This window comes from Stenotrophomonas sp. YJH_SMC_106-19 (assembly GCF_059368375.1).
On sequence record NZ_JCAFRQ010000004.1, the window covers coordinates 1 to 57,671 of the forward strand.

At 65.2% G+C, this 57,671-nt stretch carries 50 protein-coding genes (1 of these 50 running past the window's edge); 23 read left to right on the forward strand and 27 right to left on the reverse strand.

Translation table 11 applies throughout. From position 1 onward, the window contains the following. Positions 1 to 241: 241 nt before the first annotated feature. From AC5P5M_RS12595 to AC5P5M_RS12605, 3 genes are all read right to left on the reverse strand, one after another. Positions 242 to 1,486, reverse strand: coding sequence for a DUF819 family protein (locus AC5P5M_RS12595; protein WP_180875426.1), 1,245 nt, complete (start codon positions 1,484 to 1,486; stop codon positions 242 to 244). 127 nt (positions 1,487 to 1,613) lie between these two features. After that, entirely contained in the window at positions 1,614 to 3,692 is a 2,079-nt protein-coding gene (locus AC5P5M_RS12600) for an alpha/beta hydrolase family protein (RefSeq protein ID WP_065182372.1), read from the reverse strand. 232 nt (positions 3,693 to 3,924) lie between these two features. Beyond that, positions 3,925 to 5,889, reverse strand: coding sequence for an OPT family oligopeptide transporter (locus tag AC5P5M_RS12605; RefSeq protein ID WP_053516183.1), 1,965 nt, complete (start codon positions 5,887 to 5,889; stop codon positions 3,925 to 3,927). Positions 5,890 to 6,089: 200 nt separating this feature from the next. On the opposite strand from AC5P5M_RS12605, the gene AC5P5M_RS12610 reads away from it, so the two are divergent. Then, positions 6,090 to 7,238, forward strand: coding sequence for an acetyltransferase domain-containing protein (locus AC5P5M_RS12610; protein ID WP_495205984.1), 1,149 nt, complete (start codon positions 6,090 to 6,092; stop codon positions 7,236 to 7,238). A gap of 88 nt (positions 7,239 to 7,326) precedes the next feature. Then, entirely contained in the window at positions 7,327 to 9,081 is a 1,755-nt protein-coding gene (locus AC5P5M_RS12615; RefSeq protein WP_495205985.1) for a peptide MFS transporter, read from the forward strand. Positions 9,082 to 9,126: 45 nt separating this feature from the next. Here AC5P5M_RS12615 and AC5P5M_RS12620 read toward each other — a convergent pair whose 3' ends face one another. After that, positions 9,127 to 11,115, reverse strand: coding sequence for an alpha/beta hydrolase family protein (locus AC5P5M_RS12620; protein WP_494531204.1), 1,989 nt, complete (start codon positions 11,113 to 11,115; stop codon positions 9,127 to 9,129). Between the two features lie 163 nt (positions 11,116 to 11,278). Then, positions 11,279 to 11,914: a LysE/ArgO family amino acid transporter gene (locus AC5P5M_RS12625; RefSeq protein WP_053516190.1), complete on the reverse strand. Its 636-nt coding sequence runs from the start codon at positions 11,912 to 11,914 to the stop codon at positions 11,279 to 11,281. 138 nt (positions 11,915 to 12,052) lie between these two features. Here AC5P5M_RS12625 and AC5P5M_RS12630 point away from each other — a divergent pair, with 138 nt between their 5' ends. The 3 genes from AC5P5M_RS12630 to AC5P5M_RS12640 all read left to right on the forward strand — a co-directional run bounded on the left by AC5P5M_RS12630 (position 12,053) and on the right by AC5P5M_RS12640 (position 14,101). Continuing rightward, the gene (locus tag AC5P5M_RS12630; protein ID WP_053516191.1) at positions 12,053 to 12,958 is read left to right on the forward strand and encodes a LysR family transcriptional regulator ArgP; all 906 of its coding nucleotides are present in this window, start codon (positions 12,053 to 12,055) and stop codon (positions 12,956 to 12,958) included. 67 nt (positions 12,959 to 13,025) lie between these two features. Then, positions 13,026 to 13,610 (forward strand): hypothetical protein, encoded by a 585-nt coding sequence (locus tag AC5P5M_RS12635; protein ID WP_053516192.1) that lies wholly within the window; start codon positions 13,026 to 13,028, stop codon positions 13,608 to 13,610. 44 nt (positions 13,611 to 13,654) lie between these two features. Further along, a complete protein-coding gene (locus AC5P5M_RS12640; RefSeq protein WP_065182375.1) occupies positions 13,655 to 14,101 on the forward strand; it encodes a GNAT family N-acetyltransferase in 447 nt (148 codons plus the stop codon). A gap of 27 nt (positions 14,102 to 14,128) precedes the next feature. Here the strand turns inward: AC5P5M_RS12640 and AC5P5M_RS12645 are convergent, their stop codons facing one another. After that, positions 14,129 to 14,536 (reverse strand): hypothetical protein, encoded by a 408-nt coding sequence (locus AC5P5M_RS12645; protein ID WP_057496236.1) that lies wholly within the window; start codon positions 14,534 to 14,536, stop codon positions 14,129 to 14,131. 65 nt (positions 14,537 to 14,601) lie between these two features. Then, a complete protein-coding gene (locus tag AC5P5M_RS12650; protein WP_080375221.1) occupies positions 14,602 to 15,717 on the reverse strand; it encodes a PAAR domain-containing protein in 1,116 nt (371 codons plus the stop codon). Positions 15,718 to 15,931: 214 nt separating this feature from the next. Here AC5P5M_RS12650 and mqo point away from each other — a divergent pair, with 214 nt between their 5' ends. From mqo to AC5P5M_RS12710, 12 genes are all read left to right on the forward strand, one after another. Beyond that, positions 15,932 to 17,617 (forward strand): malate dehydrogenase (quinone), encoded by a 1,686-nt coding sequence (mqo, locus tag AC5P5M_RS12655; protein WP_197600827.1) that lies wholly within the window; start codon positions 15,932 to 15,934, stop codon positions 17,615 to 17,617. 266 nt (positions 17,618 to 17,883) lie between these two features. Continuing rightward, positions 17,884 to 20,085 carry a TonB-dependent siderophore receptor gene (locus AC5P5M_RS12660; RefSeq protein WP_197600826.1) on the forward strand — a complete coding sequence of 734 codons (2,202 nt, stop codon included), beginning with the start codon at positions 17,884 to 17,886 and terminating at the stop codon, positions 20,083 to 20,085. 131 nt (positions 20,086 to 20,216) lie between these two features. Next, positions 20,217 to 21,860, forward strand: coding sequence for a malonate decarboxylase subunit alpha (gene mdcA, locus AC5P5M_RS12665; protein WP_495205986.1), 1,644 nt, complete (start codon positions 20,217 to 20,219; stop codon positions 21,858 to 21,860). Positions 21,861 to 21,870: 10 nt separating this feature from the next. Further along, a complete protein-coding gene (gene mdcC, locus AC5P5M_RS12670; RefSeq protein ID WP_495205987.1) occupies positions 21,871 to 22,191 on the forward strand; it encodes a malonate decarboxylase acyl carrier protein in 321 nt (106 codons plus the stop codon). Continuing rightward, the gene (locus AC5P5M_RS12675) at positions 22,188 to 23,096 is read left to right on the forward strand and encodes a biotin-independent malonate decarboxylase subunit beta (RefSeq protein WP_283218923.1); all 909 of its coding nucleotides are present in this window, start codon (positions 22,188 to 22,190) and stop codon (positions 23,094 to 23,096) included. Before mdcC ends, AC5P5M_RS12675 begins: the two co-directional genes overlap by 4 nt. Beyond that, positions 23,093 to 23,803: a biotin-independent malonate decarboxylase subunit gamma gene (gene mdcE / locus AC5P5M_RS12680; RefSeq protein ID WP_053516205.1), complete on the forward strand. Its 711-nt coding sequence runs from the start codon at positions 23,093 to 23,095 to the stop codon at positions 23,801 to 23,803. Before AC5P5M_RS12675 ends, mdcE begins: the two co-directional genes overlap by 4 nt. Continuing rightward, the gene (gene mdcG / locus AC5P5M_RS12685) at positions 23,796 to 24,437 is read left to right on the forward strand and encodes a malonate decarboxylase holo-[acyl-carrier-protein] synthase (protein WP_495205988.1); all 642 of its coding nucleotides are present in this window, start codon (positions 23,796 to 23,798) and stop codon (positions 24,435 to 24,437) included. Before mdcE ends, mdcG begins: the two co-directional genes overlap by 8 nt. After that, positions 24,434 to 25,291, forward strand: coding sequence for a triphosphoribosyl-dephospho-CoA synthase MdcB (mdcB, locus tag AC5P5M_RS12690; protein ID WP_495205989.1), 858 nt, complete (start codon positions 24,434 to 24,436; stop codon positions 25,289 to 25,291). Before mdcG ends, mdcB begins: the two co-directional genes overlap by 4 nt. Further along, on the forward strand, positions 25,288 to 26,208 hold the full coding sequence (mdcH, locus tag AC5P5M_RS12695; protein ID WP_065182382.1) for a malonate decarboxylase subunit epsilon: 921 nt from the start codon (positions 25,288 to 25,290) through the stop codon (positions 26,206 to 26,208). Before mdcB ends, mdcH begins: the two co-directional genes overlap by 4 nt. Positions 26,209 to 26,314: 106 nt before the next feature. Continuing rightward, positions 26,315 to 27,670: an SLC13 family permease gene (locus AC5P5M_RS12700; RefSeq protein WP_053516216.1), complete on the forward strand. Its 1,356-nt coding sequence runs from the start codon at positions 26,315 to 26,317 to the stop codon at positions 27,668 to 27,670. A gap of 59 nt (positions 27,671 to 27,729) precedes the next feature. Further along, positions 27,730 to 28,449 (forward strand): GntR family transcriptional regulator, encoded by a 720-nt coding sequence (locus tag AC5P5M_RS12705; RefSeq protein WP_065174583.1) that lies wholly within the window; start codon positions 27,730 to 27,732, stop codon positions 28,447 to 28,449. A gap of 142 nt (positions 28,450 to 28,591) precedes the next feature. Beyond that, on the forward strand, positions 28,592 to 29,539 hold the full coding sequence (locus AC5P5M_RS12710; RefSeq protein WP_065174581.1) for a nucleoside hydrolase: 948 nt from the start codon (positions 28,592 to 28,594) through the stop codon (positions 29,537 to 29,539). Between the two features lie 4 nt (positions 29,540 to 29,543). On the opposite strand, the gene AC5P5M_RS12715 is transcribed toward AC5P5M_RS12710, so the two are convergent. The 10 genes from AC5P5M_RS12715 to AC5P5M_RS12760 all read right to left on the reverse strand — a co-directional run bounded on the left by AC5P5M_RS12715 (position 29,544) and on the right by AC5P5M_RS12760 (position 39,452). Next, on the reverse strand, positions 29,544 to 30,824 hold the full coding sequence (locus AC5P5M_RS12715; protein WP_065182383.1) for an MFS transporter: 1,281 nt from the start codon (positions 30,822 to 30,824) through the stop codon (positions 29,544 to 29,546). A gap of 115 nt (positions 30,825 to 30,939) precedes the next feature. After that, the gene (locus tag AC5P5M_RS12720) at positions 30,940 to 32,067 is read right to left on the reverse strand and encodes a metallophosphoesterase (protein ID WP_065182384.1); all 1,128 of its coding nucleotides are present in this window, start codon (positions 32,065 to 32,067) and stop codon (positions 30,940 to 30,942) included. A gap of 111 nt (positions 32,068 to 32,178) precedes the next feature. Beyond that, complete coding sequence (locus AC5P5M_RS12725; protein ID WP_495205990.1) at positions 32,179 to 33,717, reverse strand: TerC family protein; 1,539 nt, start codon at positions 33,715 to 33,717, stop codon at positions 32,179 to 32,181. Positions 33,718 to 33,761: 44 nt separating this feature from the next. After that, the gene (locus tag AC5P5M_RS12730) at positions 33,762 to 33,986 is read right to left on the reverse strand and encodes a helix-turn-helix domain-containing protein (RefSeq protein WP_053516228.1); all 225 of its coding nucleotides are present in this window, start codon (positions 33,984 to 33,986) and stop codon (positions 33,762 to 33,764) included. Between the two features lie 13 nt (positions 33,987 to 33,999). Further along, positions 34,000 to 34,467: a DUF2975 domain-containing protein gene (locus tag AC5P5M_RS12735; RefSeq protein WP_065174736.1), complete on the reverse strand. Its 468-nt coding sequence runs from the start codon at positions 34,465 to 34,467 to the stop codon at positions 34,000 to 34,002. 212 nt (positions 34,468 to 34,679) lie between these two features. Then, positions 34,680 to 35,186: a GNAT family N-acetyltransferase gene (locus tag AC5P5M_RS12740; protein WP_065174575.1), complete on the reverse strand. Its 507-nt coding sequence runs from the start codon at positions 35,184 to 35,186 to the stop codon at positions 34,680 to 34,682. A gap of 8 nt (positions 35,187 to 35,194) precedes the next feature. Beyond that, on the reverse strand, positions 35,195 to 35,317 hold the full coding sequence (locus AC5P5M_RS12745) for a hypothetical protein (RefSeq protein WP_495205991.1): 123 nt from the start codon (positions 35,315 to 35,317) through the stop codon (positions 35,195 to 35,197). Positions 35,318 to 35,444: 127 nt separating this feature from the next. Continuing rightward, entirely contained in the window at positions 35,445 to 37,175 is a 1,731-nt protein-coding gene (locus AC5P5M_RS12750) for a GGDEF domain-containing protein (RefSeq protein WP_495205992.1), read from the reverse strand. A 101-nt stretch (positions 37,176 to 37,276) separates the two neighbouring features. Beyond that, the gene (locus AC5P5M_RS12755) at positions 37,277 to 38,302 is read right to left on the reverse strand and encodes an AI-2E family transporter (protein WP_053516238.1); all 1,026 of its coding nucleotides are present in this window, start codon (positions 38,300 to 38,302) and stop codon (positions 37,277 to 37,279) included. 142 nt (positions 38,303 to 38,444) lie between these two features. Then, positions 38,445 to 39,452: a LacI family DNA-binding transcriptional regulator gene (locus AC5P5M_RS12760; RefSeq protein ID WP_495205993.1), complete on the reverse strand. Its 1,008-nt coding sequence runs from the start codon at positions 39,450 to 39,452 to the stop codon at positions 38,445 to 38,447. 95 nt (positions 39,453 to 39,547) lie between these two features. Between AC5P5M_RS12760 and AC5P5M_RS12765 the strand changes: the two genes are divergently transcribed. The 5 genes from AC5P5M_RS12765 to AC5P5M_RS12785 are packed head-to-tail and all read left to right on the forward strand — an operon-like array spanning position 39,548 to position 44,183. Next, complete coding sequence (locus AC5P5M_RS12765; RefSeq protein ID WP_065174573.1) at positions 39,548 to 40,600, forward strand: sugar phosphate isomerase/epimerase family protein; 1,053 nt, start codon at positions 39,548 to 39,550, stop codon at positions 40,598 to 40,600. Between the two features lie 27 nt (positions 40,601 to 40,627). Then, positions 40,628 to 41,845: a nucleoside permease gene (locus tag AC5P5M_RS12770; protein WP_111186025.1), complete on the forward strand. Its 1,218-nt coding sequence runs from the start codon at positions 40,628 to 40,630 to the stop codon at positions 41,843 to 41,845. 12 nt (positions 41,846 to 41,857) lie between these two features. After that, positions 41,858 to 42,982 (forward strand): Gfo/Idh/MocA family protein, encoded by a 1,125-nt coding sequence (locus AC5P5M_RS12775; protein WP_111186024.1) that lies wholly within the window; start codon positions 41,858 to 41,860, stop codon positions 42,980 to 42,982. 19 nt (positions 42,983 to 43,001) lie between these two features. Further along, entirely contained in the window at positions 43,002 to 43,868 is an 867-nt protein-coding gene (locus AC5P5M_RS12780) for a sugar phosphate isomerase/epimerase family protein (RefSeq protein ID WP_065182392.1), read from the forward strand. A gap of 18 nt (positions 43,869 to 43,886) precedes the next feature. After that, the gene (locus AC5P5M_RS12785) at positions 43,887 to 44,183 is read left to right on the forward strand and encodes a c-type cytochrome (protein ID WP_053516691.1); all 297 of its coding nucleotides are present in this window, start codon (positions 43,887 to 43,889) and stop codon (positions 44,181 to 44,183) included. Between the two features lie 13 nt (positions 44,184 to 44,196). On the opposite strand, the gene AC5P5M_RS12790 is transcribed toward AC5P5M_RS12785, so the two are convergent. Genes AC5P5M_RS12790 through AC5P5M_RS12805 form a run of 4 tightly spaced genes read right to left on the reverse strand, consistent with a single transcriptional unit; the run spans position 44,197 to position 48,164 of the window. Next, entirely contained in the window at positions 44,197 to 44,940 is a 744-nt protein-coding gene (locus tag AC5P5M_RS12790) for a 3-keto-disaccharide hydrolase (protein WP_346475722.1), read from the reverse strand. 43 nt (positions 44,941 to 44,983) lie between these two features. Then, positions 44,984 to 45,559 carry a gluconate 2-dehydrogenase subunit 3 family protein gene (locus tag AC5P5M_RS12795; protein ID WP_053516689.1) on the reverse strand — a complete coding sequence of 192 codons (576 nt, stop codon included), beginning with the start codon at positions 45,557 to 45,559 and terminating at the stop codon, positions 44,984 to 44,986. Then, entirely contained in the window at positions 45,559 to 47,244 is a 1,686-nt protein-coding gene (locus tag AC5P5M_RS12800) for a GMC oxidoreductase (protein WP_164151768.1), read from the reverse strand. Before AC5P5M_RS12800 ends, AC5P5M_RS12795 begins: the two co-directional genes overlap by 1 nt. A gap of 29 nt (positions 47,245 to 47,273) precedes the next feature. Then, a complete protein-coding gene (locus tag AC5P5M_RS12805) occupies positions 47,274 to 48,164 on the reverse strand; it encodes a hydroxypyruvate isomerase family protein (RefSeq protein ID WP_180875414.1) in 891 nt (296 codons plus the stop codon). Here AC5P5M_RS12805 and AC5P5M_RS12810 point away from each other — a divergent pair. After that, complete coding sequence (locus AC5P5M_RS12810; RefSeq protein ID WP_495206050.1) at positions 48,106 to 48,387, forward strand: hypothetical protein; 282 nt, start codon at positions 48,106 to 48,108, stop codon at positions 48,385 to 48,387. The genes AC5P5M_RS12805 and AC5P5M_RS12810 overlap by 59 nt on opposite strands. 423 nt (positions 48,388 to 48,810) lie before the next feature. Here the strand turns inward: AC5P5M_RS12810 and AC5P5M_RS12815 are convergent, their stop codons facing one another. From AC5P5M_RS12815 to AC5P5M_RS12840, 6 genes are all read right to left on the reverse strand, one after another. Further along, positions 48,811 to 51,915, reverse strand: a complete 3,105-nt coding sequence (locus tag AC5P5M_RS12815) for an RNA-directed DNA polymerase (RefSeq protein ID WP_495205994.1) — start codon at positions 51,913 to 51,915, stop codon at positions 48,811 to 48,813. Positions 51,916 to 51,960: 45 nt separating this feature from the next. Continuing rightward, positions 51,961 to 53,934 carry a UvrD-helicase domain-containing protein gene (locus AC5P5M_RS12820; RefSeq protein WP_495205995.1) on the reverse strand — a complete coding sequence of 658 codons (1,974 nt, stop codon included), beginning with the start codon at positions 53,932 to 53,934 and terminating at the stop codon, positions 51,961 to 51,963. Next, positions 53,931 to 56,240 carry an AAA family ATPase gene (locus AC5P5M_RS12825; RefSeq protein WP_005408471.1) on the reverse strand — a complete coding sequence of 770 codons (2,310 nt, stop codon included), beginning with the start codon at positions 56,238 to 56,240 and terminating at the stop codon, positions 53,931 to 53,933. Before AC5P5M_RS12825 ends, AC5P5M_RS12820 begins: the two co-directional genes overlap by 4 nt. 355 nt (positions 56,241 to 56,595) lie before the next feature. Continuing rightward, entirely contained in the window at positions 56,596 to 56,871 is a 276-nt protein-coding gene (locus AC5P5M_RS12830) for a hypothetical protein (RefSeq protein ID WP_080052358.1), read from the reverse strand. 452 nt (positions 56,872 to 57,323) lie between these two features. Continuing rightward, entirely contained in the window at positions 57,324 to 57,599 is a 276-nt protein-coding gene (locus AC5P5M_RS12835) for a hypothetical protein (RefSeq protein ID WP_136638403.1), read from the reverse strand. Further along, on the reverse strand, positions 57,533 to 57,671 hold the final stretch of the coding sequence (locus AC5P5M_RS12840; protein WP_495205996.1) for a DUF6988 family protein. The gene runs 215 nt beyond the window's last position; the window shows 139 of its 354 coding nt (coding positions 216-354); its start codon lies beyond the right edge, outside the window; the stop codon is at positions 57,533 to 57,535. Before AC5P5M_RS12840 ends, AC5P5M_RS12835 begins: the two co-directional genes overlap by 67 nt.

Below are 57,671 nucleotides of genomic sequence, written 5' to 3' on the forward strand. Positions count from 1 at the left end.
AAGACGCGAAGGCGTGGTTGATCGAACGCGGGTTGCCAGTGGCGTAAGGCCGCGGGCGCGGTTGGCCACGGGCGCGTGGCGACGCGCCGAACTCTGCGGCGCCCCTCTTTTCACTCGGCGCGGTTCGAGCAGGACGCCGAAGACGCGAAGGCGTGGCTGATCGAACGTGGATTGCCGGTAGCGTGACGCGCCGCGAAACGGGGTCAGATCCCTTTTGCGCAGCAAAAGGGATCTGACCCCATCACCCCTGCCCTGCCAGCGCACGCAGGGTAATGCCGACGATGTACGCCAGGTAGGTTCCGGTGGCGTAGCCCATCGTTCCCAGCAGCACGCCTACCGGTGCCAATGCAGGATGGAAGGCGGCGGCCACCACGGGCGCCGAGGCCGGACCGCCGATGTTCGACTGCGAGCCGATGGCGAAATAGAAGAACGGCACCTTCAGCAGCCGGCCCAGGCACCACAGCAGCACGATGTGCACGGCGATCCAGATCAGGCCAAGCAGGAACAGCCACGGACGGTCCAGCAATGCCAGCAGATCCATCTGCATGCCGATGCAGGCGATCAGGAAGTACAGCAGCAGCGACCCCAGACGTGACGCTCCCGCTCCCTCCAGCGTGCGCGCGCGGGTGAAACTCAGGCCCAGGCCCAGCGTGGTCGACAGCACCACCACCCAGACGAAGGGAGCATCCAGGCTGAACTGCGATGCCCAGCCGACATGGGCCTTGAACCAGGCCGCCAGCGGCGCGCCGATTGCATGCGCCAGACCGACGCCACCGAACGCAACGGCGACGATCAGCATCAGATCAGTCAGGCTGGGAATGCGCTCGTGTTCGGCCTGGAAGCGCGCGATGCGTTCCTTCAGTTCGTCGATGGCCGAGGTATCGGCACCGCTGCGTGCGTCGATCTTCGCGGCGCGCCCGGCGAGGAAGATCAGTACCGCCATCCAGACGTAGCCGACACCCACGTCGACCACGGCGAACTGGCCGAAGGTGGTGGCGTTGACGTCGAATACTTCGCGCATCGCCAGCATGTTGGCGCCACCGCCGATCCAGCTGCCGGCCAGTGCGGCCATGCCGGCCCAGGTGTCGCCGGCAACGGTTTCCGGGTGCAGCGCGCGCATCAGCAGGAAGGCGACCACGGCACCGAGCATGATGCTGGCGGAGGCACCCAGGTACATCAGTACCAGCTTCGGTCCCAGCCGCAGGATGCCCTTGATGTCCACGGCCAGGGTCAGCAGCACCAGCGCCGCCGGCAGCAGGATGTCACGCGCGACCGGGTTGTACAGCGCGGTGTTCTGCCCGTCGATCAGGTCGACGGTGTTGTAGATGCCAGGAATGAGATAACACAGCAGCAACGCCGGCACGAAGGTGTAGAAGCGCTTCCACGGCCCCTGCTCGCGCGAGGCGGTCCAGAACACGGCCCCCAAAGTGGCGGCGATCAGGCCGAAGACCACGATGTCGTTCTGGATCAGGGCGTTCGAAGTCATGCGGGCGCTCGGGTAGAGCCGAGCCATGCTCGGCTGCTGTTGGCGGGAAAGGAGGCACAGAGCAGCCGAGCATGGCTCGGCTCTACAAAAAGCAGAGCGCCGCCCTGGGGGGCGGCGCCGGACCGGCTTATTCGCCGATATGCTGCTTCAGCCAGCCGTTGACCGTGTCATGCCACAGGATGCTGTTGTGCGGCTTGAGCACCCAGTGGTTCTCGTCCGGGAAGTACAGGAACTTCGACTCGATCCCCTGCCGCTGCGCCGCCGTGAATGCCGCCAGGCCCTGCTCGACCGGAATACGGAAGTCCTGCTGGCCATGGATGATCAGGATCGGCTTCTTCCAGTCCGCCACGTGGTTGACCGGGTTGAACTTCTCGTAGTTCGCCGCCTTCTGGTACGGCGTGCCGCCCTGCTCCCACTCGGTGAACCACAGCTCCTCGGTGGCGTAGCCCATCATGCGCTGGTCGAACACGCCATCGTGGTTGACCAGGCACTTGAACGGGCCGTTCCAGTTGCCGGCGATCCAGTTGACCATGAAGCCGCCATAGCTGGCGCCCAGAGCACAGGCCTTGTCACCGTTGAGGAACGAATACTTCTTCAGTGCCGCGTCCCAGCCCTTCTGCAGGTCCTCCAGCGGACGATCGCCCCAGTGCTGGCTGATCGCATCGGTGAATGCCTGACCGTAACCGGTGGAGCCGTGGAAATCGATCATCACCACCGCGTAGCCCTGGCCCGCATAGGTCTGCGGATTCCAGCGGTAGCTCCAGCCGTTGCCGAAGCTGCCCTGCGGACCGCCATGGATCAGGAACGCGACCGGGTAGGACTTGCCTTCCTGGTAGTTGTGCGGCTTGACCACATAGCCGTGCACGGTGTCGTTGTTCCAGCCCTTGAACGAGAACTGCTCGAAATCGCCGAAACTGACGTCCTTCAGCACGTCGCCGGCAGACGGTGTCAGCGCACGCAGCTCGCCCATCGGCTGGCCGGCGGCTGGCAGCAGGCCGACCAGTACCTGGTCGTTGCTCTTCAGGCTGTTGCGGGTGATCGCCACGCTGGTGCCGGCCACATCGACGGCGGTCACGCTGCCATCGCCGATCAGGCGGGTGGCCTTGCCGGTGGCGACATCGATCTGGAACAGCGGGTGCTCGCCCAGATCATCGGCGGTGGTATAGATGCTGGCGCCATCGGCGGACAGCACGATGCCACCCGCCGAGCGATCCCACTGCGGGGCGATCTCACGGCTCTTGCCGCTGGCCAGATCCATCGCCATCAGGCCGAAGCGATCAGCTTCAAAGCCGGGGCGCTTCATCGCACGGTAGAACAGCGTCTTGCCATCGGCACTGAACACCGGGCCCGCATCCCATGCCGGGTTGGAGGCGGTCAGGTTCACCGGTGCCTGACGGCCGGCAGCATCGAAGCGATAGAGGTCGAAGTTGGTCGACCACGGTTCCTCGCGGCCCGCCACGCGGATGCTGGCGACCACGCTGCTGCCGTCCGGCGACCACACGAAGTCATCATTGCCACCGAATGGCTTGGACGGCGCATCGCCATCGAGGGTGGCGCTCAGCGCGGAAGCCCCCTTGACCGGGCCGGCCTGGGCGCCCGGCAGCGGCGCGACGAACAGGGTGTTGCGACGGCCGTCGTTCCAGGTATCCCAATGGCGCACGAACATCGAATCCCAGACCTGGCCACTGGCCTTGGCGTCCTTCTTCTCTTTCAGCTTCTTCTCGGTGCAGGCCAGGTCCGACGCGCAGGCCTGGAACACGCCGGCGCTGAACAGCACGCGGTCGTCCTGTGGCGAGACGTGGTAGCTGTCCACATCCACCGGGAAATCGGTCAGCTGGCGCGGGGCGCCGCCGCTGATCGCCTGCGCGTACAGCTGCTGGCTGCCGTTCTTGGCACTGAGGAAGTACACCGTCTGGCCGTCCGCCGACAGCGAGGCGGAATTGACGTTCCAGCCGGCCGGGGTGATCTGCTTCGGCGGTGCCGCGTCACGCGTGCGCAGGTTGCGTGCGTACAGGGCGGTGCTGGCCTTGAGGTTGGCGTCGGTGCTGCGCTTGGCGAACACCACGGTGCCGCCATCGGCGCTCAGCACCGGCGCGGAAACGCGATCCATGGCCACCATGTCGCGGATCTCCAGGCCACGGGCAGCGGCGACGCTGGGCAGAGCGGCCAGCAGGCTCAGTGGCAGCAGGGCATGACGCAGTTTCATCGGGATCTCCGCAGGACGGCAAAAAAGCGATGGTAGGCCCCGCAGCCCGGGGCTGCCAAGGCCATCGGTCATGGCCGTGATCGGGCAGCCGCCAGAAACAGCAAACCGCGCCGTAGCGCGGTTTGTGGGTGGACCCGGGGTCGGATCCGATTCCGCAGGAATCGGCTCTGCCCCGGGCGCCGCCGGCGTGGGGTCAGAGCCCTTCCCTTCCGGGAGGGATCCGACCCATCCCTTACGCCTTGGCGTACTTGCCGGTGCGGTAGATCAGCCAGCCCACCAGGAACAGCACGGCCAGGCCGATCCACTGCGCGGCCGGCAGATGGAACGGCACGGCCAGCACGTCGGCGCGGCTGCTGACCACGATCGGAATGGCGATGGCGATGCCCATCAGCGCCTCGCCGGTGATCAGGCCGGCGGCGAACAGCACGCCCGGCTTGTGCACGCGGTCGCGGCCTTCTTCATCATCGGCACGCACCTTGTGGAAGCGCTCGACCAGGTAAGCGATCAGGCCGCCGAGGAAGATCGGCACCATCAGCTCCAGCGGCAGGTAGATGCCGATGGCGGCCGCCAGCACCGGCACCCGGAAGCGCGCGTTGCGCGCCTTCAGCCAGCTGTCGAAGGCGATGATGACGGCGCCAACCACCGCGCCGATGCCGATGAAGGTCCACGGCAGCTCGCCACCGAACAGGCCCTTGGCCACCGACGCCATCAGGTTGGCCTGCGGCGCAGCCAGCGCGTTCGGGTGCAGCTCGGTCTTCACGCCGATGCCATAGGCGGTGGCCAGCAGGTTCAGCACCGGGGCCATGATCAGCGCGCAGGAGAACGCACCGATGCCCAGCATCAGCTGCTGCTTCCACGGCGTAGCGCCGACGATGTAACCGGCCTTGAGGTCCTGCAGATTGTCACCACCGACGGCGGCAGCGCAGCACACCACCGCGCCGATCATGATCGCAGCCACCGCACCCAGCGGTGCACCGCCGGTACCGACCGGCTTGAGGCCATCGGCACCCAGCAGCACGACCAGTACCGCCGAGGCGAACAGGATGGTGGAAATGGTGATGCCCGAGACCGGGTTGTTGGACGAACCGATCAGGCCGGCCAGGTAGGCCGAGACCGACACGAACAGGAAGCCGGCGACGATCATGATGATGGTCATCGGGATCGACACGTGCCACTGGCCGACGATGGCCTGGTACAGGGCCAGCAGCGGCAGCACGAAGACCACCAGGGCGACCAGCATCCACTTCATCGGCAGGTCGCGCTCGGTGTGCGCCAGCACCGGTCCGCCGCTCTTGCGGGCGGCGGCAAAACCGCTCTTGACGCCGTTGAGCAGCGACTTGCGCAGCGAAATCAGGGTCCAGATGCCACCGATCAGCATTGCGCCGACACCCAGGTAGCGCATCTTCGCGCCCCAGATGGCGAATGCGGCCTCGGTGGAGGACGCAGCGGCCACCGACGCGGCCAGGGCCGGGTCGGTGTTCATGAAGAACGCCTGGTAGAGCGGGATGGCGATGTGCCAGGTCAGGATCGAACCAGACACCACCACGATGCCGACGTTGAGGCCGACAATGTAGCCCACGCCCAGCAGCGCCGGCGACAGGTTGGTGCCGATGAACGCGGTGACCTTGGAACTGCCCACGTAGGCCGAGGTGGCCCAGGCATCGGGAATCAGGCGCATGCCGCTTTCCGCGGCCAGCTTGACGAAGGCGCCGATCACCGCCGACAGGCCCAGGATCTTCAGGCCCGGACCCGGGTTCTCACCGGCCTTGAGCACTTCCGCCGCCGCCTTGCCTTCCGGGAAGGGCAGCGGATCTTCGACAATCATCGAGCGGCGCAGCGGCACCGAGAACAGCACGCCCAGCAGGCCGCCCAGGCCGGCAATACCCAGCACCCACCAGTACTTGAAGTCCGGCCAGTAGCCCATGATCACCAGCGCGGGGATGGTGAAGATGACACCGGCGGCGATCGAGGAACCGGCCGAGGCGCCGGTCTGCACGATGTTGTTCTCGAGGATCGAGCCACCGCCCAGCAGGCGCAGCACGCCCATGGAAATGACTGCGGCGGGAATCGCGGTGGCGATGGTCAGGCCTGCGAACAGACCGAGGTAGGCGTTGGCCGCGGACAGCACCACCGCCAGCACGATGGCCAGGGCCACTGCGCGGAAGGTGAGCTGCTTGGGCGCAGCGTCGTGGTTCATGGGAGCCCCTGCTGGCAAAAAATCCCTGCCACGCTAGCGTTCAGGGGGCGGCAAGTCCAGCACACCGCAGCATGACAAGCGCCACCGGATCAGGCAGGACACCGATCAGGCACAGGCAGCAGACGCATCCGGCACATTCCGGCTGGGCATCCCGCAAACGATATGTTATATCTTTTCGATTGAACGACATCGCCGTCCGCATGCCCTCTCCGCCACCGGCCCGCCTCACCTCCATCGACCAGCTGCGCGGCACCGTCATGCTGTTGATGCTGCTCGACCACGTGCGCGAGACCTTTTTCCTGCACCACCAGGTCAGCGACCCGATGGACGTATCCACGGTCTCCCCCGCGCTGTTCGCGTGCCGCCTGCTGGCCCACCTGTGCGCACCGGTGTTCGTGCTGCTGACCGGCCTGTCGGCCTGGCTGTACGGCCAGCGCCAGGCGGATCCGCGCCGGGCCACGGCCGCGTTCCTGCTCAAGCGCGGGCTGTTCCTGGTGGTGCTGGAACTGACCCTGGTGAATTTCGCCTGGACCTTCCAGCTGCCTCCGGACACCGTATACCTGCAGGTGATCTGGGCGATCGGCCTGAGCATGGTCGCGCTGGCCGGCCTGCTGTGGCTGCCACGCGCGGCGCTGCTGGCGCTGGCGGTACTGCTGGTGGCCGGCCACAACCTGCTCGACGGCGTGCGCGTGGCAGGCGACGGTGTGCTGCCGGTGCTGTGGAAGGTGCTGCACCAGCGGGACTGGATCGAGGCCGGTGCACTCCGGCTGCGCACGTCCTATCCGGTGCTGCCGTGGATCGGGGTGATCGCGCTCGGCTATCTGATGGGGCCCTGGTTCGCGGCGGACCGCATGCCAGCGCAGCGTCACCGCTGGCTGGTGTGGGCTGGGCTGGCAGCGCTGGGCATGTTCGCCCTACTGCGGTTCGGCAACGGCTATGGCGATACGCCCTGGCAGTTCCAGCAGGACGCGCTGCGCACCTGGATGAGCGTGTTCAACGTGACCAAGTATCCGCCATCACTGCAGTTCCTGTTGCTGACCCTGGGCGTTGGCCTGCTGTGGCTGCGCCTGTTTGAGTGGCCTGCGATGGCACGGGCGTTGAGGCCGCTGGCAGACATCGGCGCGGCACCGATGTTCTTCTACCTGCTGCATCTGTATCTGCTGAAGCTGCTGTATCTGGCGGCGCTCGGGTTCTGGGGGCCGACCCACGGCAGCCTGTACGCTCTCGATTCGGTCGCCGGCCTGATCCTGGTGGCCTGTGCGCTGGCGGTGGTGCTGTACCCGCCGACGCGGGCATTCGCGCGGTTCAAGGCGCGTCGGCGCGACCTGGGCTGGCTGCGATACCTGTGACCCCGCTCGCCGGGCGCGACCTCATGCTGCCCGCCATGGGCGCGGCGGCGGGCCTATAATCGCGCCCTTTCCGCAGTGCCCGCCGTCGATGACCGTTGCCGCTCCCGCTTCCGACGACTTCCTTGGCCACCCCAAGGGCGTCTACGTCTGCTTCTTCACCGAAATGTGGGAGCGCTTCTCCTTCTATGGCATGAAGGCGCTGCTGCTGCTGTACCTGACCAAGTACCACCTGTTCGGCGACAAGGCCGGACTGGACCTGCTTGGCGCCTACGGTGGCCTGGTGTACTGCATCCCGGTGTTCGGCGGCATGCTGGCCGACCGCTGGCTGGGCATGCGCCGTGCAGTGCTGTTCGGCGGCATCCTGCTGGTGCTGGGCCATCTCGGCATGGCCTTCGAAGGCCACGCGGCATACCGGGTCAACGGTGAAGTGGTGCGCGACACCTCGGCGCTGGCGGTGACCTATCTGTCGCTGGCGCTGATCATCATGGGCGTGGGCTTCCTCAAGCCGAACATCTCCACCATCGTCGGCAAGCTGTACGCCAAGGACGATCCGCGCCGCGACTCGGGCTTCTCCCTGTTCTATGCCGGCATCAACCTCGGGGCGCTGTTCTCGTCGCTGGTGTGCGGCTTCCTCGGCGAGGCCTATGGCTGGAAGTATGGCTTCGGCGCGGCGGGCATCGGCATGCTGGCCGGGCTGGCGATGTTCCTGTGGGGGCAGAAGTACCTGCACGGGCATGCCGAGCCGCCACAGCCGGCCGCGCTGAAACAGCGGGTGCTGGGCCTGCCGCGTGAACGGCTGATCTATCTGTGCGCGGTGCTCGCGGTGCTGCCACTGGCGTGGCTGATGTGGGCCGCCGGTAACGGTGCGTTCGCTCTGGGCGGCGAAATCAGCCTGGCGTTGATGCTGATGCTGGTGGTGCTGGGAGGCGTGCTGGTCTGGTTCGCCTGGTTCACCGGCAGCCAGTGCACGCCGGTGCAGCGCCAGCAGATGATCGCGCTGATGGTGCTGATTTTCCTGGCGCTGGTGTTCTTCACCCTGTACGAGCAGTCCTATGGCTCGTGGGTGACGTTCACCGATCGCCTGCTGACCAAGGACATCGTTCCCTCGCTGGTGATCACCGACGGCACGCCGCTGCCCTGGTCGATCCTGTCGTTGCTGCTGGCGCCGCTGGGCTTCGTGGTCAGCGCGCGCCTGACCGAGCGTCGACCGGGGTCGGCCGCGCCGCGCCGGTTCTTCATTGCCATCGTCGCGCTGATGCTGGTCCTGCTGGTGCGCGACTGCCTGGTGATTCCGCAGACCGCCGGCTCCCTGACCTATCTGGGCGGACTGTTCCTGGTGCTGCTGGCGCCGGCCTTCGCCGCCCTCTGGACCTGGATGGACCGTCGCGGCTGGGAGCCGGGCAAGCCGGTCAAATCCGCCTGGGGCCTGGTGATCGGCGCGCTCTCGTTCGTCCCGCTCGCATTGGCCGCACAGCAGGTCGGCGCCACCGGCGAGATGGCCAGCGTGTGGTGGCTGGTCCTGGCCTACTTCCTGTTGGCCAGTGGTGAGATGTGCCTGTCGCCGGTGGGCCTGTCGGCCGTAACGCAGCTGGCCGTGCCGCGGGTGATGAGCCTGATGATGGGCACCTGGTTCCTGGCCACAGCCTTCTCCGAGACGCTTGCCGCGCTGTTCGGCAAGCTGGCGGCCATCGATGTGCCCGAAGGCGGCACGCTGGACATGGCGGCGGCGGCCGGTGCGTATGCGCACCTGTTCTGGCTGCTGATGTGGATCGGCCTGGGCTGCGCCCTGCTGGCCTTCATCGCCGCGCCGCTGCTGAAGCGGATGATGCACGGGGTCAGGTAACTGCACTGCGCGGCGGCGGATCGTGGATCCGCCGCCGCTCTGCGTTTACGGCGCCTTGCCCTTCCCTGCCGGCGCCGATGCCTGGGCGGTCTTGCCTCCCAGGCTGCGCGACAGGAATGCGAGCAGCTTGTCGTAGTACTCGGTGCGATGGGCCAGGGTGTAGAAGCCGTGCCCCTCGGTCTTGTAGTACAGGCTTTCCACCGGCGTCCCGGCACGCTTCAGTGCCGCTTCCATGCGCTCGGTGTGCTGGATCGGCGCACGCTTGTCTTCGCCACCGGCCGCGAGGAACACCGGCACCTTGATCTGCGTGGCCAGGTTCACCGGCGAAACCGCGCCCAGCTTGGCCGGATCACCCAGCCATTCGCGCAGGAAGGTCACGCCCGAGTCGCGCTCCTGCACATCGCCGCGGGCAAACATCAGCGGCAGGTCGTACACGCCGACATAGCCGGCCGCGCACTGGTACAGCCCCTGTTCGCGGGCAGCGCCCATCATCGCGGCGTAGGCCCCGTAACTGGCACCGTAGATGCAGATGCGTCTGGCATCGGCGATCCCCTGCGCGATCGCCCAGCGGGTGGCGTCGGTGACGTCATCCTGCATCGCGGCGCCCCATTGCTGGGCGCCGGCCTGGGCATGCGCACGGCCATAGTTCCCCGAGCCACGGAAGTTGACCTGCAGCACGGCGTAGCCGGCAGCGGCCAATATCTGCGTCTCGCGGTCGTACTGGCCATTGTCGAACACGTGGAACGGTCCACCGTGCGGCATCACCACCATCGGCAGGTTGCGTCCGTCGCTGCCGGAGGGCACGGTGAGGAAGCCGTGCAGCGGCAGGCCGTCGCGCGCCTTGAGTGCCACCGGACGCACCGTTGCACTGCGATCGATGTCGATCCAGTCGCTGCGGCTGATCAGGTGATCAGCCTTGCGGGCCTCCGTGTCGTACACATAGAAGTCGCCGGGATTGGTGCCTGACCAGGTCTCCACCAGCACCACGCGGCCATCCCGGGTACTGGAGGTGATGTAGACCGGACCCCCGAAGGCCGCCTCCAGGCTGCGGTACAGGCGCGCCTCCGGCGACTTCTCGTCGAAGAACCGGGTCCGTGGTGTGTCGCCCATGTACAGGGCGCCCACCGGCACATGGGTGCCGGGCCGGTGGATGATGCGGTACGGATTGACCACCTCGTCGCGCAGCACGACAGCGCGCTCACCGGTCTGCGGATTCCAGCTGACGATGGCATCCGGCCCCTGCGTCTGCTCGGCCTGCAGGTACGCCAGGCTGCCATCCGCGGAGAAGCCGATCGCGGTCTCGATGCGCTTGCTCACTGCCTCATCGTTGATCATCTTCCAGCTGTCGCCCGATCGCTCGCGGTAGTACAGCTTGTTGACATTGTCGCTGCCGGACCCGTGGACGAACCGGACTTCGCCCTGGCCATCGGTGGTGAACTCACCGCGCCGCACTGGCGAGGAGGCCATGCGCACGCGCCTGCCGCTGGCCACGTCCATGCGTTCGACGCGGGTGAACGGATCCTCCGCGAACGGCCATACCGTCACCAGCACGTTGCGTTCGTCGCCGGGCAGATCATCGGCCAGGAACGCCGCGACCGCCTCGACTTTCTTCGGCTGGATGCGGGTACCCGGGCCCTTGCTTTCGACGCGGTAACCGACCAGCAGCTCGCCGCGATTGCCGTTGGCATCGATGGCGTAGAGCTCGCCGGTGGGATTGGGTTTATCCAGCGCGCCCCACTTCTCGGCCAGGCCGATCAACAGCCGTTCGTTGCTGACCCAATCGAATTCGTAGGCGTGATTCTTCTGCGGCGGGCGGAAGCTGCCCACGAGCTGCTTGTCGGCGAGCCGCATCACCGCGATCGCGGTGCTGTCCTCCATCGGCACGGTGGCAGCGACATACTCGCCCCCCGGCGATATCTTGATGTCGGTGAAGGTCTCCTGGCGCAGGAACTGCGTCAGATCCACCGCCCATGCGCTGCCCGCGGCAACGCTACCCACGACGACCAGTGCGGCCGTCAACATCGTCCTGCGCATCCTTCCCCCTGCTCCGATGGACACCTTGTCCTGTACACGGATTCTAGGCAGGCGCCGTCTGTCCCGCCAGAGCCGGAAAAGACGACGGCACCGTTGCCGGTGCCGTCGTTGCCACTGCCTTGGAGAGAGAGTCAGGACGTGGGTTCGGGGGGCGTGCGCCGGGTCAGTGGACCCCGCGCACCGCCAGGGTGAGGGCCAGGATGCTGAGGATCACCGCGATGGTGCCGTCAAGCACACGCCAGGTGCTGGGCTTGGTGAACAGCGGCGCCAGCAGGCGCGCACCGAGACCCTGCGCGGTCAGCCACAGGCAGCTCGCGGTGACCACGCCGGCCGCGAAGGCCATGCGTGCGTGGCCGAAGTTCTCGGCAATGGAGCCGATGACCATCATGTCCAGCCAGAAGTGCGGGTTGATCAGCGAAAAGCCGACCGCCGCCATCAGCACCGCGCGGCGGCTGCCGTCGTCGCTGTCGGCTTCACCCATGCCACCGCCACCGGCAATGGCCCGGCGCGCCGACTTCATCGCGTACCAGGCCAGGAAAGCCACGCCGGTCCACAGCACGGCCGAGGTCAGCCACGGCAGCGCCGAGGTCAACGTGCGCAGGCCGGCCACGCTGGCGAAGATGAAGAACGCATCGATGGCCGCGCAGGTGGCGACCACCGGCACGATGTGCTTGCGCAGGATGCCCTGGCGCAGGATGAAGGCGCTCTGGGCACCGACCACGGCGAACAGGCCGATGCCGGTGGCTGCACCAGAGAACCAGGCACCGAGGCCGGTGCCGGCGGAGATGACCGAAAACATGGGATTCACTGCCTTGTCTTGCTGGGGGGACGGTGCCTCGCGAAGGCGGACAGCACCGGGTACGGGCGCCATTGTCGCGCCGCAACATAGAAAAGACGAGCTAAACTTCCTAAACCAACATTAGTGGAACTTAATAACATGCGCATCGACCATGCCCAGCTGCGCGCGCTCGCCGCCGTGATCCGCGAAGGCAGCTTTGATCGCGCGGCGCAGTCGCTGAATGTCACCCCCTCCGCCATCTCGCAGCGGGTCAAGGCGCTGGAGGATCGTGTCGGACGCCTTCTGGTGAAGCGTGGCGCACCCGCCACTGCCACCGCCGAAGGCCAGGTGCTGGTGCAGCTGGCCGAGCAGACGGCCCTGCTCGAGCATGACGCCCTGCACCGGATGGGGCTGGCCGATGAAGATCTGCCCCAGGCCAGCATCCCGGTGGCTGTGAACCACGACAGCCTGGAAACCTGGTTTCCGCAGGCAGCGCAGCAGTTCGCACTGGGTACCGGCACCACGCTCGACCTGCGCGTGGAAGACCAGGACCATACCGTGGAGCTGCTGCGGCAAGGCACGGTGCTCGGCGCGGTGACCACCCTGGACGAGCCGGTGCAGGGCTGCCAGATCCATGCACTCGGCAGCATCCGTTACGCGGCCACCTGCACGCCGGAGTTCCGCGAACGGCACTTCGCCAAGGGCGTGACCGCGCAGGCGCTGGCACAGGCACCGGTACTGGTGTTCAACCGCAAGGACGAAATGCAGTCGCGCTTTGCCCGGCGCATGGCCGGCGACGACCTGCCCAGCACCGCGCCGACCTGGTGGATTCCCTCCACCCGTGCCTTCGTGCAGGCCAACCTGGGCGGCATGGGCTGGACCATGAACCCCCTGCCGCTGGTCAAGCGGCACCTGGATGCCGGCCGCCTGGTCTACGTGCGACAGCGCGCGTGGGAGGACGTGCCGCTGTACTGGCAGCACTGGAAGGGCGATGTACAGACCATGGCCCTGCTGACCCGCGCGGTGCTGGAGGCATCCTCGACGCTGGTGCGGCGTAGGCGCTGACACCGTATGCATCCCCTCCACAGCGGGCATGCCTCTACTGTGCGGAATCCGATGACAGGATGGGCCGATGCAGACCGATCCGCTGTTCCTGCATATCCGCGTAGTGATGGGCATCATCCTGGGCCTGTCGATCACGACCCTGCTGAAAGGGATTGCGCAGATCATCGAGCATCCGCAGCGACGCGGCTGCTCGGCACTCCATCTGTGCTGGGTGGCATGGACGCTGGTGTCGCTGGTCACCTTCTGGTGGTGGGAGTTCCGCCTGATCGAAGTCCACCGGTGGACGTTCGAGACCTATCTGTTCGTGATCTGCTACTGCGCGACCTGGTTCCTGCTCTGCGCCCTGTTGTTCCCGGATGACCTGCGCGACTACGGCAGCTACGGCAATTACCTGATGCAGCGCAGACGCTGGATATTCGGCGTGATCGGCGCGCTGACGCTGCTGGATCTGGTGGACACCGCGATCAAGGGCACAAGCCGATGGCATCTGCTGGGCGCGGCGTATCCGGTCCACACTCTGCTGATGCTGCTGGTGGTCCTGCTGGGCTGGAAACTGCACTCCAGCCGGGCACAGCTGCGACTGGCCGCGGCCACCCTGCTCTACCAGATCGGCTATTTCACCGCCGAATACTTCACAATCGGCAACGATTGAACGAGACGGGCAGTTCCTTCAGCGCCCGGTCACAAGGAGGTGCCATGACCATCCGTTACCGCGATGCCCATCCCGACGATGCCGCCGCCTGCATCGACCTGCGCGGGCGTACCCGCGAGAATGCCTTCAGTGCCGCGCAGCTGGCCGAGCTGGGCATCACGACGCAGAGCTGGGCCGAAGGCATCTGCAACGGAGATTTCATCGGACGCATCGCCTGCGACGGCGAGCGCATGGCCGGCTACGGGTTTGCCGACCGCGAAAGCGGCGAGGTGCTGGTTCTGGCCCTGCTGCCGGAGTACGAAAATCTGGGCATCGGCCGACGTCTGCTGCAGGATGTGGTCAGCCTGGCCCGGGATGCCGGTCACCACCGGCTGTTCCTTGCGTGCTCGGCCGACCCGCGCTCGCGCTCGCATGGCTTCTACCGCCATCTCGGCTGGTGCCCGACGGGCGAGATCGACGAAACCGGCGACGAGATTCTCGAACTGCGTTGACCCCAAGCGGAGTGCTGGCCGCTGCGGTCAGTCGGCGTCGACCACGTGCAGCTGCGCCTGGACCACCTGCGCCTCGGCGCCGGTGGAACCGGGTGTCAGATTGATCGAGAACTGCAGGGTCACATCCATCGGGCGCAGGGCGAAGCGTGTCAGCTCCTGCGGCTTGATCGGGAAACCGATGCGCAGGGACTGGCCCGCGCGCAGCTCCTGCATCTGCTGCCGCAGCGCGGCCGCGGCCATGCCGCTGCGCAACGCCGTGGTCTTCTCGGAGTGGTTGTCCTTCACCCTGACCGACGGGCCACGGCTGCGGATGTACTCCAGCGGCAGCGACACAGGCTCGCTGCCGCTGTTGCGCAGTTCCAGTTCGACGTTGAGGGTGTCGCCACGGAAACGGCACTGGGCATCGTCCACGCAGCGCGCATGAAGTTCGATCATGGGAGGAAGCTCCTTGCTGTGGGCCGGCAGCGCTGCGGCAGCGGCAAAAGTGGCAATCAACGAAATCACTTGACGGTGCATGTTATCTCCCGGCCGATTTCCCGGCTCAGCAGTTCACGTACTTCCCGCGCGATGTTCCAGGCATGACGCGGCCGGGTCACCGCGCAGTCCACGGAATTCATGATGGTCGCCGCCGGATCGGTCAGCTCACGGGAATCCGGAACGGCAACCAGCACCTCCGGATCCAGAGTGCCATCGGGCTGGACGTAACGCACGGTCTCTTCGTCCGGGTCGTTGTACGAATACTCGTCCGGCACGCCCAGGGTGTGGGCGAACTCGTGGGCGAAGGTCCAGGCCGTGGTCGACACGGAGACATCGATATCCGGGAATTCCACCTGCTCCCGGTCATAGGTGCGATGAACGATCAGCCTGTAGTCGCTGCCGCCCTGCACCCACCGCACTTCGTAGCGGATCGGGAAGCTGCGGGTGCCGCACGCGGGATCATGGACGTCCAGCGTGAACCGGCCGTTCCAGAACTGATCGATGCCGCGCTCCATGCGCGCCTTGACCGCCGCCACCTCGGCAGCGGTGACGCCGGGCTTGGGCATCACCTGCACCTTGATCGACACCACCACCTCGCCCTGGGCCTGCAGCGGAACATCGATGCGGTAGCTGACCTGGAAAGGATAGTCATGCTTGTCGCCATTGACGTCATAGGCTTCGTAGTAGCGCCCGTCCACGTCACGGTCGATCTGCGCATCATGGTCCGCCACCCAGCACTGCGGCGCGTCCTCGTCGCGCACGGCGGTGCCGGGCGCTGCGAAGGGGGGTGTCTGCAGGGTCGGCTTCAACAACGGCGCGACGATCGCTGCGATCGCCGCCACTCCGGCGCCTGCACCGGCGCGCCCTCCACCGCCGGCCACCACGTGGGCGCGCTGCTGCTTGCCCGATACCAGTGCGCAACCGCAGCTGGCCCTGTCGCCGTCGCGGGCGACCGGCTGGCCATCGATGACCAGGGTGGCATCGCCGGAAACGATCGAACCCGGACCATGGCGTGCACAGATGACACGGTCGCCGACACGCGCCACGGCGCGCCCTTCGATATCGGTATGCGGGGAACCTGTAAGGACCGAACCGCCCGTCTGCAGGGCGTCACCCACCACGATCAGCATCCGTGACATCGTTGCGCGGCCCCTCCGTGGCCGGTGGTCGTTCTGGAATCAGCCGACAAGTCTACCCCGGAGCGACCGCCGGCAGGATGATGCATTGCACAAAAACCGGACCCGTTCCGGGTAGAATCCTCTGCAAGGATGCTGCAAGGCGTTGTTTCTTCACGCCCTTCCCCTGCCCAGCGCGCATCCTGATCTCCTCCCCTCCGCCAACGATCCCGCCCCCATGAAGAAATTTGGCAAGGCCCTGCTCGCCCTGCTCGTGCTGTTCCTGCTGGCTGCCGCCGTGTTCCTGTACTGGCCGCTGACCCAGCGCTCCGTCCCCGCCGCCAGCAACGACAAGCCTGTCGACGTTGTGCTGGTCGGCGCCGGCATCATGAGCATCACCCTGGCCACCTACCTGCAGGAACTGCAGCCGGACTGGAACATCCAGGTCTATGAACGCCTCGACGGCGTCGCCGGCGAAAGCTCCGACGGCTGGAACAACGCCGGCACCGGCCACTCGGCATTCGCCGAGCTGAACTACACCCCGGAACTGCCCGACGGCAGCATCGAGACCAAGCGTGCGGTCGGCATCGCCGAATCGTTCGAGGTCTCGCGCCAGTTCTGGTCGCACCAGGTGAAGGAAGGCCGGCTCAGCGAGCCCAGCGACTTCATCAACCCCACGCCGCACATGAGCTTCGTCTGGGGCGATGACAACATCGCCTACCTGCATAAGCGCCAGCAGGCGCTGGTGAAGAACCCGCTGTTCTACGGCATGCAGTACTCGGAAGACCCGGCACAGATCCGGCAGTGGGCTCCGCTGATGATGGAAGGCCGCGATCCGAAGCAGAAGGTCGCTGCGACCTGGATGCCACTGGGTACCGACGTCAACTTCGGCGTGATCACCCGCCAGTTGACCGCCGGCCTGCAGCGCAGTCCGAACTTCAGCCTGCACCTGAACCATGAAGTCTCGGCACTGCGGCAGAACGCGGACAAGAGCTGGAACGTCACGGTGAAGGACCTCAAGGCCGGCACCGAGAGCACCACCCACGCCCGCTTCGTGTTCATCGGTGCCGGCGGCGCCGCGCTGAAGCTGCTGCAGATGTCAGGCATTCCCGAGTCGAAGGACTACGCCGGCTTCCCGGTGGGCGGCCAGTTCCTCGCCTTCCAGGGCCAGGACGTGACCTCGCGCCATGGCGTCAAGGCCTATGGCATGGCCGAGACCGGTTCGCCGCCGATGTCGGTGCCGCACCTGGATGCGCGCAAGCTGGACGGCAAGCCGGTGGTCCTGTTCGGACCGTTCGCGCTGTACAGCACCAAGTTCCTCAAGCACGGCTCGTGGTGGGACCTGTACTCGTCGGTGACCCACAACAACGTTGCGCCGATGCTGGAAGTGGGCAAGGACAACCTGGACCTGGTGCAGTACCTGATGAGCCAGGCGCGGCTGAATGATGCCGACCGCCAGGCCGAACTGGTCAAGTACTTCCCCAATGCCAAGCCGGGCGACTGGAAGCTGGTCACCGCAGGCCAGCGCGTGCAGATCATCAAGCGCGACCCGTTGAAGGGTGCGGTGCTGCAGTTCGGTACCGAGATCGTGACCGACAAGGACCACACCATCGCTGCGCTGCTGGGCGCTTCGCCCGGTGCCTCGACGTCGCCGCCGATCATGCTGGATCTGATGGCCAAGGCCTTCCCCGAGCAGATGAAGGCCGGCTGGGAAGCCCGCCTGCGTGAGATCGTGCCCTCCTACGGGCGCAAGCTCAACGACAGTGCGGCACTGGTCAACGAGATCCGTTCGATGACCAGCCAGACCCTGAAGCTGCCCTACCTGGAAGTGCCAGCCGATGCCACGGCTGCACCGGCCACACCGCCGGCGCCGACGCCGGGCAAGGAAAAGCGCAACGCCAACGAGGAACTGCAGGCGCTCTGAGCCCGGTTCTTCGATGACACCTACGGACGGCCACCTTCGGGTGGCCGTTCGCATTCAGGGAGCTCGGCTCTGCCGGGGCTCGCGGTGCGTGTGCCAGGCATCGACCAGCCCGGGCGAATTGTAATGTTGTTAAGAACGATTTACATTTGCGCCTCGCGCGGACCGCCCGCGCTCACCAGACGGACCTGACCCAGCCCGAAGCCGCCGCCCCGGGTACCGCCCGGCTGTTGCCGCCCTTCCGACTCTCCCGCATCGAGCCCACCAAGATGTCCCTGCACTCCCCTACCCGCCCGCTCCGTCGCGCGCTGCTGCCGGCCGCGCTGCTCGCATCCCTGGCCCTGTCGACACCGTCAGCGTTCGCCGCCGGCGATGCCGCAGCCGATGCCGCAGCCGATGCCAAGACCCTGGACCGCGTCAGCGTGCGCGCCGACCAGGCTGCGCCGCCCTCAAGCAGCACCCGCCTGCCGATCACCCTGCAGGAAACGCCGCAGTCGGCCACGGCCATCAGCCTGCAGCGCCTGCAGGACGAATCGCTGTTCAGCATCAACGACGTGCTGCGCAACGTCACCGGCGTCAGCGTGTCCTTCTATGACACCCAGCGCCCGCTGTACTACGCCCGCGGCTTTGCCATCACGGACTTCCAGGTCGATGGCATTCCCACCTACAGCGGCTCCACCAACCAGGAATACGACACCGCCTTCTATGACCGCATCGAAGTGATCCGCGGTGCCAACGGCCTGCTCAGCGGCGCGGGGGTGCCTTCGGCCACGGTCAACCTGCTGCGCAAGCGCCCCGGCAAGGACTTCGACGCCTCGTTCTCGGTGAGCGCCGGCAGCTGGGACTACCGGCGCATGGAGGCCGACGTCACCGCGCCGCTGACCGCAGATGGCCGGTTCCGCAGCCGCGTGGTCGCCGCCTATACCGATCGTGATTTCTATTACGACCGCTACAAGGAGAACAAGATGGCCGGCATGGCGGTGCTGGAGGGCGACCTGACCGACAGCACCACGGTCACCCTCGGCTACCAGACCCAGGACAACAACCCGGTCGGTTCGACCTGGGGTACCGTGCCGTTCTTCGACAGCCGCGGCGACTTCGCGCACCTGCCGCGCTCAACCAACCTGGCACCGAAATGGAGCTACTGGCAGCGTGAGACCAGCACGGTGTTCGCCAACCTGGAGCAGCGCTTCGGTGAGGACTGGCTGCTGAAGATCAACACCGCCCACACCCGTGGCAATGTGCAGAACATGCGCCTGTACGGCACCGGCAATCCCGATCCGGCCACCGGTGCGGGCATCTACCTGCGCACTGCCGCTGGCGACTCCGAGGACACCCGCCGCAACATCGATGCCTACCTGACCGGCACGTTCCCGCTGTTCGGCCGCGAGCATGACGTCACCCTGGGTGCCCAGTGGTCCGACCTGGAAGGCACCACCCACACCGTTGCCCTGAACTACCCTCGCGACTGGGCCACCTGCGGCCGCGAGCGCTGCTACTACATCCCCAACGTGTACGACTGGAACGGCGACATCTCCGAGGTGACCTACACCCGTACCGGCGCACGCCGCGTGCAGAAGACCACGCAGAGCGGCGTCTACCTGGCCGCGCGCCTGCGCCTGGCCGATCCGCTGTCGTTGATCGCGGGTGCGCGCCTGAGCCGCTGGGAAACCCTCAGCCGCTCCTACAGCGTGGCCGGTGCGTATACCGGGACCAGCGGGGCCTACAAGGTCAGTGATGAAGTGACCCCGTACGTGGGACTGGTCTACGACGTCACGCCGCAGTTCTCGGTCTATGCCAGCTACACCGAGATCTTCAACCCGCAGAACTTCAAGGACCGCAACGAGAACCTGCTGGCGCCGGTGCAGGGCTCGAATCTGGAAGCGGGCATCAAGACGCAGTGGTTCGATGGGCGACTGACCGCCAACGCCGCTGTGTTCGAGGCCAAGCAGGACAACTATGCCGTGCGCGACATGGGAGTGCCGGAAGGCTCGCTCAGCGATGGCACCTCGGCCTACATCGGCGTCAACGGCACCAAGTCGCGTGGCTGGGAAATGGACGTCAACGGCGAGATCCTGCCGGGCTGGACGGTCAACGCCGGCTTCACCCATGTCAAAGTGACCCGCGCCGCCACCGACCTGCTGTACGCCAACCCGCCCGAAGACCTGCTGCAGCTCAACACGCAGGTGCGCCTGCGCGGTGCACTGGAACGCCTGAGCCTGGGCGCCGGCGTGCAATGGCAGAGCAAGGTGCAGGGCTACAACATCCCCTACCCGCTGGGCGGCACGGTAACCGTGAACCAGCCGGCCTACACGCTCGTGCAGTTCAACGCCAACTACCGCATCAGCGACAACTGGACGGCAACGCTGAGCGTGCGCAACGCGCTGGACAAGACCTACTGGGCGAACCTGGACTACAACAACTACGGCGAACCGCGCTTCGTCGCCGCCAGCCTGCGCTGGAAGTTCTGAGAACGACCGGCTGAAAGCCTGCAACCTGAATGGGCCCGCCATTGGCGGGCCCTTCTTTTTGCTGCGCTGCAGGTTGCGCCGCCTTCCGTAATTATGGCGTAATTATCTCAACGCCAATCGGAAGCCGGTCGATGAACCCGAGCTGGGACACGCTGGAACGCAGCCGCCAGGCACGTCTGCAGCGGGCTGCGCCCTGGAGCAGAGGCCGCGCAGTGGCCGCCGACGATGTGGGCGAGCTGCTGCACGCCCTGCTTGAACCCGGCGACAAGGTCTGCCTCGAGGGCAACAACCAGAAGCAGGCCGACTTCCTGGCCGAATGCCTTGCCGGGCTGGACCCCGCCCGCGTGCATGATCTGCACATGGTGCAGTCGGTGCTGTCGCTGCCCTCGCATCTGGACGTGTTCGAGCGGGGCATTGCCTCGAAGCTGGACTTTTCCTTCTCAGGCCCGCAATCGGTGCGACTGGCCAACCTGGTGGCCGAAGGGCGGATCCAGATCGGGGCCATCCACACCTACCTGGAACTGTTCGGCCGCTACTTCATCGACCTCACGCCGCGCGTGGCACTGGTCGCAGCGCAGGCCGCCGACCGCGACGGCAACCTCTACACCGGGCCGAACACCGAAGACACGCCGGTGATCGTCGAGGCGACCGCCTTCCGTGGCGGCATCGTCATCGCCCAGGTCAACGAGATCGTCGACACCCTCCCCCGCGTCGATATCCCCGCCGACTGGGTCAACTTCGTCGTGCAGGCACCGCGCCCGAACCACATCGAACCCCTGTTCACCCGCGACCCGGCACAGATCTCCGAGATCCAGGTGCTGATGGCGATGATGGCGATCAAGGGCATTTACGCCGAATACGGTGTGAACCGGCTCAATCACGGCATCGGCTTCGACACGGCCGCGATCGAACTGCTGCTGCCGACCTATGCCGAATCGCTGGGCCTGAAGGGCAAGATCTGCCAGCACTGGGCGCTCAATCCGCATCCGGCGCTGATTCCCGCGATCGAGTCGGGTTTCGTGAAGTCCGTGCACTCGTTCGGTTCGGAACTGGGCATGGAGAAGTACATCGCCGCGCGCGGTGATGTGTTCTTCACCGGCGCCGATGGCTCGATGCGCTCCAACCGCGCGTTCTCGCAGACCGCCGGCCTGTATGCGTGCGACATGTTCATCGGCTCGACGCTGCAGGTCGACCTGCAGGGCAACAGCTCCACCGCCACCCGCGACCGCATCGCCGGCTTCGGTGGCGCGCCGAACATGGGCTCGGATGCGCGCGGGCGCCGTCATGCCAGCGACGCCTGGATCAAGGCCGGCCAGCAGGCCGCACACCCGGGCGAGATGCCACGCGGGCGCAAGCTGGTGGTACAGATGGTGGAGACCTTCCGCGAACACATGGCACCCGCGTTCGTTGACCGCCTCGATGCGTGGGCGCTGGCCGAACGCGCTGGCATGCCACTGCCACCGGTGATGATCTACGGCGATGACGTGAGCCATGTGCTGACCGAGGAAGGCATCGCCAACCTGCTGCTGTGCCGCACCGCGGAGGAGCGCGAACAGGCGATCCGCGGCGTGGCCGGTTACACCACGGTCGGTCTGGGCCGAGATCGCGCGATGGTGGAGAACCTGCGCGACCGGGGCGTGATCCGGCGACCGGAAGATCTTGGCATTTCGGTGCGCGACGCCAGTCGTGACCTGCTGGCCGCGCGCTCGGTGAAAGACCTGGTGCGCTGGTCCGGCGGTCTCTACGACCCGCCCAAGCGCTTCCGCAACTGGTAAGGGGCACGCGATGGAAACCCTCGACTATCGATTCGACGGAAGAACCCCGGTGCGGTTCCCGCACGACGCAGTGCTGGTGGGCGTGCTGGCGTCCGGCAATCTGGAAGTCCTGCTGGAACCTGCCGCGCAGGACGGCGCAATGACCGTACATGTCGTCACCGCCGCGCAGGGCTTCGGCACCATCTGGCAGGCGGTCATCGGTGATTTCGCCCGGCGGCATCCGCTGCGCGACGTGCTCGTATCGATCAACGATGCCGGTGCGACCCCAGCGGTGGTCAGCCTGCGCCTGGACCAGGCGGTGGAGACACTGCTCGCCGGAGAACCGCGATGAATCCGATGCCACGACGCAGCTACCACGAGGCCGATGCCCGTGCCCGTATCGCCGGGCTGGTCGATGCCGGATCGTTCACCGAGTATCTCGGGCCGGCCCGGCGCGCCATGAGCCCGCACCTGGCACAGCTGGACCAACCCGCCGCGTTCGACGATGGCATCGTGGTCGGTGCGGCCTCGCTGCGTGGCAGGCGCGTGCTGATTGCTGCACAGCAGGGCGAATTCATGGGGGGCGGTGTCGGCGAAGTACATGGCGCCAAGCTGACCGGCCTGCTGCGCCGGGCCGCGCAACACAGGCCCGACGGTGTGCTGCTGCTGCTCGACACCGGCGGCGTGCGCCTGCATGAAGCCAATGCGGGCCTGATCGCCATCTCCGAGATCATGCGCGCGACCCTGGACGCGCGCGCCACCGGCGTGCCGGTGGTGGCCCTCATCGGCAGCGGCAACGGCGCCTTCGGCGGCATGGGCATCGTCGCCCGCTGCTGCACCACGGTGATCATGTCCGAGGAAGGGCGACTGTCGCTGTCCGGGCCGGAAGTGATCGAGACCGTGCGCGGCGTAGAGGAGTTCGACTCGCGTGACCGTGCCCTCGTATGGCGGGTGACAGGCGGCAAGCACCGCTACCTCATCGACCAGGCGCAGGTTCTGGTTCCCGATGCCATCGATGCATTCGCCCAGGCCGCATTCGAGGCGCTGCAGCCAGACGCCGCCAGCGCAGACGCCGATGCCGCGCTGGCCGCGCTGCAGCAGCGACATGCCGCCCTGCAGGCCCGGGCAGAGGCCTGGGGGGACTGCCGCGATGGTCTGGAGATCTGGGCACGCCAGGGAATCGATCATCCCGAGCGCCTGCCGCTGCTGGACACCGACGCGTTCCTCGCTGCCACCGCCCACAGGAAACTGCCATGACCGCGCCGCTGCAGCCCCTGCTTGACGCGCTGTTCCCGCGCGGCCACGACGTAACCGTGCACGATTCCGTGCTGACGGGAAGCGCCAGTACCGAAGATGGCGAGGTCACGGTCATCGGCACCACTGACAAGCTGGAAGTCGGTGTCGATCATGCGCTGGCACTGGCGGCAACAGTACTCGCCAGCACCGCCGCACATCCGCAGCGACCGATCGTGATGCTGGTGGATACCGCAGGCCAACGCCTTTCGCGCCGCGACGAACTGCTCGGCATCAACGGTTACTTCGCCCACCTCGCGCAATGCCTGGACGTCGCGCGGCGACGCGGCGCACGGCTGGTGACCCTGGTCCATGGCGAGTCGGTCAGCGGTGGCTTCCTCTCGTTCGGCCTGATGGCGGACACCATTCATGCGCTGCCGGATGCCCAGGTTCGGGTGATGGATCTGCGGGCGATGGCTCGCGTAACCAAGCAACCGCTGGAAAAGCTGCAGGCGCTGAGCCTGACTTCGCCGGTGTTCGCACCCGGGGTGGAAAACTACGTGGCGATGGGTGCGGTACGGTCGCTGTGGTCGGGCGAGCTGGCGCAGGCCTTGCTGGATGCCCTGCGCGCGCCGGCCGACGGCGACCACCGTGCCGCACTGGGTGCCGAACGGGGGGGCCGCCTGCAGGCGGCTGCCGTCGCGGGCGCGGTGGCCAACGGCGATGCCTGAGCGTCTGGCCCGCCACACGCTGGTCTGGTTGTCGGCCCACGCCGACTGGCGGGCCGATGTGGCTGCGCAGGAACCGCGGCTCGCCGCATGGTTCGCGCAGGGATTGCCCGCAATGGTCGCGCGACGCGCGGCAGACGACCCCGATTCCCGCCTGCGGCTGGGTGTGCCGTTGCCACCGGGCGAAGGCAAACAGCGGCTTGCACTGCGGGTGCCGCTGGAGGATGTACAGCGTCGGCAGGCGCCGCCGGCACTGAGCGACATCCTCGCGGCAGGCGTATGCCCCGCCTGGCAGGCACCGTTGCACGCTCTCGCCACGCTCGCGCCGGCCCGTGTGTTCGGCGCATTCGCCTGGCAGCACGTTACTGGCCTGCCCTATGTGCATGACCGTTCCGATATCGACCTGCTCTGGGAGGTCCCGGATGCGGCACGGGCCGATGCGCTGGTGACACGGCTGCGGGCGTGGGAAGCGCAGCATCCGCAGCGGGTCGACGGCGAGCTGTGCCTGGCCCGTGGCGCTGCGGTGAACTGGCGCGAGTACGCCGGCAGCAGCCGTCAACTGCTGGTCAAATGCCTTGACGGCGCAGCCCTGGAAGCACGCCACCGTCTATTCGAGGGCAGCGGGGTGGCCGCATGAACCCCGTCGCGCCGCGCCTTGCCGGCCGCAGCACCGCGCCCGACAGTGCACGCCTAGGCCGCATGGCGATCGCCGCGCTGCATGCCGAGCTGGCCTGTGCGCCCAAGCCCGGCCTGGTCACGCCGTTCGACAGCGGCAGCCATGACGACATGGATGCCGGTACGTTCCTGCGCAGCCTGTTTGCCCTGCGCCACTATTTCACTGCGGTTGCCCGCGATGGCGCCGCCGAAGCGCCGTTCCATCGGCTGCGCGACCACGGCCTGGCCGCCGAAGCGGCGATGCTGCGCGCCACCGGCGGCGTCAACACCCACCGCGGAGCGATCTTCAGCCTGGGCTTGCTGGTGGCAGCGTCAGCCTCGTGCCGCACGCGTCTGGGCCGAGCCGCGACAGGTGAACAGGTATGCCAGGCGGTCTGCCAATGGGCGGACGCCTTCGCCACCTCGCCCCTGGATGTGAACAGTCCGGGGCAGCGCGCGCGCGCCCGTCACGGCGTGCCCGGCGTACGCGAGCAGGCGGCCGCTGGATATCCCCTGCTGCGTGGGCTGGCCCTGCCGGCACTGCGCCATGCGCTGGGCGCAGGGCTGCCACGCGAAGCTGCACTGGCCCATACCCTGATGCATCTGGTCGCAGAGGTCGAGGATCTGAACCTGCTGCATCGGGGCGGTGTTGCCGGACTGCGCTGGGCCCAGCAGCAGGCACGCGGATTCCTCGACGCCGGCGGTGCCTTTGCCGCCGGCTGGCAACCCCGCCTGCAGGACATCGGCGATGCCTTCGTCGCACGCCGGCTCAGCCCGGGTGGCAGCGCCGATCTGCTGGCCTGCAGCGTCTTCCTGCTGTTGCAGGAGCAGGCGTGATGCTGGCCCTGCTCTGTCCGGGACAAGGTGCCCAGCATGCTGCGATGTTCGATCACGTGCGCGGCAACAACGCCGCGCATGGCGTGCTGCTCGCCGCCAGCGAGGTGCTGCAGCGCGACGTGTTCACCGCTGCTGCGGCCGAGGACCGGTTCGACAATGCGCAGGCACAACCGCTGCTGTGCGCGGCCAGTCTGGCGCAGTGGCACGCCCTGCGCGATGCATTGCCGGTGCCGACCGTGGTGGCCGGCTACAGCATCGGCGAACTGGCGGCGCATGCCATTGCCGGCACCTTCGACGCTGGCAGCTGCCTGGCCCTGTCGGCACAGCGCGCGCATCTGATGGACGGTGCCAGCGCGGCAGGCGCCGGCATGCTGGCGGTGCTGGGCCTGGATCGTACGACGTTGCAAGCGCTGTGCGATGCGCAGGGCACCCACATCGCCATCGTCAACGGCGAGGATCACTTCATTGTGGGAGGCATCCGGCACACCCTGCAGCCGCTGGCCGATGCGGCGCACGCGCTCGGTGCGCAGGTGCGTCCGTTGCCGGTCCACGTCGCTGCCCACACGCCCCTGCTGGCGGCTGCGGTGGCGCCCTTCGCCGCCGCGCTGGAGCGCTCGGGCATGCGGGCACCCCGCCTGCCGCTGCTGGCGGGCGTCGATGCACGGCCCGTGCGCGATGCCGCAACGGCGGTGCACAGCCTGTCGGCACAGCTGGCACAGACCATCGAGTGGGCACAGGTGATGCGGCAGGCCTTCGAGCGCGGCGCGCGGGTGTTCCTGCAGCTGGGCCCGGGCAATGCGCTCGCACGCATGGTCGCGCCGTCCTATCCCTGCTGCGAGTTCCGCGCGGTGGAAGAGTTTCAGAGCCTGCATGGCGCTGCGGCATGGGTCCGCAGTGCGCTGCAGCGCCTGCAGTAACGGGTTCGAGCAGTACGTATCACGCAACACTGCAGTACGTCGCCTTACCCCGGGGATGGCGGGTCTCCATCCGCGCTGTACGTGAGCCACGTGTCTGGGAGGGCGCATGAGTCCACAAATCGCAACGATCATCGGTCTGGTGATCATGTTCATCGTCGCCACCGCACTGCCGATCAACATGGGCGCAGTGGCCTTCGCACTGGCCTTCATCATCGGTGGTGTCTGGGTCGGCATGGGTGGCAAGGAAGTCCTCGCCGGCTTTCCCGGCGATCTGTTCCTGACCCTGGTCGGCATCACCTACCTGTTCGCCATCGCACAGAAGAACGGCACCATCGACCTGCTGGTGCACTGGGCGGTACGCGCGGTGCGCGGCCACATCGTGGCCATTCCGTGGGTGATGTTCGTGGTCACCGCGGTGCTGACCGCCTTCGGCGCCCTCGGCCCGGCAGCGGTGGCGATCATCGGTCCGGTCGCGCTGCGCTTCGCCAAGCAGTACAACATCAACCCGTTGATGATGGGCCTGCTGGTCATCCACGGTGCGCAGGCCGGCGGCTTCTCGCCGATCAGCGTGTACGGCAGCATCACCAATGGCGTGGTGCAGAAGGCCGGGCTGGAGGTCACCGAGATGGCGGTCTTCCTGACCAGCCTCGGCTTCAACTTCATGATGGCGATCATCTGCTTCCTCGCCTTCGGCGGCATCGCGCTGATGCGACGTGGCTCGATCACCGCGGGCGGTGCGGAACTGGCAATGGCCGGTGGTCCGCAGGCGTCGTCGCGGCAGTTCGCCATCGAAGGCCATGGCGCGCTGGTGGCGGCCGGCGGCGGCACCCTGAGCAACGATCCGGCGGCGCTGGATGCAGTGGGTCTGACCCGGGAGCGGTTGTTCACCCTGGTCGGCCTGCTCGGCCTGGGCGTGGCGGCACTGATCTACAACCTCAACGTCGGCCTGGTGTCGATCACCGTCGCAGTGGCGCTGGCACTGCTCTCGCCGCAGAGCCAGAAGGGTGCGGTGGATGGCATCAGCTGGTCGACCGTGCTGTTGATCTGTGGCGTGGTGACCTATATCGGCGTGCTGGAGCATGCGGGCGCGGTCGACTTCATCGGCAACGGCGTCTCCAACATCGGCATTCCGCTGCTGGGCGCTCTGCTGGTGTGCTACGTCGGCGGTATCGTCTCCGCATTCGCATCGTCCGCGGCGGTGCTCGGCGCAACGATTCCACTGGCGGTGCCGTTCCTGATGCAGGGGCACCTGGGTGCAGCCGGCGTGATCTGCGCACTGGCGGTGTCGTCCACCATCGTCGATGTCAGTCCCTTCTCCACCAACGGTGCACTGGTCGTGGCATCGGCGGCGAAGGAAGAACGCGAGACGCTGTTCCGCCGCTTCCTGGTCTACAGCGGCCTGGTGGTGGCATTGGGGCCGCTGCTGGCCTGGCTGGTGTTCGTGGTGCCGGGCTGGATGTAGGCGATGACCGGTAGTGCCGGCTGACGGCCGGCACTACCGCCAGCGGGTACACTCTGCCAATGGCCATCGCCCCTGCTCCACGGTCCCCGAAGAAGCGCGCCCCTCTGTACGAGGAGGTCGCCGAACATGTGCGTGAGCGCATCTATGACTATCGCCTGCCCCCCGGCGAATGGATCGATGAGCCTGCGCTGTGCAGTGAACTGGGCATCAGCCGCACCCCGCTGCGCGAGGCGTTGAAGCTGCTGGCAGCCGAAGGCCTGGTGCAGATCGACGCCGGGCGCGGCAGCCGGGTAACCCGGCTGACGCTGGAGGACCTCAACCAGCTGTTCCCGGTGATGGCCATGCTGGAGGGCCGCTGCGCGCATGAGGCGGTCAGGCATATCGATGATGCGGGCGTGGCCCAGCTGGAATCCCTGCATGCCGCGATGGAAGCGGCGGCGGCTGACGGCAACATCGCCGAGTATTACCGCAACAACTACCTCATCCACGAAACCGTGCAGCACTATGCCGGCAATCCGTGGCTGATCCGCATCACCCACGACCTGCACCGCATCCTGAAGATGCATCGCGGCCGGCAGCTGCTGACGCCCGGACGCACTGCGCAGTCGCTGGCCGAGCACCGCGAGCTGATGGAGTGCTTCCGTCGCCGTGATGCCGACGCGGCGGAGCGCACGATGGAGCGGCACCTGCTCAGCCAGGGCCAGGCACTGGCCGCCTACGTGGCGGCCGGGGGCCTGCTGAACGTACCGGCGCCGCTGCCGACCGAAGGCGGCGCCTGAGCGAGCTGTCGCCTCGCCGAGCGTGGCCCGCCGCCCCGCCAATGGCCCTGCCTGTCATGAAGATGGGACAATGTAGCGCGCGCCGGCCTGCCTCCTGGCCGCCGGGGCCCCCCGCACCACACGGAAGAAGAAGAACAACAACATGCTGAAAGTCATTTTCGATACCGACCCGGGCGTCGACGACGCCCTGGCCCTGCTGTACCTGCACAAGCATCCGCAGATCGACCTGATCGGCGTTACCACCACCTTCGGCAACGCCTCGGTGGAGTCCACCACCCACAACGCGCTGTACCTGAAGCAGGCCTGGGCGCTGACTGCGCCGGTCGCGCGTGGCGCCGCGGGCCCACTGCAGCCCGATGCCACTCCGGAAGCCTGGCCGGTGCACATCCACGGCCACAATGGCCTGGGCAATCACCCGGTGCCCGCCCAGCTGGACGTGACCGCCGACGCTCGTCCTGCGCACCAGCTGATCATCGATCTGGTGCGGGCCCATCCAGGCGAGGTCACGCTGGTCGCGGTCGGCCGCATGACCAACCTGGCCCTGGCCCTGCAGCAGGCACCGGAGATCGCCGGCCTGGTGCGTGGCGTGGTCATCATGGGGGGCGCCTTCCACGTCAACGGCAACATCACCCCGGCCGCCGAGGCCAATATCTGGGGCGATGCGGAAGCCGCCGACGTGGTGTTCACCGCACAGTGGCCGGTCACCGCGATCGGCCTGGACGTGACCACCCGCGTCGAGATGGACCGTGACGGCCTGGACAAACTGGCTGCGGTCGGGGGTGCCGATGCCGAACTGGTGCGTGCGCTGTCGCAGGATTACGTGGACTTCTACCTGCAGGCCGGCCACAAGGGCATGGTCGTGCACGATTGCTGCGCCTGCATCGCGCTCACCCGCCCGGAGCTGTTCCGCTTCGAGCGCGCAAGCGTGCGCGTGGCCACCGACGGCGTCGCCCGTGGCATGACCATTCCCAAGCCTGAAGGCCTGGCATTCGGCCCCAGCGTATGGGACGGCCACGTGGTGCAGTCGATTGCCATTGGCGTGGATGCCGCCGCCGTGCTGGCCGACATCGAGCAGACGCTGAAGGTGTGACCGGCTAGGATCCGCCCTGCTTGCCAGGGCGGGTCTTCCGCGTCGATGCCGTTTCCGGCAGCGTCCACAGCACCGGCAACACCAGCAATGCGACCAGCGCGATCATCGCGCCCGGTGCCGCCGCCCAGCCGCTGCGCTCCACCCACCACTGCGCCAGCCACGGTGTCGCACCGCCGAAGACCGCCGTGGCCATGGTCACGCCCAGTGCCAGCCCGCTTACCCGGCCCTCGCCCGGAAACTGCTCGGCCGTGGCCGGTGCCGCGACCGCGCTCACGCCACCGGCCACGCAGGCCAGCAGCACCGCAGCAACGGCGATACCCAACGGCGTGGTATGCGCCATCCAGCCGAACAACGACAGCGGCAGCAACGCCGCCAGTACCGTCAGGCCCAACAGCAGCGGGCGCCGGCCGAAGCGATCGGACAACGCACCGCACAAGGGAGTGATGGCGATCACGGCCACCGCCGCGATCGTCGACAGCCACAGGGCATCGCCCTCGTCGTGCCCCTGTGCGTGCAGGAACGCGGGCACATAGGTGATGCCGACGTAGTAGGTGATCGAGCCCAGCGCGGAAATGGCGAAGGTGCGCGCTACCGCCTGCGGATGGTGGCGCAGCACGTGGCGCAGCGGCGTGGCAGGAATGCTGCCCTCGCGACGCTGCCGCTCGAACTCCGGCGATTCATGCATGCCCGAACGCGCGATCAGGATGACCAGCGCCAGTGCAGCACCGACGAAGAACGGAATGCGCCATCCCCAGCTGTCCAGTTGTACCTGCGGCAGCAGCGCGACCGTCAGTGCGGAGATCGCCACCGCCAGCAGCGCGCCCACTTCGCTGGCCGCCGAGGCCAACGAGGTCACCAATCCACGCCGGCGTGCCGGAGCGCTTTCCAGCAGATAGGCGACTACGCCCGTGTATTCACCGCCCACCGAGAATGCCATCACGCACCGCAGCACCAGCAGCAGCACACCCGCCGTCGTGCCCGCCGTCGCGGCGGTAGGCAGCAGCGCGGTGGCCAGCATGGCTGCAGCCATCAGCGCCATCGAGGCCAGCAGCATCCAGCGCCGCCCCAAGCGGTCACCGAGGTGACCGAAGCACAGCGCGCCGAGTGGGCGCATCAGGTAGGACACGGCAAATCCCGCAAGGGTGACCAGCATCGCCTGTTCGCCGCCGCCGAAAAACACCCGCGACAGCACCGTGGCGAAATAGAGGTACAGGGTGAAGTCGTACCACTCCACCACGGTGGACAGGCCGGCGACCCACATCGAGCGCTGCTGTGTCGCACTCATCGCCTGTTCGCCTTCGCCACCGTCGTTTCCCTGTCTGCGGTCCGTGCGCAGGGTGCCACCACGCGGGTGACGGCACAGTGGACCCGCTGCACGACGGGCGCGGACCGCAGACGGCTCAGGGTGCGCGGCGCAGGGTGATCAGGGTGATCTCTGAGGGCACGCCGATGCGTGCCGGGAAGCCGGCCCACAGTCCCGCACCGTTGCTCACATACAGCGTCATGTCATCGACGCGGTACCGTCCGGAGACGAAACCGCCGTTGGCACGCTTCACCAGCTGGTCCATGCCGAGGATCTGGCCGCCATGGGTATGGCCGGACAGCTGCAGCTTGACCCCGCGTGCGGCCGCGTCCTTCGCATTGCGTGGGCGGTGGTCGAGCAGAATCACCGGGGCGGCCGGATCCGCACCCGCCAGCGCCGCCTCCAGATCGGGCAGCGGCAGGCCATAGCGCGCAGCCACCGGATCGGTAACACCGGCGATCGTCATCGCTGCATCCCCACGCCGCACCTGCACGTGGCTGTTCTCCAGCACCTGCATGTGCAGCGCACGGAACGCCTGCATCCATTCGCTGTACTGGGCGTAGTACTCGTGATTGCCGGTGATGGCGATCACCCCGTCCGGCGCCCTCAGTTCACCCAGGGGCCGGAAGTCATTGCGCCGTGCCTGCACGGTGCCATCGATCAGGTCGCCGGTGATGACGACCAGGTCGGGCGCCAGGGCATTGCTTTCGGCCACGACCTGACGCACCCAGTCGCCGGTCAGCAGGCGGCTGGCGTGGATGTCGGTAAGCTGCAGTACGCGGTAACCCTCGAACGCGGCAGGCAGGCCGGCAATGGCCACCTCGATCTGTCGGGTCTTGGGCACCGCCATGCCCTGGCTCACGCCCCAGGCACTGACCAGCAGAGCCAGCAGGCCTGCGCCCGGGCGCAGCCACGGCGCGCGCAGCGCTGCGGTCACACGGGGCCTGCGCAGAACCCACGCGCCAAGCAGGCCCACGTCCATTACCAGCATCACCAGTGCCAGCAGCAGTACCGCGGTGGAGCCGGTGGCGAGCACGGCGATGGCCAGCTTGGGGATTTCCGGCGAGGCCATCGTGCCCCAGAACGTGGCCACGATCCGCAGCTGGACGGCGATGGCGACCAGCAGCAGGGACAGCAGTACCTTCAACCACACGGGCAGGCGCAGCGGCCAGAACAGGCGAAGGGCCACATACACGCCCATCAGCAAACCAATCGTACTCAGCACTGCGACGTTCCTGGACGAAGACAAGAGCCCGCCATGGTGACGGCTGCGGACAGCGTTGTGTAGAGCCGGGCCATGCCCGGCTGCTCAATTCGCAGTCGAGCACGCTGGACCCTACGGAAGCCCGAGGCGCTCCACCCGCAGGCGGACAATGCGCCGCTTCTCCATGGCCAGTACGGTGATGCGAGCATCCGCTACTTCGACCGCATCGCCCACATCCGGCAGGCGGCCAAGCTGGTCCAGCACCAGGCCGGAGATGGTCATGTAGTCGACACTGCGGGGCAGCGACACGCCGGCCAGCCGTTGCAGGTCATCCAGCGTCAACGCGCCGTCGGCCTCCCATTGACCCTCGTCCAGCGCCACTACGCCGTAACGCTCGTCCTGGGTATCGACCAGATCGCCCGCGATCGCCGCCAGCAGGTCATTGGCGGTCACCAAGCCTTCCACACTGCCGTACTCGTCCACCGCTACCGCCAGCGGTACCGGGTGCAGGCGGATCAGTTCAAGCGCCTGCAACGCGCTGGCGCTGGACAGCACGTACTGCGGCTGGCGCAGGTTGGCTTCCAGCTGCAGCGGCCTGCCCTGCAGCAGGTCGGCCAGCAGGTCGCGGCTCTGCACCACACCACGCAGGCTGTCCAGATCACCCTCGCCCACCAGCAGGCGCGTGTGCGGCGACGCCACCAAGCGCGCCACCACGTCGTCCTGGCCGCGCGCCAGATCGATCCACTGCACGTCGGCGCGCACGGTCATCACACTGGACACAGGCCGGTCAGCCAGGCCCAGCACGCTGCGGATCATCTCGTGCTCGGCCGGCTGCAGGCGTTCCTCCGGATCACCGTGGTCTTCTTCGCTGGCATCGTCGTGGCCATTGGCCGGACGGGCGCCCAGCAGGCGCAGCACGGCATCGGCAGTGCGCTGACGGAACGGCTGGCGACGCTCGTTGCGCTCGCGGTTGAAGCGCACCCACTGGTTGAAGGCTTCCACCAAGATCGAGAACGCGATCGCCGCGTACAGGTAGCCCTTTGGAATCTTGTAACCCAGCCCCTCGGCGACCAGGCTGAAGCCGATCATCAACAGGAAGCCCAGGCACAGCACCACCACCGTGGGATGCTTGTTGACGAAGCGGGTCAGCGGCTTGCTGGCCACCAGCATCAGTGCCATCGCGATGGTCACCGCGGCATACATCACGCCCAGGTTGTCGACCATGCCCACGGCAGTGATCACCGAGTCCAGCGAGAACACGGCGTCCAGCACTACGATCTGTGCCACCACCATGGCAAAACTGGCGTAGACCTTCTTGCCGTCTTCCTGGTGACTGCGGCCCTCCAGCCGCTCATGCAGCTCCATGGTGCCCTTGAACAGCAGGAACAGGCCACCGCCCAGCAGGATCAGGTCACGTCCGGAGAAGCTGTGACCGAACAGCGTGACCAGCGGCTCGGTCAGCTTCATGATCCACGCCAGCGCGGCCAGCAGCACCAGCCGCATCAGCAGCGCCAGCGTCAGGCCGATCACCCGCGCACGGTCGCGCTGGTGCGGCGGCAGTTTGTCGGCAAGGATCGCGATGAACACCAGGTTGTCGATGCCGAGCACGATCTCGAGCACTACCAGGGTTGCAAGTCCCATCCATATCGAGGGGTCAGCCAACCATTCCATTTCGGGTCCGTTTCGTCAGTAGGTCAGGGGGAAAAACAAAAGCTTCAGTCGCCATCGTGCGCCTGCGTCGGGTCGTAGCCGAGCAGGTCGCCGGGTGTGCATTGCAACTCCCGGCAGATGGCATCCAGCGTGGAAAAGCGGATGGCGCGGGCCTTGCCGGTTTTCAGGATGGACAGATTGGCCAGCGTGATGTCGATGCGCCCCGCCAGCTCGGACAGGGTCATGCCACGCGCCTGCAGCATGCGGTCCAACGTGATCACGACGGCCATCAGGTCAGGTCCATCAGATCAGGCCATCCAGGTCGTCGCGCATCGCCGCGCCGACCGCGAACACGCGCGCCAGCACGAACAGCATCAGTACCGCGACCAGACCGGTGATGGACATGCCTCCGCCCACCTCCATCCAGGCGAAATCAGGCCCCATCCAGGCAGCGTAGAGGCCGATCACGATCGACAGCAGTTCCATCGCCAGCATCAACCACGCCATGCGCTGCAGGCGCCGGGCATTGGCATGGGTGAAGGGGCGTTCGCGGGCAGCGGACCTCAGCATCCGCGCGAGGTGTCGGAGGAACACCAGGCACAGCACCAGCAGGGCAACGATGGTGCCCAGGCCGATGCAGAAGTGCAGGAACAGATCGCCTCCGTGGGCGGCGGCAGTGCGTGCATCATGCACGGCATCCAGCAGCCAGCGGCGGTCGTAGGCGACCAGCGGCACGGCCAGCAGTGCGGCCAGGATGCCCAGCCAGCACATGGCCCGCACGGCCTGCACGGCGGTCTGGGCCAGGGTGAACAAGCCTCGCGCGGGTCTGGCGCGGGCGGGACGAGCGGTCAAGCGGCCTCCGGTATTGGGGTGGCCCTGCCGCCCCGGGGTGGATTTATCGATAAACGATATACCACAGGAACCACGCGCCGTGGATGAACAGCGTGCTCCCGGCCCGCAGCAGTCCGCGACGGGCCCTCACCTCAACGCGCGTAGCGGAACACCAGATCGTCAGGATCGACGCGCACCGCGTCCGCATCCAGCACCCCGCCCAGCCGCCGGGCCACGGCCTGCGACGCGAGGTTGTCCGGCGCCATGTAGCTCACCAGCGTCGGCAACTGCAGCGATGTGAACGCCCAGTCGCGCAGGGCGGCCGCGGCCTCGCTGGCGAAGCCCTGCCCTTCGTGGCCGTCGTACAACAGCCAGCCCAGTTCCTTTTCCGGAAACAACGGGCCGTGATTGATGCCGACCTGTCCAATGCAGGCGCCGCTGTCGCTCCGTTCGATCATCAGCGCGCCGTGGCCGAACAAGGGCCAGCTGGCCAGGTCGTGACAGAACTGTCCCCAGGCCGCGACCTCACCAAATGGACCGCCCATGCCGCGCGCACGGGGCGATGCAAGAAAGCTCGCATAGGTGTTGAAATCATCCAGCCGCTGCGGGCGCAGGCGCAACCGTGCGGCATGCAGCGTGGGAATCTCCAGCATCGCCATGGCCGATCTCACTGCACAGCCACACGATCATCACCGCGGCGCCGCAGCGACGGAGGGCGTGGCGCATCGGCGTCGGTGTGCGCCAGCACGGATGCCGGCTGCGCGCTGGCCAAGGCGGGATCGACGGACATGGCGGGCTCCTGCAGTGTCAGGCTGCAAGTCTAGGCCGCGCCCTGTGCGATGCAGATGAAGTGCGGCGCAAGGCGGCATGCTGCCCCTCCTGTACCGCCATGACCGGCGTCGCCAGCGCCGTGGCACTCAGCGTGCACCGGCAATCCCTACCCGATCGCGTCCCTGTGCCTTGGCCCGATACATGGCGGCATCGGCAGCACGCAGCAGGAAACGCCAGCCCAGTGCATCCGTGCTGCCTTCGGCCACGCCGAAACTGGCAGTGACGCGCAGCACGTTGCCATTGCCCAGCACGATATCCGACTGCTGCAGTGCGACGCGCAGCGATTCGGCCAACCGGCCACCCGCGCCGAGATCCCCATCCGCCAGCAGCACAAGGAACTCCTCGCCACCGTAGCGGGCGATGCTGTCGGTGTGCCGCAGGTACCTGCGCAGCAGCTGCGCAACCTGCACCAGTACCTCGTCGCCTGCGGCGTGGCCATGGCCGTCGTTGATTGCCTTGAAATGATCGACGTCGAGCAGGATCACCACCGCCATGCCGTTGCCTGCGGCGTGCCGCTGCTGCACGTGTTCGTCCAGCGCGCGCCGATTGAGCAACCCGGTCAGCGCATCGGTGCCGGCCAGCTGGCGCAGTTCGCTGGTCAGTGCGGAACGCTCACGTGAGGTCTCGCGCAGCACTTCAATCGCGTCGAACAGCCGCTGCATCTCTGCCAATGGATGAGTGACGTGCTGCGCGGGGCCCGGCGCGTCGGACGCGATCTGCACCACCTGTTCCTGTGCCTGCAGCAGCGGCCTGAGGATCTGCCGGTGGGCGATGCGCAGGGCCACGCCCAGCACCGCCAGCGTGCCCAGCGCGGTGGCCCACAACACGGCCAGCCGTGTCGCCTCACGATTCCGTGCCTGTTCGAAGCGACCGATGGACATGCTCAGGTAGCCGTCGCGCAGCGCCTCCAGTGACTGCAGCGTCGGAACGTACCGCGCAGTGACTTCTGCGGTGCTCCACGGCGGAGGCCGTCCACGGCGACCGTCCTCGATCAGCTGTTCGATCATCGGCAGCGACTCGGCGAAGAACTGTCGGCGTGCCATGTCCCAGTGCCAGGAAAGCTCAGGATCACTGCGGAACACCGACTCGTGGCTGGCTGCCAGCCGCCACAGCTCGAGCAGGCGGCCCTCGGTCTGCTGCGCCGCGCGTACCTGCCGGACGCGCCAGGCCCCGGGAACCGCCACCGGTGCCATCACATTCGACGCCAGTCGGCCGCCATGCTCGCGCAGGTCCATCAGGATCTGGCCCTGGATCGCCGGAATCGCCGCTTCGCGGCCGGTGGCCACCAGCACGTTGATCTGCGCCGAACCCAGGCGATGCAGGCGATCGGTCACCATGAACATGCTGTTGATCGCATGCTCCACGTCGTCGACCGTCCGCGCGTCTACCGGCTTGGCCACGACCCGGTCCACCGCCGCGCGCGCCTGGCGGAGCTGATGCTGGGCCTCGAACAGGGTGCGGCGCTCGTCAGGCAGGGAGGGCCCGGACAGGATCACGGCATCCATCTGCGTCATCGCCACATCGACCCGCTTTCGCGCCTGTGCCAGCCCCGCCGCGAGCCGCGCGCGTTCGCCGGCATCGGCGCAATCGCTGCCGAGCAGGCTGTTGGCTGGCCCGCGCTCGGCGGAGGCCAGATTGGCCAGATCAAAGGTCTGCCGCAACCGGCGCAGACTGCGGAGGTTGTCCTCCGCATCGGTGTAGCGCAGCGTGCCCTGGACCAGGGCGATGGCCATCAAGGGCAGCGTGCACACCACGAACAGCCCGGCCAGGATCCAGACCCAGGTCCGCAACCCGATCGGCGACACCTTGCGGGCCATTCACCATTCCCCTGAAGTGCGGACCACTGTAGCTGCCGGCTGGCGGCACCCACAAGCGTCCAACGTGGCGCTGCAGTGGCGCCCGCTGGCACCGGCAACTGTCAGATCCAGCGCTGGTCCACCAGTTCCCGTTTCACATAGGCATAGAACACCGGCGCAGCGACCAGCCCCGGCAGGCCGAAGGCGGCTTCCATCACCAGCATCGACAGCAGCAGTTCCCACGCACGGGCCTGGATCTCGCCACCGACGATGCGGGCATTGAGGAAGTACTCGAGTTTGTGGATCACCACCAGGTACAGCAGCGCCACCACCGCCACGTAGAACGATACCGACAGGGCAACGATGGTGATGACGGTATTGGAGATGATGTTGCCCACCACGGGCAGCAGGCCGGCGATGAACGTGATCAGTACCAGCGTCTTCGACAGCGGCAGGTGCACGCCGAACAGCGGCAGCACCCCCAGCAGGAAAATCGCGGTGAACACGGTATTGAGCAGGGAGATCTTCACCTGCGCGAACACCACCTGGCGGAATGCGGTCGCCAGGCGGCCGGTACGGCCGATCAGTTCCTGCGCCAGCGGCCCCATCGTCGGCAACGGAAGCTCGTCGTACAACGCGATCATCGCCCCGAGCACCATGCCGATCAGCACGCGCACGCCGATCTGCACCGCCGATGTGCCGGCGACGCCCAGCTGCCGCTGGTGCTCTGCCGCCCACTCGTTCAATGCCGCACGCAGTGCCGGCATGTCCTCGGGAATATAGGGCTGCAGCAGTGCCGGCACCTGGTGACGCGAGGTGTTGAGGATGTCCATCAGGCGCGCCAGCAGCGCATCCGGCCCGCCGGTTTCGGTGCGGAAGAAGGACGCCACGCCGATGCCGGCCAGCACGAGCACGCCGATGATGACGGCCGAAAGCACGATCACCGCGATCGCACGCGCGCGCCCGGGCGGCAGGCGCCCCTCCACTGTCGACGCCAGCAGGTGGGTCAACTGGAACACCAGCAGGCCCGACAGCAGCGTCACCACCAGGCCCAGCTTCAGTACCAGCCACATCCCCAGCAGCATCAATGACCAGGCCGCGATCCTTGCAACGGGGGGCCGGGGCTGGGCAACGAGGGCGTCTTGCATGGCATGAGTCCGGGCGGGGTGGCCCATGGTAGTGGAACGCTCCGGACACCGAAATGAATGGAGTTGGGGCCAGCGCTTCTGATCACAGGCAATGAAACATCCCCGGCAGGCGCAGGCCTGCCGGGGTTCCTGCCTGCTGCCTTCACCTGTGCCCGGGCGACGCTGTCGAGCCACGCAGCATCAGACTGAAGTCCAGCGTCTGCTGAAGCGGGACATCGACACCTTCGATGATGGCGAGCAGCAGTTTGACTGCGCGGTCGCCGATCTCCCGCATGGGCTGCCGGATGGTCGTCAACGGCGGCGTGAGGTAACGCGACGACGCCAGGTCATCGAAACCGACGATGGACAGCTCCTCGGGCACGCGGACGCCCAGTTCCCGGCAGGCCGCCAGGGTTCCCAGTGCCATCTGGTCACTGAAGCAGAAGATCGCGGTCGGCGCCGATGCGGCGGCCAGCAGTGCCGTCGCCGCCGCATGGCCGGATTCGACGGAGAAGTCACCCGGCACAACACTCAACTGGCGCAGTCGGCCGCGCGCCCTGCCCGCCGCCCGTGCCCCTTCCAGCCGCTGCTGGTGCAGGGGGTTGTCGGGGGGCCCGCCCACCACGGCGATCCGCTCATGTCCCAGTCCGTACAGGTGCTCCATCACCGCACGCGCGGCGGCAGCGTTGTCGATGTGGACACTGGGGAGGCCCAGCCCGGGGTCGAATTCACAGCCGTTGACCACCGGCGCGGCGGCGCCCTGCTGCTCGACGATCGCGCGCGCGGTAGGCGGCAGGCGATGGCCCAGCACGATCAGGCCATCGGCCTCGTTGCGACGGAGCATCTGCGCATAGCGCTCCTCGCGGTCGGGTCGATGCTGAGTGTCGCCCAGCAGGACGGCGTAGCCGACGGCCTGGGCCGCGTCTTCGGCACCCTGCAGGATCTGTGCGAAGAACGGGTTGGCAATGTCCGGCACGGTCACCAGGATCTTGCCGCTGCGCTGCGTCTTCAGCGTGCGGGCGACCGTATTGGGCACATAGCCCAGCGCGGCGGCGGCCTGTTCGATGCGCGTGCGCGTCGCCGGCAGCACCTTGTCCGGCCGGGACAGCGCCCGCGACACCGTACCGGCGGAGACGCCGACGTGCTTGGCGATGTCGTAGATGGTGGCCATGGCGTCAGTTCTTGTTTCCGCTGTGCAGTGCACAACAGGGTTTGCGGGAGACCCTGCTAGGGTAATGCAATCGATTGCATCGCGGGCGAACCACGTTGAAGACGCTCAAGGGTCCGGCGCTGTTCCTGGCGCAGTTCATCAGCGAAACACCTCCTTTTGATCGGCTGGACACGCTGGCCGGCTGGGCCGCGGGCCTGGGCTATTGTGGCGTACAAGTGCCGACGAACGCGCCGCATCTGTTCGATCTGGCCGAGGCCGCGCGCAGCCAGGCGTACTGCGACGACATCAGCGGCATGCTGGCCGACCATGGCCTGCAGATCACCGAGCTGTCTACCCATCTGCAGGGACAGCTGGTCGCCGTCCACCCCGCCTACGACAGCCTGTTCGACGGCTTCGCGCCGGTGGACAAGCGCGGCAACCCCGCCGCGCGCCAAGCGTGGGCGGTGGAACAGTTGAAGCTGGCCGCCCGCGCCAGCCAACGCCTGGGATTGACCGCGCATGCCACGTTCTCCGGCGCGCTGGCCTGGCCCTACTTCTATCCCTGGCCGCAACGCCCACCGGGACTGGTGGAAGAAGCCTTCGCCGAACTCGGCCGGCGCTGGCGTCCCATCCTGGAGGCGTTCGACGCCAGCGGCGTGGACCTGTGCTTCGAGATCCACCCGGGTGAGGATCTGCACGACGGTGCCACCTTCGAGCGCTTCCTCGATGTGGTGGACCACCACCCACGCGCGAAGATGCTGTACGACCCCAGCCACCTGCTGCTGCAGCAGATCGACTACCTGGGCTTCATCGACCGGTATCACGATCGCATTGGCATCTTCCACGTCAAGGACGCGGAATTCCGGCCCAGCGCGCGCAGCGGCGTCTATGGCGGTTACCAGGACTGGATCGACCGGCCGGGGCGCTTCCGCTCGCTCGGCGACGGCCAGATCGACTTCAAGGCGATCTTCTCCCGGTTCGCGCAGTACGATTTCCCGGGCTGGGCGGTCGTGGAGTGGGAGTGCTGCCTGAAGCACCCGGAGGACGGCGCACGCGAGGGAGCCGCCTTCGTCCGTGACCACATCATCCGCGTGACCGAACATGCCTTCGACGACTTCGCCGGCAGCGGCACGCCGCCGGAATCACTGCGCCGCATGCTGGGACTCTGAGCCACTACCGCCCCGGGAGGGCAAGCCATGACGCACGCCATGTCGCGCTTGGGCGCGATGATGTTCCTGCAGTTCTTCATCTGGGGCGCGTGGTTCGTGACCCTGGGGACGTATCTGGTGCAGGGCCCGCTGCAGGCCAGCGCCAGCCAGGTGGCCACCGCCTTCCTCAGCCAGTCCATCGGTGCCATCGTCGCCCCGTTCCTGGTCGGCCTGATAGCCGATCGCTACTTTGCGGCGCAGCGCATTCTCGGGGTGCTGCACCTGGCCGGTGCGGTGCTGATGTGGTTCGCATCCACGGCGACGGACTTCAACACGTTCTTCGCTTGTGTCATGGGTTACATGCTGCTTTTCATGCCGACGCTGGCCCTGGCCAACAGCGTGGCGATGCGCCATATGCAGTCGCCTGAGAAGCAGTTCCCGCTGGTGCGCGTGGCCGGCAGTGTCGGCTGGATCGTGGCCGGCGTGCTGATCGGCTGGCTGGGCTGGGAGCAGGCGCATCGGCTCGAACTGACCTTCCGCATGGCGGCGATGGCGTCGCTGGCCCTGGGTCTGTATGCCTTTACCCTGCCGCACACACCGCCGCTGGCCAGGCAGCGCGATGCGGGACTGGGGCAGATCCTGGGCCTGGACTCGCTGCGGCTGCTGAAGTCGCGCTCCTACCTGGTGTTCTTCCTCGCCTCCATCGCCATCTGCATTCCGTTGGCGTTCTACTACAACTTCACCAATCCGTATCTCAACGACCTGGGCGTGCGCGGCGCGGCCGGCCTGCAGTCGCTGGGCCAGGTCTCGGAAGTGCTGCTGATGCTGGCCATGCCGTTCCTGTTCCTCCGCCTGGGGGTCAAGACGATGCTGGCGGTGGGCATGGCCGCGTGGGTGGTGCGCTATGTCATGTTCGCCTTCGGCGATGCGGGCGGTGCGTTCTCCCTGCTGGTGATCGGCATCGTGCTGCACGGCATCTGCTACGACTTCTTCTTCGTCACCGGCCAGATCTATACCGACGCACACGCCGGCCCCGACGCGCGCAGCAGCGCGCAGGGCTTCATCACCCTGGCGACGTACGGCGTAGGCATGCTGATCGGCACGTTCCTGTCCGGTGCGGTGGTGGAGCACTTCACCACGGCGGCGGGTCCGGACTGGCAGCAGATCTGGCTGTTCCCGGCCGGCGTCGCACTGGTGGTGCTGATCGCCTTCCTGCTGCTGTTCCGCGACCGCCCCGCTGTCGCGGCCGCTCCCACCGCACCCTGAGGAACCCATCGGATGTCCAAGCTTGGAATCGCCATCGTCGGCACGGGCATGATCGGTGCGGTGCATCGCCGCGCGGCACTGCTGGCCGGGGCCGAGGTCCGCGGCGTGGCGGCCTCTTCCCCGCAGCGCGCGCAGGAGGTGGCGCAGGCGTGGAACGTCGCGCATGCCTACCGCGATATCGAGGAGGTGGTCAGCGATCCGCAGGTGCAGGTCGTGCATGTGTGCACGCCCAACCATCTGCACCGCGCCATGGCGCAGGCCGCGCTGGAAGCCGGCAAGCACGTGATCTGCGAGAAGCCACTGGCCACCACCCTGGACGACGCCCAGGCATTGGCCGCGTTGGCCGCCAGGACCGGTCTGGTCGCTACGGTCCCCTTCGTCTACCGCTATCACCCGGTGGTCCGCGAGGCACGCGCACGCATCGCGCAGGGCGAGCTGGGGCCACTGCACCTGATCCACGGCAGCTACCTGCAGGACTGGCTGCTGGATCCGGCCAGCAACAACTGGCGTGTCGACCCCTCGCTGGGCGGCACCTCGCGCGTGTTCGCCGATATCGGCTCGCACTGGTGCGACCTTGTGGAATGGGTCAGCGGCGAACGCTTCGCCGAGGTCAGTGCCGCGTTCGCCACCGTCATCGCCGAGCGCGGCGCGGTCACCGGGCAGAGCTTCACCACGCCGGCCGCCGGCGGCACGACGCAGGCTGTTTCCAGCGAGGATGTGGCCACGGCGATGTTGCGCACGAGTGCGGGTACGCTCGCCTCGTTGACGGTCAGCCAGGTTTCGGCCGGACGCCACAACCGGCTGTGGTTCGAGATTGACGGCGCCAGGGCCAGCGTGGCCTTCAACCAGGAAGATGCCGAGCGGCTGTGGATCGGCCGGCCCGACCAGCGCGAGGATAGCTTCGTGCGCGGGCCCGGTGCCGGCAGCGCCGAACAACGCAGATTGTCGGTCTTGCCGGCCGGACACGCGCAGGGCTACGGCAACTGCTTCGAGGCGTTTGTCGCCGACACCTACCGTGCCATTGCGGGCGAGCAGCCGGAGGGCCTGCCCACCTTCGATGACGGCCTGCGCTCGGCGCGGATCGTCACACGCGTCATCGCATCCGCCAGGTCACGTGCCTGGACGGCCATCGATTGAATTCCCGGAGGACTGCCTGATGAACATCCGTATCCGCAGGACCGCAAGCCTTGCACTGCTGCTGCTCGTTGCCCTGCCCGCCTTCGCGCGCGATGCCACCGACCTGCACACGCCCATCGCGGTGCAGATGTACACGTTGCGCAATGCCGGCTCGCTCGACCAGCAGCTGAAGATCGTCCACGACGCCGGCGTGCGCGCCGTGGAAACAGTCGGTACGCAGAATGTCAGCGCTGCCGAACTCAAGCAGCTGCTCGACAAGTATTCGATCAAGGCGATTTCCTCGCACACGCAGCTGGCCGATCTGCGCAGTGACCTGGATGGCGTGGTCGCCTTCAACCGGGCCATCGGCAACACCACGCTGGTAGTGCCCTATCTGGCCGAGAAAGACCGCCCCACCGACGCTGCCGGCTGGACGGCGCTGGGCAAGGAACTGGGCCAGCTATCGAAGCAGGCCCGTGCCAAGGGCATGCGCCTGGCCTATCACAACCACGACTTTGAGCTGGTCGACTTCAATGGCACGACCGGACTGGAACTGCTGTTCGCCGCGGCCGGCCCCGATCTGCAGACCGAACTGGACCTGGCCTGGGTCGCACGCGCCGGCCATGACCCGGTGGTGATGCTGGGCCGATTCAAAGGCCGCCTGTTCGCGGTGCACGCCAAGGACAATGCCCCGAAGGGCCAGGCTGAGGATGAAGGCGGCTTCGCCGCCGTGGGCCAGGGCGTCCTGGACTGGAAGGCGATCCTGCCCGCCGCCGCCACGGCCGGCGTGCAGTGGTACATCCTCGAGCACGACCAGCCCCGCGATCCAGCCACCGTCATCCGCACCGGTGCGGACTATCTGCGTGAACACCTGACTGCCCGCGTGCCTGCCGGTGCACAGCGCTAGCCCGCGAAGGAGCCCAGCTTGAAAACGATTCTGAAAGTGACTGTCGCGCTGTGCGGCACCCTGCTGGCCGCTGCGGCGTGGTGCAAGGAAGACCCTGCCGCCGGAGCGCAGCTCTACGCAACGCACTGCGTGGCCTGCCACGGTGCGGAGCGCGCCGGCGTGCCGCCGACGTTCCCTGCGCTCACCGACGTCAGCAAGCGGCTTCAGCCCGCGCAGATCAAGGACAAGATCAAGCAGGGCGGCGGCTTGATGCCACCCTTCCCGCAGCTGTCGCAGCAGGAGATCGACAACATCGCCAGCTACCTGGCGAAGTAGGCAGGAGGGTGCGCTACAGCTCGCGCACCCAGATGTTGCGGTAGCTCACCCTGGCGTCGTGCTCCTGCAGGTACAGCGGCGCACAGGCATGCGGCGCGTAGGAAGGCGCGCCGATGTACTCGGTCTTGCCCGCGAGCACCGTGTCGTCCTGCACCAGCACACCGTTGTGCAGCACGGTGATGCGGGCCGGCGAGGTGAGCCCGCCGCCAGCCGAGAAACGCGGGGCCTTCCAGATGATGTCGTAGGCCTGCCACTCGCCGGGCGCACGCGAGGCATTCACCAACGGAATGGCCTGCTTGTACATCGATCCGGCCTGGCCGTTGGCATACGTCGGGTTGTTGTAGCTGTCGAGCACCTGCAGTTCGTACACCTCCTGCAGGAAGATGCCACTGTTGCCGCGGTGCTGGCCGTCGAATCCGGCGGTCGCGGTGGGCGTGCGCCACTCGACATGCAGCTGGACATCGCAGAAGCGCTGCCTGGTGCGGATGCCCTTGCTGCCGGGCACCACGGTCAGCGCGCCATCAGCAACGGTCCAGGGCACGGGTCCGCCCTGCTCCGACTCCCAGCGCGACAGATCCTTGCCATCGAACAGCACGATCGCATCGGAGGGCGCGCGGCCCGGTGGCGTCGCCACGACCGCGGGAACCGGCGTCCACACTTCGGTCTTCGCCGGATCGCGCGCAGGGTCGCCGGCGTCCTGCGCGAACACGGGTGCGGTGCCCAGCAGGCAGGCCACTGTCAGGAGAGGTCGGTTCATCGTGCTTCCGGATCAAGGTGGAGGGTCGAGGCGTGGAGGTCCATCAGCTGGTCCCCCACGCCGGCGTGCCGGGCGTATAGGCAAGATCGCCGTCATAGCGACCCGGCACCGCAACGTACTTCAGCACTTCGGTCGCACCGACCTTCGAGGTGAAGAAGCCGAAGATGACCAGCTGCTTGATCATCGTGAAGTAGTGCGGCGCTGCCTCCCCCTCTTCCGCGGCACCGGTCTCGGTGACCTCGACGACGTGCGCCCGGGCTTCCGCATCCAGGGTGCGCAACAGTTCGCTGCGGGCCTGCGAGGGGAGCGACACGAAGCGGCCACCGGCACGCTTGTCGATATCGACCAGGCCGGCGCGGAATATCGCCTGCTGCCGGGGGGTGTAGCAATCGGTGACGAACAGCGCCATGAACGGGCCCGCGCCGGCATCCTTCGCGCCCGGCGTTGTGGTTCGCGGCAGGATGGTTTCAGCGATCTCGTCCAGCATGCTGATGTCAGCGGCAGAGAACGCGGCCTTCGATCCTGTCGTCGCGCTCTGCCCTGCGGCCAGTGCGGGCAGGCCCACCATGGCCGCGCCGGTGGCGGCGACGATCATCTTCAACAGTTCGCGACGGTCCATCACAGGTTCCCCGCTTTCAGTTCGCGTACGGCATGGTCGGCGGCCCGTGCCGTCAGCGCCATGTACGTCAGCGATGGATTCACGCACGCGCTGGAGGTCATGCAGGCGCCATCAGTCACATAGACATTCGGCGCATCCCAGACCTGATTGTGCTGGTTGAGCACGGAGCTTCTGCGATCGCGGCCCATGCGGGCCGTGCCCATTTCATGGATGCCCTTGCCCGGGGCGTAGTCGTTGTCGTGCATCTCCACGTCCTTGACGCCGGCTGCCTCCAGCATCTCGGCAGCATCGGCCGCCATGTCCTTGCGCATCGCCAGTTCATTCGAGCGCATCGAAACGTCCATCGCCAGCACCGGCAGCCCCCACTTGTCCTTGCGCTGCGGATCCAGGCGGATCGTGTTGTCGTGGTGCGGCAGCATCTCGCCGAATCCGGTCATGCCGATGCGCCAGTCGCCCGGCAGGGTCAGGGCCTCCTTCAGGTCGGCACCGATGTTCAGCTCGGCGATCTCGCGCGACCACCCGGTGCGGCTGGCACCGCCCTGGTAGCCGAATCCGCGCAGGTAGCTGCGCTTGTCCGCAGCGACGTTGCGGAAGCGCGGAATGTAGAAGCCGCAGGGGCGGCGACCGAAGTAGTACTTGTCGTCGTAACCCTCGACCCGGCCGGAGGCACCGGCACCAAAATGATGGTCCATCACGTTGTGCCCCAGCTCGCCGGATGACGACCCCAGCCCGCCCTCCCAGACATCGGTGGCCGAGTTCATCAGCATCCAGGTCGAGTTGAAGGAGGATGCGTTGAGGAAAATGACCTTGGCCGTGTACTGATAGGTCAACCCGGTCTCGGCATCGATGACCTCCACACCGCGCGCGCGCTTGCGGTCCTTGTCGTACAGCACTTCCTTGACGATCGAGAAGGGCCGCAATGTCAGATTGCCCGTTTTCATCGCCGCCGGCAGCGTCGCCGCCTGGGTCGAGAAGTAAGCACCGAAGGGACAGCCCAGGATGCACTTGTTGCGGTACTGGCAGTTGACGCGCCCCTGCTCGGGCATGGGCTGGGTGATGTTGGCGGTACGCGAGTGGATCATGTGCCGCGTTCCGCCAAACGCCTTCCTGATCCGCGCGGCCACATCCTTCTCGACGATGTTCAGCGGGATCGGCGGCAGAAATTCACCGTCCGGCAGCACGTCCAGTCCCTCGCGCGTACCGGCGATACCGGCGAACTTCTCCACATGGTCGTACCAGGGTGCGATGTCGGCGTAGCGGATCGGCCAGTCAGTAGCGATGCCGTCCTTGAGGTTGGCTTCGAAATCCAGATCGGAGAAGCGGTAGCTCTGCCGCCCCCACATCAGCGAACGGCCGCCTACGTGGTAGCCACGGAACCAGTCGAAGCGCTTGGTCTCGGTGTACGGTGACTCCTGCTCATTGGCCCACATCCCTTCCAGGTTCTCGGCCAGGCCGTAGTCGCGCATCAATACGGGGAAGGCGGCCTTCATCGCCTGTGTCGGCCGGTTGCGGTGCGGGAAATCCCACGCCTCCTTCATCGCATTGACGTAGTCCTTGACGTGCTCGATGTTGCGCCCGCGTTCCAGCATCAGGACCTTCAGGCCCTTCTCGGTCAGTTCCTTCGCCGCCCAACCGCCACTGATTCCCGAGCCAACAACGATGGCGTCGTAATGATTGTCTGCCATGGGTCTACTTCACCTGGGTGGATATCGTTTCAGACGTCGCAGAGGCGGATCGCCTCGCGCAGCGAGCCGACGGGATCGGGTGCCGCAGGCATGAACTCCTGCGCCAGATACCCCTCGAAGCCGGTGTCGCGGATCGCGCGACAGATGGCCGGATAATGCAGTTCCTGCTGGTCACCGATCTCGTGCCGGCCTGGCACACCTGCGGTGTGGTAGTGCTTGAAGAAGCGGTGATGCCTGCCGATGGTGGCGATGATGTCGCCCTCCATGATCTGCATGTGATAGATGTCGTACAGCAGGCCGAAATTGTCCGATCCGAGCCGCTGGCACAGTTCGACGCCCCATGCGGAGTGATCGCACAGGTAATCGGGATGATCGACCCTGGAGTTCAGCAGCTCCATCACCAGCACGACACCCCGCTTCTCGGCATGGCCGAGGATGCGCTTCAGCCCGGCTTCGGCATTCTCCAGGCCTTCCCGCGGATCCATGCCGTCACGATTGCCGGAGAAGCAGATGAGGTTGCGGTAGCCGGCATCGGCCACCAGATCGATGTGCCGCGCGTAGCGCTCCACCAGTGCATCGTGATACTGGCGGCCGGCAAAGCCTTTGGTCAGGCTGATCTCGGCGCCGTTGCACATGGAGCTGTAGACGCCATGCGCCTTCAGTGTGGGCCAGTCCGCCGGCCCCACCAGATCGATGGCGGCGAAGCCGATATCCTTCACCGTCTGGCAGAGCTGGGCGACCGACTGCTGCGGGAACGTCCAGCGGGCGACGGAATGCTTCAGGTTGCCCTTGAGTGGGGCCTGGGCGGCGAACGAGGGCAGCGCGGCTGCCGCAGCCAGGCCAAGGCCGCCAGCGAACGCCATGCGCAACGCATCGCGCCGCGTAAGCCCCGATGCCGGTCCGATCGAATGGATGGACATCCATCTGCCGGCCTCCCAACCGGTATCAAACGCAACGATTCACAGCAATGCAATCGATTGCACCATAAGGGAGGAATTCTTTTTTTTGCAAGACGCGGTGCACGAAAAATCCATGCTGCGCGGCACAACGCCGGCCTGCCGTGGAAAAAAGAAAAGCCCCGCATCGGCGGGGCTTTCTGTTTCCTGCGGACGCGCGTCCGATCAGAACGGTTGTGAATACTAAAGATGTCAACAACTACTCCCTGGCCAGACAAGGCAAGCACTCTCATCGACTGAGCCTGGTCGAACGTAAACATCTGCTTGTCAGCCCAGAGTGTCGACGCGGTTACCGGCATCTGCGTCCCGCCTTGAGCTACTGGAAGCAGCCAAACGTCTATCGCCGGGCTGAAACCAAGCTGCGCCATAACCCATCAAACCGGTAGCACGGCCCCGACGAGCCCTTCCCCATGCTCCCCCTCGCGGCACGCTCAGCAGAACACTAGGCAGCTTAGAGCGAGTCGACCAGGGTTAGATTGTCATCTCGCAGACAGGAACCGAGGCATCGACGGACGTGATTATGGACTTAAAGGCGAAAAGGAAGCGCACACTGAAAGGCTAACGACCACCCACAAAGCCAGGATCAATTCACTTCCTGCTAGAACATGAACTAGCTCCAGTCCGGCGGCAATGGACGCCACGCTCCCGCAGCTTCGTCTGAAAGCTTTTCAAGAGCCCGACGCGCTCCGACAAAGTCTCGCTTAGCCAGCGCGGAACGCAGACGCGCGAATCGATCCACGGCCTGCTTATCCCCCCCCTGGAACGCGAGCAGGCTCGTCAACGGCACATCAAAACAGACGACATCGTTCACATCGCGCTCGATAAGCCGACAAAGGTCCCGCTCCCAGCGAACTGTTCTTGGGGCCCAAGCACGACAATCTGAGTAATGTCCATTATTCGCAATCGCAATGACATTGTGAAGCTGGAAGCCAACAGATTGAATAAGATGATCATATGAGGAAGTATCGGGGTTCCAAGCTGGGCAGAGCACCATCTGTGCACGACCGAGCAGATCAGCAACTCGGCGCGCCTCGATAAGTTCACTGCAAATAAGCACAGAGAAGGCACCCCAAGCGGAGTGTATTACGGTCCTAGGCAGCGAACTCACATGCGGAGGCGCAAATGAAACAGGCGTTTTCTGCTTTAAGAGCATGGCCGCCTCTTCTCTTGCTGGAAGCCGCTTTGTCCATGGCCACGCCGCGACGGAGAAGAAGGGCCCCGGAAGGACCGCGAAAACTTGATTTGCGACATATGGCTGCGTATGCGTCCCATGATGGATGTATTCGAGACCGACAACCAATCCATAATGACCGGCCTTTACGACATGATTCGCGACAGTACGAAACCATTTCCGAGGCAAGGAGAGCTCCGGCAGAACGAGTAACTCAACAGCCTTGCTTCTAGATGCTGCCGCCGCCTTCTCCAAGACATCGGTCAGCCCCTGAAGTCTGCTCTTTGTATGCCGAGCGGCGCCGTACGGGCTGCCACGGGTACGGGTAGCTGCCCCGATCCATGCGGCGTCATCAACAACGAGATTACCCAGTATTATCCGCGGCTCCATTGGCACGGCGCCAGCCTCTAGTGGCCGTCCAGCAGAGGGCCGCTCAATTGATATCGTACTGCGGTCAAGGACAGTACCGACGGCATCTTTGTATTCCGTACCGCGAACTGCGTTAACTATTCGAATGAGATCATCGAAAGTAGATTCATCAAACCCCAGGTCTTCTACACGAAAAAGCCAGCGCCGTGCAATGTCGAAATACGATGGTGGGCGTGTACAAAGGAACAAGCGAGCGGCGGGCATTATCCAGGATGGATCACCAACGCCTTCACACTTGGCAATGTATTCGTCTATGGCCTGCAGTCGAGTTGCCAACTCCTTGTTCCTTGAAAGCCCCGAGCGGAGCCATTGGCGGTCGACGTCAGTAGAATTTTGACTTGGAAGCGCATCGTCTTCTCGGTCCCGCGAACGGAGGTCAGCTGAAGCAAGCTGCTCAGCACGCCGGCGAAGTACTGTCGCCTTCACTTCCACTGTCCTAACCCTTAGGCCGCCAGGGAAGCGACTGGCGATAGCTTTGGCATCCATACCAATTGGTAGACAGGAGCAGATCGCCTCCAGTCGACGCTCATGAAGGTAGTTGCGAAGCCACGTCCACGGAGCACGGCGACTGGAATCGATTTCGTTACCTCGGTAGTAGAGCTTGCTCGTTGTCACTTTCAGAGCATCCACACTTCCCCATACGCGATCGGTGCGCTTACGAAGTTCCTTAGCAGATTTCCAATCACCGGTACAGATTGCGAGTTTGAGAAGTCGCAAGGTCACGTCTAGGTCGTTTACCCAGCTGTCCTCAGCATCAAGCACCCGCCCTACTCGCTCTAGGCTTGTTCTTACAAGATCTCGAGCTTCACTGTGATCGATAAGACTTGATACACGCTCAAGCGAACGCAGACTCGTGGATAACGCAAAACGTTCGAGCCGAGCGCGGTCAGCCTCCCGGAGAACTCGCAAGGGAGAGCCTTCCACGTTGCCCGCACGAATGAGGTGACTAACACCGTCCCCCACCAAAGTAGATGAATCTACAAAGGCGCGCCGCTCGCTCAATGCCTTAGCAAAATCTGATGCGACAGCGTCTACGAAGTCCGCACCAGGAACACCCGCCAAGTGGTGCGCACGAACCTTTCTTTCCTGAAGCTCGAACTCCGAACCTCGCCGATTAAGCGCTTCCGAATCCAGCCTAAAAACACCGGTACCGCTCGGATCGACGTTCGAATTGAGCGGCAGAAACCGCCGAATCGTATCAGCCAAATCTCGCTCACCATCCGCATCGGCAACGATTACCAAATCATCCACATATCTCTTGTAGCAAATCACACCAGGGCGAGATGCGACATGACTATCGAGCGGCGCAAGAGCCAGGTTAGCTATCAGCCTGCTCGTCAACGCCCCTATCGGAACACCTATACGGATAGGTGTCGCTGCACGCGCTGACGCCACTTTATAAAACTTAGCGTACGCACCAAGTAACGACACCGTAGCATGCCGATATTCGTCTATGAAAGATTCATCTGCCCCAGCACTCACCAGCTCCGCAATTAGTGAGCGATCCAACATGAAAGAGGGATCGATAGTCTCATAGAAATTCGCAAGATCACCGCTAACGATTAGCGTCTGATCACCAAGCTCAAGATTGAACTTTGCCGCACTGAGCGGAGCTGAACGGAATTGCTGATAACGTTTCGGCCAGTATTCAAACAGCCAGCGACGATGGGGAATAACCGCCCCCTGACGAAGATCTAGCCTATAGCCCAATACGTCACTTGAGAGGAGTGAATCCAGAAGGCCACCAAACCGCCACAAATAGAGAACTTCGGCGATTGCGAAGTCCGGATGTGGGGTTATTCGCAGCTGCACCTCAATCGGTTTAGCAGCGCCATCCTCACGACTTGCCCCGATGCGTATGAGCCCACCAGAGCCGTCTGGACTGGCATGGAAGCGCTTCGGCACTATCCACACCTCGCCAACCTGAAGTTTATCGAACCACTTGCCATTAGACAGCTTTGCCTGAAGCGATTTCAGGTTGTCAGGCAGACTCTCTTCGTAGGCCGCGAGCTCGACAAGGCCAACCCCGCGCTTCTCAAAGAAGAGCGCAGATTTCGCTTGGCGAAATGCGAGGTAGAGTTCTGAGATTGATGGAACTTTTGAGCCCTTGCTCACCGAACGCCCCCCTATGAATCCCAACAGTAGTTTGCAGTTTTTATTTCACGAATGCGACTTTGTGATGGGCCACGGAATCGCTAGAAACTCACCCTCCGAGAACCAATCGCTCGCAGTGACTCTGTTCAGCGCGACTGAAGGGGCGGAGGACCATAGGACGAGGGCCAACGACTCCTTAGCACGACTGCAGGTGACATATAGGAGGCGCAAGGTACGATCGATGGTCGTTTCCTTTCCTTTCCCAACATTGTCCCAGTCCGATTTACTGAGCTGGACCCCTCCAAAAATCTTGTCGTATGAAATTTGGTTGCCACCAGCCAGCTTATCGTCCATCACAACCATAACGTGAGCAAACTCCGAGCCTTTGACCACCTGGTGGGTGGCAAGCACAGAATTTCCAGCGAGGTAGGTGCGATACTTCTGCAACTGACTCCAAGGACTGTCGAACAGCGCACACCACCCCCGACGTATGCGGTCCTTCTTGGACTCCTCCTCTCCTCTGGCCGGAGCAGGTGGAGCAGGAGACTTGTCGGAAAATGCATCTAGAAGTCGATGATCGACCTCGAACAGATTCGCGCCCAGTATCGGCGTGAGAACTTGTTCAACAGTGGCGCCAGGATTCTGACAGGCAGTAGCAAAGGCGGAAATGGCTCGAAGCATCTCGTCGGAACGCCTAGCACGCTCGGCCGCTTGTTCTGGCATGTTATCGAGACGACCGAAGCAGCGAAGGACTTCGGTGGCCATAAGCTCGTCTATGGCACCATCGGGGCCAACACAGGCCTCCAACTGCGCAAGCTCATTCAAAAGCACCTGCACAGCAGTAGGCCCCTTGTTCTCGCCGCTTCCCGTAGGCGCGGCCGAATTTGGGTCGATCAGAACCATTGCACTGTACGCGTCGAGGAACCCGCCGCGAGTTGCGACAAGCTTGTGCTCTAGAGCGAGCAGCTGATAGTGACCTTGGCTCCAAGCATCGGAACCGCTGGCTTGCCGCATCTGGTCTGCGCACCACCGCTCGCTTGCAACCTTCTCCTCCGGCGAGAGCGATGTGTCGCCAACAAAGAGTCGGACCACTCCGCCGGCCTTTTCAGTTCGCGGATGCTGCTCGACGCCGTTGGCAGGCTGCGTTCTGCCATCGATCTCTGCCTCCCATATTCTGTTGATGAGCGTGACGATTCGACGTTGACTGCGATGATTCATTTTCAGCTCTGGCGTCGCCCAGCTCACTGGGACTAGACTCGGAAGATCCGAGTGACCATCCGTGTATATGCGCTGCCGATGGTCGCCAAGCAGTCCCAGAGTGAGGCCGAAACCCCTTGGCTCCGCGAAGCTCATCAAGGCGTCCAAGATACCCTTCATGGTGTCTTGAGACTCATCGATAAGAATGATGGGGTGGCGGTCCTTCAGAATGGTCTGCAGCGTAGACTTGTGCTGCAGCAGCCACGCCGTCGCGTCCAGCACATGTTTGTGGGCGAGCGCGCCGGCACCATGCGTCTCGCGGTCCGGGTTGTAGATGAACACATCCGTCAGCCGAAATGCCTCGATGTCCGCCTTTATCTCATCCAAGTCCCGCTGCTTCGCTGCAGTGATCCCTCTAGGCTTGGCAACCGCCTCCGCAGTTTCCTTTTCCAGCTGAGCCTGCTTGATGGCGACGAGGGCTTCTCGGATGTCGTCGTTGAATCCGCTAATGAGTTCCCAACAGAACGCGTGAATTGTGGAGACATCCACCAAGTCGTTGTCTCCAAGGCGACTTTTGATGACCGCGACAGCGTTCTTTGTGTATGTGACCACGCGTATCGAACGGCCATAGATCTTCAGTCGTCGGGCGAGTCGCCCCCCTTTTTCATGCTCCACAACGCCGGTCATTCGACGCAGCACCTCGACCAATGTGCGCGTCTTTCCGGACCCCGCGCCGGCAAAGAGGAAGTAGCTGCGAGGCGGCTCCTCAGTGAGATAGCCGCAGATTTCATCGACAACCCCGTCATCACGCTCGTTGTTGCCAGGGACGGCTAGCGCGCTCATGTCATCGGTTCCTTGCTGGGCTCAAGCTGCGCCTGCAGCCAAGCCAGGGCATCGGCGATGTACTTCGGGCAGACAACTGGTTCATCAGAAGAAAGCCGCTCGAAGATGCTTGCAGCAAACTCGCCCTTTCGTAGCGAGCCATGCATTACCGTATGGAGTGCCTTGACCATCTCTGCAACGCTTCCAGCTTCGGCCGCGGCTCTTGCCACAGATCCAAGCGCGCCAGTCGGTGGCTCAATCTCAACGCCATCATCATCGGCTTTGCCTTCCATGAGCGCCTTGAACCAAGGCATGTTTGTAAGAACGAGGGAATCTTCAAAGGAGCTGGGCCAGCTGCCGTTAGCTTCTGCAACTGGCAGCTGCCAAGCGAATCGCACGAGGCCCGCTGCGGCCTCACCCCATACCAACTGAGCGTCGGTCGGATTCTTCAAATCATCGAGCATCTGAAGCCTTGGGTGCCACCCACGGAGCGTCGGATTGCCGCAATGGAGACCAGCTTGACCGGTGTTTGCGACCGCGACCAGCCTCTTGGTTGGCTCGCCGTTCTTCTTGGGCTTGCCGTCCTGTTCCTCGCAAGGGTCGACGTCGGTGATGATGACAGTAGGGATCCGCAGCTTCTCGACGAGTGGCTTGAGTCGGTGGGCATGACTCCCTCCGATATCAAGGAAGGACACATATCGACTGTTCAGCTCCTTGAAATCTCGCTCCATGAAAAGAGGGATGAGCATGCGCTCAGCAACGCCTTCCACGAAGATGGCCGCATTGGCGAATAGCAGGTCGGTGTGTTGGACACGGAAGTATCGCTCTGCGAACTGACGTGTCTTCTTGTCATCACCAAAGACCTGCCCGAGATTGACTACTTCAGTGGTTGGCATTGGGCTTGCCGCGCTCTTTGCAACGCGGCGTACATACCGGAGGCGGTCAAAGTCCTCAGCGTGCGCGAGATGGCTCGAGTGGGTGCTGATCAGCAACTGGCTCTTGAGCGCTGAGGCGTCTGCTCCCGTCGGGCTTATGAGCTTGTGTGCCTTGTCGGGAAAGATACGCTGCACTTGGACATGAAGGTGCGCCTCAGGCTCTTCAATCATCACAAGGTGAACGGGCGCAGGAGATCCTTTGTCGGGCTTTAGCCTAGCAGCTTTGAATGACACCAACTGATAACTGAGGGACTGGAGGTTCTGGTAGCCGAGTCCGATGGAGTGTTCAGGAAGGAGTTCTTCAAGCGACTCCTTCTGCATGCTGTACTGCACCGCAGTTCCATGGTCTAGCAGGTCAGCCGTCTGGATGCGCGTGCGAAAACGAATTTCCTGGGGATCATGCAGACCCGGATAGCCTAGCTGCTTCACCTCCTCAACCGAATCGGCAATGGCCTCGTGAATCTTCTTGTCAAGGTCTCTTTGCGCCTCTGCCACCGCTTTGACGAGGTCCGCGCGGTGACCATGCCCTGTACTGGCGACGTTCAAGTGCTGACGGGCAAACTTGAGGAGTTGGTTGGAGAACATGCCAACTCGATGCGGCCCGGATGCCGACCGTGACTCAGCCTCTTCACTGCCCAGCCCACGCTGAGCGGCAACAAAGTCTACTCGGATGACCTTGGACAGATGCTTCCGATCAATGCGGCTGGCATTTTCAGCAAGCGCCTGGCTGGCGTAGGTCTTGAAGCCGGTTATTGGGTTGTTCTCTGCATCGAGTTTATATGCACGAACCTGGCCGAGTTTCGAAGGTTCACGGAGCCAAAAGTCCAAAAGGTCTATGGGCCAAGCCAACGAGTCAGCACCCATTTCCTTCACGGGCCCGCGCGCCGTGCGGTATATCCAGGCAAGTTGCTTTAGCTCTTCAACGGTTGACGCTGGTTCCAAGCGAAGCCGGATACCCACTGCACCACCCTTCCAGCTGAACTTGGAAAGGAACGGTGCGACGTAGTGGTACATGCCCGCCTCGGCATCGAACCAAAGGTCCAGCGTTGGCATGGTCGAGAGAAGAGCTTGAAGCTGCTGCTTCCACTGCTCCTCGTCACCTGGCACGGTTAAGGGGTCTTCCGGTAGGGCTTCCCATACTTTTCCAAGAGCTCGCAGTGTTGGCCATTGCGAGAGGCTGATGTCAAAAGAGCCAAAGGACGAACTTTCTGCAAGGAAGTGACGGAGAGCGGTGAGTACCGAGGTCTTCCCGCTGTTGTTCGCTCCGACCAGAATAGTGGTCTTCTTGTTGACGTCCAGTTGAACCTTGCCGAGGCGGCGGAACTGGCACAACTCTAGAAATCGAAGTGTGATGCCTCCGGAGACCGGAATGACTGGACCTGCGTCTGGCATTGAGGCACCTTTTGACTGGAAGTTAGCGATGTGCCGCTATTAGGCAGATACTTAAGGCGCCAGGGAAGACGCCCTCATGTCACCAATAGCAGCGAAGATGATTTGGTTGGCCATCATGGATAGCGACATTTCTGTTCGGCTGAGGACCTGGAACCCGCGAGAAATTGATGACCGGGAAGACGCCTGCTTCCGACCCAAAGCGGCATCGATCCGCCCTCGATAGATCCCCCGAATCTCGCTTAATCGCTGCCGCATCGGAACTAGAGCGGACGCCCATCGTTCTGAAACCCCATCCCATTCCTGAGCGTCGTCCGCTAGAACTTCCCGTTGAACGGCAAGTGCATGGAAAGCAACCTTAGTCGGGAATGGTCGGCTCATCGCCCCAAGCGGCCGAACCCACCCTGTTCGCCCTAGCAGTGCCAGCACGGCGCGCCTGGGAAAACGGCGAACTAATTGCTGCGCTTTGAGTAGATCGGTATATCAGGCGGTCGTTAACAATAGAGCCCACATACTTTCCATCGGGGCCAAAAACACGCTCGCCTTTGATGCGACCTACAACTGCGCCTGAGCGGCTGTAAACAAATTCCCCATTCACCTGCAGAGGCTTGCCGTTCTTTGTAAACAGATCCATCTTTCCCCCGAGCTCCTATAAGGAACGGCAACTCTGCCGCAAATGCCCCCTGGTCGACCTAGGGGCCGGCCACGCCTTCACCCACAAAGCGTCGCGTCTAGGGTTCTCAATCTAGTACAACTAGATCCTAAGCGGGCATAGCTTCGCTGGCAAGCTAAGGGACTCCCGCGCAGCCAGCCCTCCATTTCCCGCCACGGGACGACATGGACCCTGCCCGTAGAAAGCCCTAATTCTCTAACCGTCTAGTGCCCATTTGCGGGCAACCACGGGAATACCCCTGCTCGATTGGCAAGTCTCAATTGGCTAGTGTGGTCGGAGGAGCGGGCACCGCTTCGCCCAACGCCTGAACCAGCCCCATCGATCGCAGCATAGCGACGATCTCCAGTTGCTTCTCTGCAACCCACTGATGTCGGGCAGCCACCTCTTCCTCTGGGACCCGCTTTCCGGCCAGTTCAACGGTTTCGAGAATGGAGAGCCATTGACGTGCTGAATCCCAACAAATCCACCACCTCGTCAGGAGAAGTTTCGATTACGCGGGAGCGACGGATCAAGGACTGGTAGCCATGGTGGACGTAGCCGTGCATTGTCTTCTGCGACTGCTCCCAGGTATCCAACAAATCCGCGTAGCGCTTTTCACCGGAACGCTGGACCACCCTGCGGATCATCTTCTCTGGGGCTGCAGTGTCATGGCCCTTCTGAAACCGCGCCAACTCCTGATCATCGGCCATTGCAGCCACAGCCCGCGCACAAACGCTTCAAAAGATGGCCGCATCAACGCTGTAGCAGAGCCCAACAGCCCG

Coding starts and splice junctions, on each gene's coding strand:
- AC5P5M_RS12595 (WP_180875426.1), bottom strand. CDS start 1,486: ATGACTTCGAACGCCCTGATCCAGAACGACATCGTGGTCTTCGGCCTG.
- AC5P5M_RS12600 (WP_065182372.1), bottom strand. CDS start 3,692: ATGAAACTGCGTCATGCCCTGCTGCCACTGAGCCTGCTGGCCGCTCTG.
- AC5P5M_RS12605 (WP_053516183.1), bottom strand. CDS start 5,889: ATGAACCACGACGCTGCGCCCAAGCAGCTCACCTTCCGCGCAGTGGCC.
- AC5P5M_RS12610 (WP_495205984.1), top strand. CDS start 6,090: ATGCCCTCTCCGCCACCGGCCCGCCTCACCTCCATCGACCAGCTGCGC.
- AC5P5M_RS12615 (WP_495205985.1), top strand. CDS start 7,327: ATGACCGTTGCCGCTCCCGCTTCCGACGACTTCCTTGGCCACCCCAAG.
- AC5P5M_RS12620 (WP_494531204.1), bottom strand. CDS start 11,115: ATGCGCAGGACGATGTTGACGGCCGCACTGGTCGTCGTGGGTAGCGTT.
- AC5P5M_RS12625 (WP_053516190.1), bottom strand. CDS start 11,914: ATGTTTTCGGTCATCTCCGCCGGCACCGGCCTCGGTGCCTGGTTCTCT.
- AC5P5M_RS12630 (WP_053516191.1), top strand. CDS start 12,053: ATGCGCATCGACCATGCCCAGCTGCGCGCGCTCGCCGCCGTGATCCGC.
- AC5P5M_RS12635 (WP_053516192.1), top strand. CDS start 13,026: ATGCAGACCGATCCGCTGTTCCTGCATATCCGCGTAGTGATGGGCATC.
- AC5P5M_RS12640 (WP_065182375.1), top strand. CDS start 13,655: ATGACCATCCGTTACCGCGATGCCCATCCCGACGATGCCGCCGCCTGC.
- AC5P5M_RS12645 (WP_057496236.1), bottom strand. CDS start 14,536: ATGATCGAACTTCATGCGCGCTGCGTGGACGATGCCCAGTGCCGTTTC.
- AC5P5M_RS12650 (WP_080375221.1), bottom strand. CDS start 15,717: ATGTCACGGATGCTGATCGTGGTGGGTGACGCCCTGCAGACGGGCGGT.
- mqo (WP_197600827.1), top strand. CDS start 15,932: ATGAAGAAATTTGGCAAGGCCCTGCTCGCCCTGCTCGTGCTGTTCCTG.
- AC5P5M_RS12660 (WP_197600826.1), top strand. CDS start 17,884: ATGTCCCTGCACTCCCCTACCCGCCCGCTCCGTCGCGCGCTGCTGCCG.
- mdcA (WP_495205986.1), top strand. CDS start 20,217: ATGAACCCGAGCTGGGACACGCTGGAACGCAGCCGCCAGGCACGTCTG.
- mdcC (WP_495205987.1), top strand. CDS start 21,871: ATGGAAACCCTCGACTATCGATTCGACGGAAGAACCCCGGTGCGGTTC.
- AC5P5M_RS12675 (WP_283218923.1), top strand. CDS start 22,188: ATGAATCCGATGCCACGACGCAGCTACCACGAGGCCGATGCCCGTGCC.
- mdcE (WP_053516205.1), top strand. CDS start 23,093: ATGACCGCGCCGCTGCAGCCCCTGCTTGACGCGCTGTTCCCGCGCGGC.
- mdcG (WP_495205988.1), top strand. CDS start 23,796: ATGCCTGAGCGTCTGGCCCGCCACACGCTGGTCTGGTTGTCGGCCCAC.
- mdcB (WP_495205989.1), top strand. CDS start 24,434: ATGAACCCCGTCGCGCCGCGCCTTGCCGGCCGCAGCACCGCGCCCGAC.
- AC5P5M_RS12700 (WP_053516216.1), top strand. CDS start 26,315: ATGAGTCCACAAATCGCAACGATCATCGGTCTGGTGATCATGTTCATC.
- AC5P5M_RS12705 (WP_065174583.1), top strand. CDS start 27,730: ATGGCCATCGCCCCTGCTCCACGGTCCCCGAAGAAGCGCGCCCCTCTG.
- AC5P5M_RS12710 (WP_065174581.1), top strand. CDS start 28,592: ATGCTGAAAGTCATTTTCGATACCGACCCGGGCGTCGACGACGCCCTG.
- AC5P5M_RS12715 (WP_065182383.1), bottom strand. CDS start 30,824: ATGAGTGCGACACAGCAGCGCTCGATGTGGGTCGCCGGCCTGTCCACC.
- AC5P5M_RS12725 (WP_495205990.1), bottom strand. CDS start 33,717: ATGGAATGGTTGGCTGACCCCTCGATATGGATGGGACTTGCAACCCTG.
- AC5P5M_RS12730 (WP_053516228.1), bottom strand. CDS start 33,986: ATGGCCGTCGTGATCACGTTGGACCGCATGCTGCAGGCGCGTGGCATG.
- AC5P5M_RS12735 (WP_065174736.1), bottom strand. CDS start 34,467: ATGTGCTGGCTGGGCATCCTGGCCGCACTGCTGGCCGTGCCGCTGGTC.
- AC5P5M_RS12740 (WP_065174575.1), bottom strand. CDS start 35,186: ATGGCGATGCTGGAGATTCCCACGCTGCATGCCGCACGGTTGCGCCTG.
- AC5P5M_RS12745 (WP_495205991.1), bottom strand. CDS start 35,317: ATGTCCGTCGATCCCGCCTTGGCCAGCGCGCAGCCGGCATCCGTGCTG.
- AC5P5M_RS12750 (WP_495205992.1), bottom strand. CDS start 37,175: ATGGCCCGCAAGGTGTCGCCGATCGGGTTGCGGACCTGGGTCTGGATC.
- AC5P5M_RS12755 (WP_053516238.1), bottom strand. CDS start 38,302: ATGCAAGACGCCCTCGTTGCCCAGCCCCGGCCCCCCGTTGCAAGGATC.
- AC5P5M_RS12760 (WP_495205993.1), bottom strand. CDS start 39,452: ATGGCCACCATCTACGACATCGCCAAGCACGTCGGCGTCTCCGCCGGT.
- AC5P5M_RS12770 (WP_111186025.1), top strand. CDS start 40,628: ATGACGCACGCCATGTCGCGCTTGGGCGCGATGATGTTCCTGCAGTTC.
- AC5P5M_RS12775 (WP_111186024.1), top strand. CDS start 41,858: ATGTCCAAGCTTGGAATCGCCATCGTCGGCACGGGCATGATCGGTGCG.
- AC5P5M_RS12780 (WP_065182392.1), top strand. CDS start 43,002: ATGAACATCCGTATCCGCAGGACCGCAAGCCTTGCACTGCTGCTGCTC.
- AC5P5M_RS12790 (WP_346475722.1), bottom strand. CDS start 44,940: ATGAACCGACCTCTCCTGACAGTGGCCTGCCTGCTGGGCACCGCACCC.
- AC5P5M_RS12795 (WP_053516689.1), bottom strand. CDS start 45,559: ATGGACCGTCGCGAACTGTTGAAGATGATCGTCGCCGCCACCGGCGCG.
- AC5P5M_RS12800 (WP_164151768.1), bottom strand. CDS start 47,244: ATGGCAGACAATCATTACGACGCCATCGTTGTTGGCTCGGGAATCAGT.
- AC5P5M_RS12810 (WP_495206050.1), top strand. CDS start 48,106: ATGCGCAACGCATCGCGCCGCGTAAGCCCCGATGCCGGTCCGATCGAA.
- AC5P5M_RS12805 (WP_180875414.1), bottom strand. CDS start 48,164: ATGTCCATCCATTCGATCGGACCGGCATCGGGGCTTACGCGGCGCGAT.
- AC5P5M_RS12820 (WP_495205995.1), bottom strand. CDS start 53,934: ATGAGCGCGCTAGCCGTCCCTGGCAACAACGAGCGTGATGACGGGGTT.
- AC5P5M_RS12825 (WP_005408471.1), bottom strand. CDS start 56,240: ATGCCAGACGCAGGTCCAGTCATTCCGGTCTCCGGAGGCATCACACTT.
- AC5P5M_RS12830 (WP_080052358.1), bottom strand. CDS start 56,871: ATGGATCTGTTTACAAAGAACGGCAAGCCTCTGCAGGTGAATGGGGAA.
- AC5P5M_RS12835 (WP_136638403.1), bottom strand. CDS start 57,599: ATGGCCGATGATCAGGAGTTGGCGCGGTTTCAGAAGGGCCATGACACT.